The following is a 57,671-nucleotide window of genomic DNA, read 5'->3' as shown; positions in this document are numbered from 1 at the left end:
CCAGTGCATTTCCAAAACTCCAGGTTGAGCTGGTACAGCTGCGCTATGAAAACCAACAGGAGTTTTTAAGGAATTATAAGATCGATCTTTCTGTTACAAGGGACGTTAATACCGCCCAGGGAATTAAATCAGAAAAAATTTACAGCGATTATTTGGCAATCGTAGTTCCTGAGGATCACATTTTCCATACTATCGAAGACCTGTCTAAAGAAACCCTTTCCCAACAAAAATTTATACTGCCGATAAGGGATGAGGGAAGCAGTTACAGCGATATCATTCAGCAGATGTTCAGGTCGTTCGATATTGTTCCGGACGACTACGTATATTCCGAATTTGGATCGACCATTATTGCATTAGTTAAGAAAGGGCTGGGGATAGCGATATTGCCGGATTCATACATGTATCACGAAAGCCCGGGAATAAGGTTTATCAGACTTCCCTTTAAAACCGATTTGTACATCAACTGGCGGGCAGATGATCATAACCCCGTACTTTCAAATGTGTTAAAACTGGTGCTGCAGTGAGGCGTACTGTAGATGAAGGTGGACTCATTCTTTGATATCGCTACAAAATCCCTCACTTAGGCTACAAATAGAAAATATTACCTCTCGACCTTTGGTGTATTCAACGTTTAAAATTATGAAACATCAAAATGAAAATCGGGATTATAAAACATGGTTTATCACAGGTGCATCCCGCGGTTTCGGGCGTGTTTGGGCCGATGCAGCGCTTAAACGCGGCGACAAAGTTGCAGTCACTGCACGCAGGCTGGGAAGCATTGCTGATTTAAAAGAGAAATACAGTGAAAACGTGTTAACCCTGGAGCTTGACGTAACCAACCCCGACCAGGTAAAAGCAGCAGTGGAGCAGGCCCATGCATATTTCGGCAGGCTTGATATTGTGCTCAATAATGCGGGCTATTCATTAGTTGGCACCATTGAGGAAGCTAATGCCGACGATGTGCGGGCGATGTATGATACCAATATATTCGGTACGCTCTCCGTTATTCAGGCTGCTTTGCCTTTACTGCGTGCGCAGGGAGGAGGCCATATATTAGGCATATCGAGTGGCCTTGGCCAGGTAACTTTACCGGTGATAGGTTATTATTGTTCATCAAAATGGGCCTTCGAGGCAATTCACGAAAGTTTGGCCAAAGAAGTAGAACCTTTCGGTATTAAAGTGACCATTATAGAGCCCGGTGCCTACGCTACAGAATTTGGAAGCCAGGAGTCGTTGAAGTTTGCTGCCGGTATGGACATTTACACCGATTTCAAGGCACGGTTTTTTGAGCGGTTAAAAACCTCGGAACGGGGAGATCCTGAAGCAACACCCGATGCCATCTTCAAAATTGTAGATTCCGAACATCCGCCACTAAGGCTCTTCCTTGGAAGCCATAACTTACCCTGGATACGTGCCGCTTATGCAGAGCGCTTAGCAACCTGGGAAGAATGGGAGCCTGTTTCAAATGCCGCTCAGGGCAAATCAAAGTAAATGATCACAATTATGTAAAACACCAATGATAGCTGATATTTGTATATAATACCGGCTATCATTGCATTAAGTTTTTGAGATGAAAAAGGAAGAACAGGGGCCCCTTAAATTTAATTCTTTATCAGATGTGCACCGGGCCTTTGGCTTGCCCAAGCCGTTGCATCCATTAATCAGTTTAATTAGCGGTACGGATAACCAGGTTATACCACGGAGACCGCACGGCTCGCATGTGCTTAGTTTTTATAAAATTTCGTACCGGCCAAAGCTTAGTCCGCGAATAAAGTATGGGCAGGATTATTACGATTTTGATGAAGGGGGGGTGCTGTTTGCGTCGCCCAACCAGGTTATCGGCGGCGATAATGATCATAGCGAGGGAGAATGCGCCCTTTATACGCTGCTGATCCATCCGGATTTTTTATGGAATTATCCTTTGGCAAAAAAAATCAAGCAGTATGGCTTTTTCTCATATTCGACTAATGAGGCATTGCACTTATCGGACAAAGAAAAATCAACCATCATTTCCCTTTTTAAAATTATCGAAGATGAATTAAATGGCAGGATAGATGATTTTAGCCAGGATGTCATCATTTCCCAAATTGATTTGTTGCTTAACTACGCGAATCGTTTTTACAAGCGCCAGTTTATCACACGCAAAGCCGTAAACAGCGACCTGCTGCAAAAGCTGGAAGATATTTTAGACCAATATTTTGCCGGTGAAAATTCAATAAGCGAGGGAATCCCAACAGTTCAATACCTGTCGAAGCAGTTGAATATGTCTCCGGGTTATCTGAGTGATATGCTGCGCTCCCTTACGGGGCAAAATGCACAGCAGCATATTCACCATAATCTTATCGAAAAAGCTAAAGAAAAGCTCTCCACCACGGCCTTATCTGTAAGCGAAGTGGCTTACGCATTAGGGTTTGAACACCCGCAATCGTTCAGTAAGTTGTTTAAAACAAAAACTCACCTTTCGCCGCTTGAATTCAGGCGATCTTTTAACTAAATACTTTGAAGATTGGCCTGGTTGCTGACCTGCACAGGAGTTTAATTTGGCGGTCGCGTGCACGGTGGCCGCCAGGTTTAGCAGCTAAACAACAAATAGCTTACCTTAAAATCGTCACATCTCCGCTGCGTATCTGGCTACCGTCTTTTAAATCGATGACATAAAAATAAACCCCGGCAGGCAGGGCGTTACCGTTAAATGTGCCATCCCAAGGTTTAGGATAGCCCTTGCTATAAAAAACAATGCTGCCGTTTCGGTTATAAACAGTTACGGAGCTGTTTATATAATCATTTAAATATTTGATGCTCCATAAGTCGTTGACCCCGTCGCCGTTGGGCGTGAAGGTGTTGGGGATTTTAATATTGGGGATTACCTTCACTGTTACTTCGCCTTCGGCATTACATCCATCAACTGATGTTACAGTAAGTTTATATTTTGTAGTAACCTCCGGGCTTGCCACCGGAAATGCTGATGACGAATTACTAAGGCCTACCGAAGGTGCCCACGTATAGGTTGCTATATCGCCGGTTATCTCCGGGGATAGTGTTATGCTGTTGCCCGACAGAATTTCTTCGTTTGATTTGAGCATTATTGCAGGTATCGGATTCACGTTCATATGCAGATCGATTCCGAGATTGGGGATGCCGCAGCCGTTGCCGGTAGTAACAGCGCAGTTTACTATGTCGCCATCTTTTAAGTTGCTTGTGGTAAATTTAAAAGAGTTGGGGCCGGTAGCAACGCCGTTCACCAGCCATTGAAACGATGTACCGGGATCGCCATTTATTACGTTGGCTGTAAAGGTGACCGGATTGCCCGCGCAAATTTTTAATGAAGGCGTAAATACTGATACCGACCTGCCTGGCGGAGCGGCCGAATATTTAGCGGTTGCCATGAACGATGCGGCTGCTATGCCCCCTGTTTTGTCAATTGCGGTTAAGGTTACCTGTACGGGAACATTATTGTAGATGGGGGAGTTGGGAGCAGGTGTTTGTGTAACTTTGATTTGGCTGTCGGGACAGTTATCTGTTACCAAAGCTTTTACAGCATAATTAGCCAGGTTGGCACAATCTTGCAAAGTAACATCGTTATATGCAGATGTAAATGCAGGTGTACTTTGAACGTTGACAGGTATAACAGCAGCAGTTTGCCGACAGGTGCTTGACCCTATATTTCCGGTAAGCTGATTGGCACCACCGCCGCCTATAGTTGAAACAACTGCGCCAAGGGTAACTTTCCTGATGGTATTGTTTATTTGGTCGACAACATAAAGGTTTCCGCACAGGTCCATATCTATCGCACCCACCTGGCCAAACAGGGCCTGGGATCCGGCCCCATCTATATCGCCTATATCGGCATGACCGGCAAATGTTTTGGCTTTTCCATATTTGTCGAATATTTTTATCATACCGCCATCGCCTATAAATAAGTTGCCCGAGCGATCAAACTTCAGCGCGGTTGGACCTACAAAAAAAGCATTGGCCGGATCGGAAATATCGTTTTCACCCACTTTACCCGGATTAAAATAAGTGGATACTGTACCGTCAGGTGCTATTCTTTTGATCTTAACTTTATCGCCCAGTTTCAACTCCACAATGCCAACATAAACGTACCCCGCATCGTCGGCTGCTATACTATAAATAAAGTGGAAACGGGCTAAGTTGCCCGGGCCATCAAGGTCGCCATCTGTTGTTCCTGCTATCTGTTGTACTGTGCCGGCGGTTGTGATTTTGTAAACCGCGTTACCTGTATTACTTACAACGTATAAGTTTTGCTGTTTATCAATTGTTATTGCTCCGGGGTTGGGTATTAATCCAATATCTGTTACTATGCCATCGGGGCTTAGCTTTTTTACCTTATTGGCGTCAATATCCGAAAAATAGATGTTACCGGTATTGTCGCAAACCATGCCGCCAGGTGGTATGCGCCCCACAGTGCCTGCAGTCCCTCTAAAGATGTCACCGCCTGTACCAGGGGGGCCTCCAGCAAAAATGCTCACCGTACCATCCGGCGCTATTTTTCGAATCATGAGCGTAGTTGCCCCTCCGAAATATAAATTGCCTGCCGGATCAAAGCAAAGAGCTGTCAGATCGGTTATTCGGATAGCATCGGGATGTGACTGCGTAGAAACACCGTTGGTTGCCGAAGCTATAGTAACTATTTGCGGGCCGACGGTACCGCAATCAAACGTTTGTGGCGTGAACCTGAATTTCGTAATGGAATCAGTGGTGTTAATAACGGTTGCAATATCTGTAACATATGCTGGGTGATCTCCAGACGAATTGATCACATAATTGCCACCGGCGTCGAGCTTTAATGTAATGGGTTGGCTTTTGGGAACAATTACAGGGGATTGGGCAAAAAGAGATACACACATGCCAAAGCATAGCATAGTAAATATGCATCCGATTTCTTTGCAACAGGTCAATTTGCTGTTTAGGTTAACTGGTTTTGGTTTAGGTAAATATAAGTAAAAGTGAAAACCGGTCAATAGGATTTACCTATAAAAAAACGCCAATATGTATTTTAAACAGCTGCCATCTTTTTTACAATTTGATTACTATCCGTGGAATTTTTTACCTATCATTACAAAATGCATATTGTAATTGGTTCCAAACTCCTTCTTGTAGCTTGTTTATCACTTATGAAGCCGGCGAAGCCTGCCGTACTTCACGCAGCAAAAAAACATAAGGCAAACAGAACGGTAAAATCGCACAGCCATACAAGGTTAAGGCATCATTATGCCGAGGTAGAGGCCAATTATGAAACAGGGGAGACTACGCCCGACGAGCTGGTTGAATTTGCCCAAACCCTTAAAGGTATCAGGTACAGGTATGGATCAAGCAACCCGGAAAGGGGTTTTGATTGCTCGGGCTTTGTCAATTATGTATTTACCCATTTCAATATTTCTATCCCCCGCAGTTCATCTGATTTTGCGCCGGTTAAGGGTATTGATATTAAAGATGCCAAATTTGGCGATCTGATATTGTTTACCGGAACCCGCAGCCACAATTATCGCAGCGCAGGCCATATCGGTATTGTAATATCACAACCCGGAGAGCCGCTGGTGTTTATCCACTCTACATCCGGCGATGAAAATGGCGTTACAGAAACTGCTATGAACGAACGTTATCAGCGCAGGTATATTAAAACAATCCGGGTGTTTAAGGAAGATCCTCAGCCACAGGAAGAGGATGATACAGTTCCGGATGCCGTGGAAGATGCCCGTTAATGTCTTGTTGTAAAGACATATAATTGCGTCTATAGTTTTGCAAGGTTATAAAACAGGCAAGTCTACTCTGTATATTTTGAGACGCATGTGATGCGTCTCTACATTTCGCCTTCTCCTTAATAACTCCTCTTTACCAATCTCTGGTCGATAAACAGGTATCCTACAAATCCTGCAATTAATGTTAACAAGATCCATTTAAAGCTGACTACAGCATTTAAAAACATATCGCCACTTTCGGGACTCATCACCGTAAGCAGGCCATAGGCCAGTGCTAAGCCCACAGCAAAAATCCCCAGCGCCAGCAGGTTAAATTGCAGATTGCTTTTGCGGTTGGCCTGTTCCTGTAACTTGCGACGAACGTTTGCCGCGAAGCTCATGGGTAAGCCTTCTGCTGGTTCAGTGCTAAGTGCGGAGAACAGGTTTTGATAAACAAGCAAATCGTCCTTATCTTCTTCCGAAAGTGTTTTGCTATCCGGAACCAAGCCATTGTTCAACAGCTCCTGTAATTCGTCATCATCCAGCTCTTTCATATATTTTCTTTCTTAAGGTCTTTTTCAATTTTTTCTTTCAATAATTTACGCGCCCTGAAAAGATAACTTTTTACCGTTCCCTCAGGTATGCCGGTGATCTCCTCAATCTCAGCACATGAAAACTCATTAAGGTGGTACAGCGTCAATACTGTTTTGTATTGATGCGGCATTTGGTCAATAAGGAGGTTAACATAGGCAGCAGTATTCTTCTTTATCAGTTCCTGTTCCGGTGTTTCGTCTGTAAAATGATAATTATCAATATTTTCAGGATATTCGGAAGGGGAATTGTTCTTGTGCTTTTTTAAATAGTTTACAGCGGTTAAATAGGCAATACGGGCTATCCAGGTTGATAGTTTTGACTGAAACTCAAACCGGTGCAGGCTTTGGTGTACCTTAATGAAAACGTCCTGGCAAATATCTTCTTTGCTTTGCTGGTCTTTCACCAGGCGGTTTATCACAAAGAAAACCAGCTTTTCATACTGCTTTACCAGCAGTTCAAAAGCCCGGAGATCTTTATTTAATATCCTGGATACAACCTCGTGTTCATTAAACATATTACAGTAGTCAATATATAAGGTTTGGCGGTTGCAAAAAAGAAATAAAAAATATTTTAAAATAATTGCAACCGGACTGTCGCGAGCATTGACTACTGTAGCAAATACTTAAACAAATAATATCATGAAACAGTTAATGCCATTCATCGTCATCATAGTATTCTTTATACTGATCGCCATATTCATACTTGCTCTTTACAACTACATGCTGAAAAAACGCATCATTAAAGCGGGCCCGCTGGATGAGAACAGTGTTAAATTTCTGGCCGAGTTAAATTCAGGCAACGAAGCTTTAAAATGGGGACTTATCCTGCTTTGCGCCGGCATTGGTTTTATAGTAATACAATTTATCCCTTACAGCGCCGAAGATTCGCCTGTTCCTTACGGGGTTGAAATGATCTTTATTGCCGCGGGCTTTCTGCTCTATTATCTGCTGCTTCGCCGCCGTAAGGACTAAATAATCAGTTTAATCTATTTTACTAAGCGGGTGGTTTAGCTGCCCGCACACCCAGTTTTTAAGAGAGAAATTGCTCTCATGGAATCCCTTTGCCTAAAAAATCTAACACCCTTACACATATGAAAACTAAACAAACAATAATACGCTTCATCATGATGATAGCCGTATTTATCGCACATAACCTAAACACATATGCTCAAAACGCAATACAAGTAAAAGGCATTGTTGCTGATTCGGTAAGTAAAGCACCGCTGCCATTGATAACTATACGTTTAAAAAATACAGCCAATGAAACTGTAATGGTTGCCGCTACCAAAGAGGATGGCTCTTACAGTTTTGTTGCTGTACAACCGGCCAATTATACCTTGCAGGTGAATGCTATCGGCTACAGCGCAAAAAACATAACTCTTGATCTTACCCATCAGCAAAAAACAATGGAGCTTAAACCGGTTTTTTTAAGCGATGTAATGACCAATTTGAAAGAAGTTACCATCACCGCCGAAAAGCCGATCATCAGGCAAAAAGCAGACAGGATCATTTACGACCTGAAGGCTGACCCCGAAAGTAAAGGAAACAACGTATTAAGTATGATGAGGAAGATTCCTTACCTGTCATTAGATGGGAATGATAACTTGTTGCTCAAAGGCAATTCGAGCTTTAGGGTGTTTATTAACGGAAAGCCATCAAATAGTTTAGAAAATAACCTGAAGGCTGTTTTGAAAAGTATTCCGGCTTCAACTATCGAGCGGATAGAAGTGATCACCAATCCGCCGTCAAAGTATGATGCTGAGGGTTTGGCTGGCATCATCAATATCATCACCAATAAAAAGATCAATGATGGTATCAACGGTTCCGTAAACATCAACGAAAGTTTGCCTACTGGCGGTCCTGGTGTTGGCGGGTCATTTACCGCTAAAAAAGGAAAGTTTGGGGTTTCGGCTTTTGGCGGTGGCAGCATCAATAATTCGCCACAAACTTATAATAATAACAAACGTGTTGATACTGCCGGTACAGTACTGGCGCAAAACGGTTCCCAGCGCTCAAATAATAAAACTGCTTATTTCGGAAGTGAATTGAGCCTGCAGATAGATACCCTGAATTTATTAACAGCCCAGTTTAACTATAATGGCAGCCGCGGAAGTGATTATGCCGCACAGAATTCCCTGTTAAACGGTGACAACCGCCTTGAGCAATATAGTTTTCAAAACAATAGCAAGGCTACCGGCCACGGTATTGATGCAGGTATCAATTACGAATTAGGTTTTAAAGGGGTTAAAAACAGGTTGCTTACATTTTCATACATGTACAGCAACAACACAAATAATAAAAATGGCAATGTGGAATTTTTTGACCGCGTAAATTTTATCACGCCCAATTTTCAGCAAATAGACAGGCAAAAATTTAAAGAGCATACTGCCCAGGTTGATTTTGTTACACCGGTGAACAAAGTAACTGTTGAAGCCGGTTTGAAAGCGATATTCAGGAATAACAGCAGCGATTTTAGTTACACCACATTTAATGTTAGCACCGGTTTATATGAGTATGACGCGGCACAGTCAAACGTTTTTACCAATACGCAAAATGTGTTTAGTGCCTACAATTCATATCAAATTGCTTTAAACAGCTGGAATATCAATGCCGGTGTCCGGGTTGAAGAAACCGTGATCCGTGCCAATTTTAAGAACACTGCATCTTTAGCTGATCAGAATTATCTTAATGTGGTTCCTTCTATCGCGGTGAGTAAAAGGTTTAAAGACGAAAGCAGCATCAACTTCGGGTTTTCACAAAGGATCAGAAGACCGGGTATCAACAGGCTTAACCCTTTTGTCGACACTTCAAACCCCAATATTGAAGTTACAGGTAACCCAAACCTAAGGCCTGTTTTGTTGAATGATATCCAGTTTGGTTATAGCAGCAATAAAAAACTATCGGTAAATATCGGGCTCGATTACTCATTTATGAATAACCTTGATGTACAGGTAGTAAATTTTAACCAGGGTAGCCAAATTACACAAGTAACTTATGCCAACACCGGTAAAGCGCAAAGTGCGGGTGTAAATTTTAACCTGAGCTACCCGGTAACCTCTATATACAATGCCAGCCTGAATGGTAACGCGATGTACCTATGGCTACAAGGCCACGCCGACGGAAAAGCGGTAAACAACGACCTGCTGATGTATGGCGTTACCCTGTCAAATGTGGTACGTCTTGCTCATGGTTGGGCCCTGAATGCCGATTTGGGTGTTAACAGTCGTAATCCCACAGGCTTACAAGGTTATACCAACGGCTTTTTTTACAGCGCCTTTAACTTCAATAAGGATATTGTAAAAAATAAGTTTAGTATCTCAGGTGGTATCAAGAATCCATTTACCAAATACCGCAATAGCATAAGCAAAACTTTTGGCCCGCAGTTTAATCAAACTTACCAAAGCATGAATTATTACAGATCATTCAGCATTAGCCTTAACTATAACTTTGGTGGATTGAGGGACAGGATCAATAAAAACAGGACAGGAATTGAGAATAATGATGTGGCTAATTGAGAGCGTGTCAAGACTAACATCTAAGAGTCATCATCGTGAGTAGCCGTCAGGGCAATCCTGAAAAAAAACCATGATGACGTATGAAATATACTTTGGCAGTGGTGCGAGGGGCAGCGTTAGATTGCAGTGAAAAGCCCACAGCGCGTGCCGGGCTTGCGGGCGGGAAAAGCGAGGACTTGTAACGGAAGCCCGGGCCGCAGGCAACGCCCATATTTACAATATTGATTTTTTAAATATTACATAGTAGTCAAGTTATTGATTATTAAGTGTGTTTAGGAGGCAATTTTATGATAAGGGCGTTGCCTGCGGCCTGGCTGTATGCTCATACTGCACCGGCCTTATCCGTTGGCTAACGGACGGTATCCGCTCCCATCCCTAACGCGGCCCGCACACCATCCCTGAAATGTATTTTACACGTCATCGCGTTTTTTTTCTGGATCCACTTGATGGTACCTCGCAATGATGTGGTGTGTAAAACCCGATAATTTTATCTATGGCAGCAGCTTAACATCCTCCAGCTCATGTTCCAGTTTCCATTTTTCAACAATGGGTTGCTCCAGCTGTATCTGGCGATACTCGTCGGGAGCCATGATAGGTACGCCATAAACTATGGGGTAGTTGCGCTGGCAAGCAGAGCAGCTGAGGATTCCTTCTATAATGTTTTGTGCTGTGTCTTTTACTAATACCTGCAGGTTGAGGTCGCTTTTATCAAAGGGGCAGCATAGTTTTTCAATTGTTTTGAGTTGCATGTTGAGTAGTGTTTGTGCTTAACGCGTTTTTAAATTCTTTAACTTTTTCTTCAGGATCGTCGGCGCTCAAAATGCCGGATATCACAGCTATACCATCAAAAGGGGTTAGTTTTTTGAGCTCGCTGATGTTTTGAGGAGTGATACCTCCGGCCACAAAAATGGGCATACGGGTAAGTTCGCAGGCCCGTCTCACGGTGGCCGGCATAACAATATCACAGCTGCCCGCCGACGATGATGGGAACATGGAACAGAAAGAAACATAATCTAACTGATGATCCCTGGCCCAAACTACCGTGTCAAGATTGCCTGTACAGGTTATTCCGGTTAGGAACGGTCGGTTTACTGCGTTCCGGATAACAGATAATGAAGTTGGCACCTCATCGAAATGGACCCCATCCAAAGCCGGGATATCACGCAACAATGTCCAGTCGGCATTGATAAGCAAGGGTACGGAATATGGTTTGCAAATAGCCGCAATCTTTTCAATCAACGCTGTTTTATCCGCACCGGGCTGCCAGTTGTTCCAAATTTGTACTACCTGGATCCCTCCCAATAGGGCTGATTGTAGTTTAGCCAGCAATATTTTTTCATCAATAGCGGGATTTAGCACAAGGTAAATGCCGCCGGTAATTTTATAGGTGTTTTCCATTATTTCCATCCGTTTTTATAAGCGCTAAAAAAAGCCTCCCAATAAGGGTCCTTACTAAAGTAGGGCATGTCTTTTTCTTCGCCGTTTTCAATTAGTTTATACCCGCGTGCCTTGTTGGTAAACTCACCAACAATGGTAGCCGGTATCTCATTTGCTTTTAAATGATGAAGCGTATTTTGTGCCCATTGCTTTTTTACTGCTATGATCATGGCCCCGGCGCCTATGCAATAACGTGGATCGATGTTGAACAAAGAACAAATACCGCCTGCTACATTATCAACGGGAAGCAGGTCGTTATCTATCAGTACTCCATTGCCCGATGCAACAGCCATTTCATAAATAGCACCCAATACGCCACCCTCGGTTACATCATGCATGGCTGTTACACTAAGGGAGCGGTTACCTATCTCGGCAGCAGTAAGTCCGTCTTTTAAAGATGATGTTTGGTAAAACATTTCGCAGCCGCGTTGATAAACCTCAGTACCCAGTTTGTTTTTTACCGTTTCGGAAAAACTCATGGCCAGTATTGCCGCCGATGACATGGCGCATTGTTTGGTAACGATGATCGCGTTTCCTTCCTCGGCATTTTTACTCAGGAGGATCTCATTCAATGGTGCGGTAAGCAGCATGGTGCCGCCACCGGCAATGGTTGAGTTTTGACCTTCAATGCTACCGGTATGCCCGCCGGTTATGGCTACACCGATATCGTTGCAATAGCGATGAATATGGTCCCAGTAGGTAGTAAAATCGGCCTGGCTTAAACCCGGCGGCAGGTTAAGCACCATCTGGGCATACTGAGGCGCAAATCCCGTTGTGGCCATGTCATTGGCCATTAAGTGTACCGATAGCCATGCCGACTCTTGCAAGCCTAAAGAAGGGATAAGCGATAAAGGATCGCTGGTGAGTGCCAGGCCCAAACCACCGGGCATACTGATCACCGATACATCGACACCAAATGCCGGGCCGCCAATAACCTCGCTGCGCGGGTGACCGCAACGTGGCAGGATGATCTGTTCAAAACCATCGCCTGTTATTTTTCCGGATAAAGACATGGCTCCTTAATCAAGAAGTTTAACATAGAGACCGAAAAAGTCGCCCGCGGGCACGCTCCATTGCTGTACCGGGAACCATTCAGGCAAACCTGTGCACGTCCACTCAATGGTGTATTGGCGGCCTTGCAATGCCTCATCTATTTTTTTGATCAGCATAGCAGGGGTATAAAAAGTAGCCGTTACATAAAAAGGATTTTTACCGAACATTTGCTGTACCCGGCGGCGCAGCACCTTGGGTGAATTACGGTTCATCATACCAAAGGCGATGCCATGTTTACCCACCCGCGCTGCTTCACGGATCACCTGTACCGGATCGCGGTAATACTCAAACGTGGTGATGAAGGCAACAGCATCAAAAGTATGGTCCTTAAAAGGCATAAAGTGGGAGTCGGCGTTTACCAGGTCGCCTTTAAACAGGTGTACTGCCTGGCCCAGCATAAAGGGGGAAAGGTCGCCACCGGTAGCGTCAATACCTATTTCATGCCACCAGCGGGTAAAGCGGGTTGTGCCGCAGCCAAACTCAAGCAGTTCTTTTACGCGGGTATCTGTACCCACCAATTGTGCCATTACCTTTTTTTGCCATACTTCGGCGCGTTTATAGCGGCCTTCATACCATTGCTCGTAAGTATCGGTGTGTTCGCGGTTAAAAAACCATTCTTTGCGGCCCTGCCAGTTGGCAAGGCTTTTGGTCATGAGGCCAAAGTTGTTTCCGGATTCCATGTGTTTTTTCATTAAATAAAAAAGCCTTGTTTCAAGCCCGGCAATACCGGTACAGAAACAAGGCCTGTGTATGAAAAAACAGCAAACGCCGAAAATCAAACTGAAAAGCCAGTGCATCCCTACGCCGGTATTATCCGTGTCAGGTTTTGCGGGTATTATCTCAGCCTTAACCATAGTGGTTAAAGCACCCCGTGCTATATGAAACGAAGGTAGTTTATTTAAGCTGAAAACAAAAAACCTAATTTGATAAACGTTTACTGTTTTACGTCAGCGATACCATTTGGCAACATTGCCTTGGCCACCAAAGCCATATCCAAAGCCTCGCGAATCAGTTTGATCCTGCCGTTTTCGGCAACCACGCGGCCCATGTAAGTTTGTGGATAATCCCGGCCTGTTGAGTTTACGACGGCATTCACATCGTACTCGCCAAATGCCTGATCCGGGGTGTCGATATGGATCCGGATGTTTTGAAAATTGAAGTTGCCGAACGTTTTTGGCAGGTTTTTAAGGAAATTGTAAATCACCTCTCTGCCTTTCCATTGCCAGGGTAAACCCAGGCTTGCCAGGTAAGGGAGTTCAAAAACGGCGTCATCTGCAAATAGTTCGATGGCTATATCTGGGTTGTTAACATTTTCAAGATATGCGAGCAATAATTGTTTAGCGGTTTTCATTTTTTGAGATTTTATGATCCTGTCCGTTCATCGGGCGGGGCATTACAAAAGTGCAAAACCGGGCAAAGTTGTGCATTGACATATCGTAATAAAGAAATTGATATTTATCAATGAAATTAAAGGGTTAGCTGAGAGTATGTTAAGTAATTGTTAATGACCTAAACGATTTTGTGACATACAGATGTGATAACTTATTGTACATTTGTACTATCAAAACAGTGCGGGATGGAGCAGTTGGTAGCTCGTCGGGCTCATAACCCGAAGGTCATAGGTTCGAGTCCTGTTCCCGCTACCGAATCGGACAAGCTTGAAAAATCAAGTTTTGTCCATTTTTTTTGCCATTAACTTGCTGTTTGTCAAGTAGAATTGCTCTTCAGGTTCGAAATAAGAAATTTTTACCTACTATTCTTGTTATGTCATTTAAAATGCCGATTAAACAAAGAAGGACGGCTAATTTTAGCCATTCACGTTTATCCTTTAATTTTTAATGAATGTATTAATCCATCAGCTATCTCTAAATGATAACTCAATACAATAGGGCTACCATCAAATTTTCCTGAAGCTTCTGCTTTTAGAATGCTTTCCGTTCCTTTTTCTTCAAAGCTGACGGGCTGCATGGTAGCTTCGTATCGCGCGTTAGCATCCGCGATCCAAAGTTCTATCTCTTTTCGTCCTTTGTGCGTTTTGCCTTCATCATAAACCAATGCTGTTTCAGAAAAACAATTTGCATAAGCAACGCTGTCAAAGTTGTTTTGTGTTTTTACTAAATCTGATAATACTTTCGGTAAGTTCATTATAAGTTATTTTGAGGTTTGTTAAATAGTCGGTATCGTTCCGCCGTCGATGACGAAATTTGTTCCTGTTAAGTAATTCGCTCTTGGTGAAACCAAAAAGCCAACCAATTCGGCTACCTCTTCTGGTTCGGCTGGCCGGCCGTAAGGTATTCCGCCCAATGCGTCCATAACACCTTGCTGAGCTTCTTCTACCGTGCTATTTGCATTTCTTGCGATCTCACCCAACCAGGCTACCGATGCTGTTGTATTGATCCATCCCGGCGAAACAGTTAGCACTCGGACACCTTTTGGTGTAACTTCATTCGATAAACTTTTACTGTAATTGATTAAGCCTGCTTTTGCAGCTGCGTACGGTAAGGTAGAATCGTACAACGGTAATTTGCCCTGTATCGAAGCGATGTGGATGATAACACCGCTTTTCCGATCGATCATTTGCGGTAAAAATCCCCTGTCGAGCCTGACAGGAGCCAGTAAATTAGCTTGCAGGGTTGATATCCAGTCCTCATCATTTAATACCGAAAAACCACCGGCGGGTGTTGATGAACCACCAAGGTTGTTTATCAGGATATCCAGCCTGCCATAGGCCTCAAGCACCTCGCTGATTACTTTTTGCGCATCTTCCGTGTTGCTTAAATCGGCAGGAATAAAATGCAAGCTGCTGTTTTCTTTTTCGGGTTTATTCCTTGCAGTTATAATTACCCGTGCACCAGCTTGTAACAGCCTTTCTGCGATAGCCTTTCCGGCTCCTTTTGTACCCCCTGTTACCAGTGCAATTTTACCCGATAACTCATTTTGATAATCCATTTTTTGATCGTATTTAAATTTCTTTGTACAAATCTCTGAAGTACGTTAATTCCTCACAAGTACGGAGTTACGATTCAGATAGGGATAAATTTTTCCCCTATTGCGCAGATTTGGATATAGGTTTAATTTTGCGCTATGTATGAAAGGAAAGTAATACCAAACCTGAACTGTGGGCTTGACCTGATAGGTGAAGTGCTGTACGGCAAATGGAAGATACGCCTGCTTTGGTTTATCCATCAGGGACATCAGCGTCCAAGCGAACTGCAACGCAAAATTCCCGATGCGTCACGCAGGGTTTTAAACATGCAGTTGAATGAATTGGAAAAACACGAACTGATTACCAGAAAAATTTATCCTGTTGTACCACCAAAAGTAGAATACAGCCTGACCGAATTTGGTAAGACGGTAATCCCTTTAATTGCCTCATTAGGGCAATGGGCAGATGAACATGAAGACCGTTTACGGGATGTGATCTTAAAATAAATTTCAATTTCGGATTTAGACGACAACCTAATTAGTTAACTCCTGATCAGAATGTATATACTGCAATGGCTGCTTACTTGCTGCGGTGAATAAAGGCTGGAAGTTACAGCTCATTTCTTTGCAGTCTCAGCTGAATTAGAAACTTAAACCAAGATAGGAATAATCAAGTCAAGCAAGTAAGTTTAAACCTTTTATTAGACGGTTTGGTTGTAGTGCTATTAGGGCTGCCTTTAAAACCTTCAGATGAAAATCTAAGGGTCGGCGAAGCAATAGTTGTTAAAGCAGCGACTGTAATGCCATATTGAAAATACCATCGGGGTCAGAAACGAGGTTAAAACTTTAAATTTTAGCTAACATAAACTTTTGTGAATAGATGCAATATTCTAATATTTGTGTAATCTGTTAAAATGTAGCGCTTTATCCTTTAATAAACCTGTTATGAAATTACGATTGATCTTATCATTTTTCCTTTCTATCACCTGTTTCATCGCGTTTGGCCAGGAAAAAAAGAGTGAAGTTATTGTTGAAAAAGGCTTAGTTAAAGTATCCATCATGTATCCTTATGCCGAGGGTAAAACCTTTAATATGGAATATTATGAAACGAAGCACATGCCAATGGTGGCGGGGTTTTTAGGATCAAATTTGGTTAAATACACCATCGAAAAAGGGATTGCCAGTGGTATCCCTAACCAGCCGCTGCCTTTTATGGCTATCGGTACCTTTTATGTGAAAAGCCTGAGCGACTATCAAGCTGCCATAGCGCCGCATAGAGATACTATTCGTGCGGATTTTGCAAATTACACTAATGTTAGCCCTGTTATTTTGGTAAGTGAGGTGGTGAAATAAGCTTAAATCCCATTCGTGGTATTCTTAAAGTTAAGCGCCTCAAATCAGAAAGATTTGAGGCGCTTTTGTTGTGATGCAATTATAGCACGGCTTTGAGGCAGAATTTAATATACTTAAGCCTCATATCGCCTTCCCTGCACATTATTGCCGGGCCCCGTTATTTTTAAAGTCGCTAATGGTACTTCCATTATAACGATATACCCCGTCAACAGATCCAAACCAAATGCTTCCTTTGTCATCTTCTAAAATTCCGAAAATCATGGGTTTGTTTATTATTTCGGTTGCCGTTGGCTTTTTATTATTCAGGGACTTTTCATCGTAGCGGGAAAGTGCCCAGGCTTTGCTGTTAGCACTAAAACCAGCAGACACGTTATATGTGCCATTTGCGCTTTCTGAGCAGGTCCAGATATTACCCTTTTTATCTTCATAGATATAGCCAACAAACTTTGGCGTGAAATTGATAAAAGCGCTGCCGTTGTAACGCCAAAGGCCATCAGTGCCGCCCAACCAGATATTGCCTTTTTTATCCTCAATTATGGTGCGAACATTTACAAAAGGTTTTCCGTCATGGGTTAAAGTGGTAAGTATTTTTCCGTCATACGTATAGGCATGGCCTCTTGTGCCAAACCAAAATTTTCCAGTTTTGTCTTTAATGATCGAGTTAATATCATTATGCATCCAATCGATCTCCGGAAGCCAATGCCGGTAAGCTGATATATGGACGGAATCGGCATCGCTATGGGGCGGCGCTTTTGTCATTTTGAAATTTTGAAAGGATATTCCATCGTAGTGGCTTGCTCCTTCTTCGGTGCCGAACCAAATAATACCTGCTTTATCTTCATATATACAAGTAACACTATTACTGGCAAGTCCCTCTTTTGTTGTAAAATTTCGGAATGACTTACCATCGTAATAATAAACGCCTGAACCAATAGAGCCAAACCACAAGTTGCCTTTGCTGTCTTGTAAAACAGAAAAGAAACGGGCCGAACTTACTTTACTGGTAATGTTGGTAAAAGATTTTCCGTCGTATTTAAAAATACCATCAAATGCAGCAATCCAGATATTGCCTTTTCTATCTTGAATGATATTCCGGGTGATGCGGTTGGGGCCGTAGGAAGTGGATACTTCTTTGGTTTCAGACTTGGTATTGTCTTTTGGTAAGTCTGTTTTGGCTTGCCCTTCGCAGGAAGAGGAAAGAACAAGCATCAGGAGCAGGGTGTAAAGGTTTCTTTTATTTTTCATATCAAAGTTATTCACCGAAATTACCTTGATATTTTTCGAACGGAAGAAGCTGAATTGTAAATAGAAATGCAAACTTTGTAAATAAAATTTAAATAGCATGCGGAACAGCCGAAAGATCTTCTCCGGGAAAGGCAAATACTTGTTTGGATTGATGCTATTCTTGTTTGCCGTTGCAATTTGCACGGCTTTTGGTATGACCGGCAGTGACGAATTTAATATCGCCAGAAGGGAAGTTTTGCTCCGCAGGATCGGGCATGAACTACTTTTAAAGTCGGGCGATAGTACATCAAGGGTACTTCCGGTAGAAAAGATAGCAGAAAATGAATATCGGATCAGCTTCGAGAAAAATCTCACTTTTCAAACGGATTACCTGGTGAACACTACCCGCCGGCTGTTAGCTCAGGACCCACTCGCACGTGATTATATCGTTAATGTTCTGAACTGCGGCAATACAAGCATAACTTATGGATTTGCTATATCCAAAAATAAAAGAAATGATATTGTGCCATGTAAAGGGAGGGTGCAACCCACAGCACGTTACATGATCGACATTAAATTTGAACCAACGCATATCAACGCAGCAAAGAGTGTATATCTTCTGGGCAGCCTGCCATTTTTAGCATTTGTTGGTTTTCTCTTTTTGAGATCTGCTAAGCCACAAAGAGGCTCAAATAAAGGCTTGAGTGCCCCAATATTCACTTTTGGTTCGGTTTCATTTGATCTACAGGAGCGGCAGCTGACCATAAATAAGGAGACCATAGATCTTACCGGTACAGAAACGCGTCTGCTGCTTATTTTCGCATTATCTCCAAATCAGGTTATAGAGCGAAGCCGGTTGCAAAAAGAGATATGGGAAGATGAGGGTGTTATTGTGGGGCGAAGCCTGGATATGTTCATATCAAAACTCAGAAAAAAGCTGGAATTAGATCCTAATAGCAATATTGTTGTTATACGCGGCAAAGGATATAAACTGGAAGTGAGTGCTTAGAGGCTGTTTAAAAACGGTAGTTTGAATGTAGAGACGCATAATTGCGTCTATCGCTTGCAATTTATGGCAACAGAGACGCTTTTGAAATCGGCTTGTCCTCAGGGAGACGCAATTATGCGTCTTTACAAAAATATTTCCTCTCATTTTTAAACAGCTTCTTAATAAAAAGGATAGGTTTAGCAACCGAAAAATATCTTTGTTTGGATTGCTTTGATTTGCCGAAGTACCACTTCCTGATAAAAGGTCGTTAGAATGCAATAGTCCTGTTCTTGAAAGGGGTATCAACTAATGATAATTCAAAACCGAACAACTGCTGTGCGGTTTTGTTACAAAAAACATTTGCTGGGTTCTTTGTAATGAATTGATAATTAGCTTATTGTTTAATTGGAACGATGGTTGACTTCAGGTATGTGAATGACCGGCTATCAACTCCATATCAACGCACTCCACGTGCTCTTCCTGGGCGCTATATTTATAGGGCTGGTTTTCAGTCTATATTGGTGGTTTTCCCCAAGAAACGGCAGAGAAGCCAACCGTTTTCTTAGCCTTATTCTGGCCACCATGACATTGTGGTTGGTCAAAACCATATGCATAGACACGCAATTAGGAAAGTATTTTCCGCAATGGAGCTGGGTGCCACTTCAGTTTTTACTGGCTATCGGCCCGCTGGTGTTTTTTTATGTTCGGGGCATTACTCAACCGGGAAAAAAGTTTAAGGTGAAGGAGTTGTGGCACTTCAGCCCTTTATTATTGGAGCAAGGCATACATTTGCTGACGGTGATTCAAAGCAGATTCACCGGGGTCGCTACGTATAGTACCGTGGCCTATAAACAATGGCATCCTATATTATTATTAATGGGCCTTATTTCGGTTGTGGTTTATTTGTACCGGTGCAGGACCCTGGTTCAATATCCTGTTCAACGAGATGTTAACAAACTATCCGGGAAGCAATTGTTGCGTGTAAACTCCTCATCAACAGAAAAGCTGATACAGCGAGGCTATTGGCTGCGACATCAAATGAAGGTTAAGCGCTTTTACCTGGATGAGGAGTTAAGCTTAAATTCGTTGGCCAAAGAGCTCGGGATCTCTATTCACGAATTGTCGAAGATCATCAATACAGGTCTGCGAAAAAACTTTAATGACTTTGTAAATGAATTCCGGATCCAGGATGTAACCCGGAAAATGAGAGACCCGGAGTACGACCGGATAACACTTTTAGGTATAGCATATGATTGCGGCTTTAACTCCAAAACCACTTTTAACCGCGCGTTTAAACAAGTTACCGGCAAAAGCCCGGCTGAATACAAGAGCGAGCTGAAAAAAAAGCGACCAAATCATGATTTGAACCTTCTTTCATCTCCTACTGCGATAATTTCGGGTCACAAAACCATTCCCGGATGGTCTCGTAAGAAATTAAATCGCAATCATATGTTTCGTAATTATTTAAAAATAGCATGGCGCAATATGCTGTATAACAAAGTTTATAGCACGCTGAATATTGTTGGACTGGCCGCCGGCATGGCAGTGGCGCTCCTCATTGGCTTATGGGTGACCAATCAATATTCTTATGATCGTTTCCTGCCCGGGTATGCCCGGTCGTACCAGGTAGAAATGAACCTTACCTCGCAGCATACTGGCACTTCCACCCAAACATCCATAGCCCTGCCACTGGTTGAAGTGTTGCGGAAAGAGATCCCCGGGGTGCAGTATGTTGCTGAAGCCGACAATATTGGTCGGATGAACCATGACTTGTTAGTGGGCGATAAAAAACTATACCTGGGCGGAGGAGCCGCCGGGCCGGATTTCTTTAAAATATTTCAATATCCATTTGTTAAGGGCGATGCTAATTCGGCATTGAAAGATATTTATGCTATTGTGCTGACGGAATCGACAGCCAAAGCGCTATTTGGCAGTGTTGACCCGATGGGGAAAATGGTGCGTTTTGATAATGAGCACGATATGAAAGTTACCGGTGTTATTAAGAATATACCGGCAAACGCTACGCTGCAATTTAGCTACCTGACGCCTTTTGCTTATTCTGAAACAACCCAGGGCTGGATCAGGGATGGGCGAACCAAATGGACCTATAATTCATTCTCTGCTTATGTTGCGCTGCAACCGGGTGTTAACTATGCCCAAATTGCGCCTAAGATCAGGGATATTGTTGATAAAAGGAGCCAGGAGATGCGATCGTTAAAGCCTGAGGTTTTTATGCACCCTTTAGCTGACTGGCATCTATACAACGATTTCAAGAACGGAAAAGTGGCCGGCGGATTTGTGGATTATGTACGTTTGTTTGGTATTATCGGCGTGCTGGTATTGGCTATAGCCTGTATCAATTTCATGAACCTCTCAACAGCGCGATCTGAAAAGCGGGCAAAAGAAGTTGGCGTTCGCAAAGCAATAGGCTCCGGGCGTATTGACCTGGTTTACCAGTTTTTGCTCGAGTCTGTTTTAATTACTTCTATGTCGTTTTTGCTGTGCTTGCTTTTTGTTCAGCTGGCTTTGCCCTCGTTCAATGCCTTAACAGGTTCTTACATCCGCATCCCATACAGCAACATCGTTTTTTGGGGCGTCATGATTGCGTTTGTGCTGTTAACCGGAATGGCGGCGGGCAGCAGGCCGGCATTTTACTTATCCTCATTCAACCCGGTAAAGGTACTTAAGGGGGGTATTCAAATTGGCAAAGCCGCAACATTACCACGCAAAATATTGGTGGTTATTCAATTTACCTGCTCGATAGCATTGATTATCAGTACGGTGATTGTTTACCAGCAAATACAATTTGTAAAGGACCGCCCAACAGGCTATAATGCCGACAGGCTTGTGATGACCGATATGAACGGCGACCTGCCCCAACATTATGAGGCCTTAAGAAATGAATTGTTATCGTCGGGATTGGTGGAAAGCGTTGCTTCATCCACATCCCCGGCAACACAGGTATCCAGTCACTTTTCATTGGAAAAATGGCCGGGTAAAAATGCCGGGGAGGAAGAAGTGAACATAGGTGCAATATGGGTGTCGGACGAATATTTTAAAACCATGGGCATGACCTTTGCCGAGGGGCACAATTTCGCCGGTGACTGGAAAAGCGACTCATTGAATGTAATCGTAAATGAAGCTACGGTAAGGCGAATCGGTCTTAAAAATCCCATCAACCAACTCATAAAAGTTAATTTTGGCAACACGCCGGTTAAAATCATTGGTGTGGTGAAAGATGCCCTGATGGAATCGCCCTATACGCCTGTGGCCCCTGCCGTTTTTGGTCATAATCCTTACGGGTTTGTCATTACCTATCGCCTGCCTAAAAACGCTAATACACATACTACGATAGAAAAAATCGGTGAGGTGTTTCAAAAATATAATCCTGCGTTTCCTTATCAATATAAGTTTATAGATGATGAGTATGAGAGCAAATTTAACCTGGAGGTACTTTTGGGCAAGCTTGCAGGTGTATTTGCAGCCCTGGCTATATTTATATCATGCCTGGGCCTATTGGGCCTTGCAGCTTACGTTGCCGAGCAGCGCACAAAGGAGATTGGGATCCGCAAAGTTTTGGGGGCATCAATTGTGCAGGTGTGGATGTTATTATCGCGCGATTTTGTGGTGCTGGTTTTGATCAGTTGCCTCATTGCTTCACCGCTTGCGCTCTATTTCCTGGAGCACTGGCTCGAAAAATATGCTTATCGCGTGAGTATCGGTCCGTCGGCATTTATAGCGTCGGGGATCGCAGCGATTGTGATCACCCTGTTGACTATCAGTTTCCAGGCCATTAAAGCGGCACTAGCAAACCCCGTGCGCAGCTTACGCTCAGAGTGATTTGTACACTTTGCAAACAGGCTCCGCACACTTAACCTGTAATCTGAGTTTTAGTTGAAATATAAATTGATTGCCTTCAGGGGTAAGGTACGGGACTCATTTTTACTCAAGAAAAGGCCTCAAGCTGAAAGCATGAGGCCTTTTCTTGAGTAGTTCAAATAGGGCTGTAGCACCAATTTTGATTCGGCTCCTATTCATCTGCCGTTATAAACAACGAACAGTACCACCATCTACGCGTATAACTGATCCGGTAATATAATCTGCATAGCTGCTGCACAGGTAAGCTACGGCGCCTGCTATCTCCTCTGGCTGGCCGTATCTGCCGATATCATTGGGTACCAATGCTTCTACAGATTTCTTTTCTATCTCATCCCATGTTTCTCCCCAGCCGTGAGAGGGGGCGAGCTTAGTTACCAATTCCTGCACCGATGGGATCAATATAGCACCCGGAGCAACAACATTTGAAGTAATTCCGGTTCCCTTTAACTGGCGGGCCAATGAAACCGCCAGATTATGGCGTGCAGCCAGGGTGGCACTGTAGTCTGGTAAACTTGCAGTAGGCTGAATAGCAAGGCCCCCGCCAATCGTAATTACACGCCCCCATTTCAAGGTTTTCATTCCCGGTACCAAATGTCTGATCATTCTAACGCCGGAAAGCACATTTGTTTCATAAGTGTTTTTCCATACATCCGCAGTAGCTTCCTTCCAGGTGGTGTGTGCATAACCGCCGGCATTGTTAATTAAAATATCAACCGGGCCATGTGCAAGAACCTGGTCTGCCACGGCTTGTGCACCTTCTTCTGTTGATAAATCTCCTAATGCAATTTCAGCAATTCCGCCGGTTACAATAATTTCGTTGGCAACAGCGCGGGTCCGTTCTTCACTTCGGCCATGCACAATCACCTTTGCGCCTTCAGCAGCTAATAATTTAACGATTGCTTTACCTAAGCCCGATGACGATCCTGTCACCAGGGCCCTTTTGTTTTCTAAATTTAATTTCATAATAATTTGTTTTTGACTGAGTACTCACTCATTTTTTCGGTAAATTTTTTACACTACTGCAAGCATTCTCCACATACCTTTAAAGGCTTCATCTATTAAGGCTTTTGTTTCGGATGGGGGATAATTCCCTTCGGATAAAAATTGAAACATGCCGATCATTTGGCTCATGGCAAGCTCGGCAATCATTTCGAAAGGCAACGGCCGGAAAACTTTATTATCCAGTGCTTCCTGGTAAATAGCACGATGCAGGCTTTTTTCTTTAACTATAGATTCAGTTGAGGCTTTTTTTAAATGTGTTGAATACTGAAACTGTTGGGTGAAGTAAAACTCTTTTCGATTGTCGAGCGACCATTGAACTGAGTAAAAGAAAATATCTCTTAATCTTTCTTTGATAGTGCCCTCGCCTCTGACATTTTTTACCAGGAAATCGCGGAATTCGTTTTTAACGTATTCATACAGCGCAGCAATGAGATCATCTTTGGTTTTGTAATACGTGAAAATTGTTCCGTGTGCAGTACCTGCCTCTGCTGCAATTTTGCTTGTTGGCGTTCCATGAAAGCCATACTCCACAAAAAGGCGGAGAGATGCCTGTAAAATAGCTTCGTTCTTTTCAGATATGTTTGAGTGAGCAATCACTCAGTAAAGGTAGTTATAATTTTAAACGGAGCAACCAGCCGCGGGCTTCTGTTTTCCTTATGACATACTAACGACAAATATTGAAAAGCAAAATGAAATCATAACCGGTCTTTTTAAAGCGGCCAACTTTCGCATATCCCTCAAATGTTATAAGCAGGCAGAAGAAGGTAAGGAAATTGTAACTTTCAGATTGCGTTTTTATTATGTCAGAACATATTTTAGTTCTGGTTACGTTTGTATTAGCGTTGATACTGCCAAACTAAACAACTATAGTTATGAGACTTATTCAGATAGGCGGCTTAGCCATGTTTATAATAGGAGTGTTCTTAATTACAATGTACACCGGAAATCGCCGCATACATGCGGTTACAACTAATAAAATATTTCCGGCTGCCGGTACTGCTATGATTATTGGTGCAATAGTTATAATGCGAAGAAAATAGTTTTTATTAGTGCAAAACCGGCGTTTACCGCCTGCAAATAATGGGAAGTAATAAAATACCGCTAATACTCAATTATCGGGGCGAAAACCACCGGGTACAAATCACTCATGGGCAATACCATAGTTTGATGTCGCTCATAGCAGATCACCTGGCAATCGCCGGGTTTGGATTATGTTGCGGAATGGGGAGCTGCGGTACTTGTGTGGTACAAATAGCCTCGCCATATTCACCGGCCAAAAGGAGTGTTATGGCATGTGCTATGCAGGTGAACGACGAATTAGCCAATACGGTAATTTTAATACCTGATAAAATTTATTAGGAAAGCACCCTGCTACTTTCCTGCTGTATAATTTTACCAAAAGTGCTATCTTTAATCTCACCCAGAAACCCGAATGAGCACAATTTTAAAAAACCGGATAACATCTATCGATTTTCTCCGCGGAGCTATCATGATCATCATGGCCCTTGACCATGTAAGGGATTATTTATACTCGGGATCATTTTTTTATGACCCGCTTGATCTTACAAAAACAAGTGCCATATTATTTTTCACCAGGTGGATCACTCATTTTTGTGCCCCGATATTTATGCTGCTTGCCGGAACATCAGCCAGCCTCATCGGTCAAAAAAAATCTAAAAAGGACTTATCCATATTCCTGGTGAAGCGTGGATTGTGGCTCATATTTTTGGAGATGTTCGTGGTTAACTTTGGTTGGAACTTTAATATCACGTTCCCCATGTTTTTCTTTATTACCATTTGGGCGCTGGGCCTAAGCATGATCATACTGGCAGTATTAATTCACCTGCCTAAAAAATTAATCTTTGGCATTAGTGTTGTCATCATATTAGGGCATAATCTTTTGGATGGCGTCCATGTGCCGGGTAGCACCTTGCCGGCTTTCGGCTGGTCACTGCTTCATGAACAACAGTTTTTTATGTGGCACAAAGAAGTATTACTGGTAGGCTACCCGATTGTACCGTTAATGGCTGTTATGTCTTTAGGTTATTGTTTGGGCGGATGGTATACAGCAGGTTACGATGTTGGTAAAAGACAAAGAAATTTATTGATAGCAGGAACATGTTGCCTGGCTTTGTTCATCGTATTACGTTATACCAACCTGTATGGCGATCCGGTGAAATGGAGCGTACAGAAAAACGCATTATTTACCCTGCTTTCGTTTATTAAGGTGAACAAATATCCGCCATCGCTTTTATACCTGTTATTGACATTGGGATCTGCATTTCTGTTTCTTTCCTTTACCGAAAAAACGAAGGGAAAGGTTGTAGATGTGGTTTCGGTATATGGCAGGGTACCTATGTTTTATTACCTGATCCACATTTATATCATACACCTGATTGCAATAACTGCATCGCTGTTGACACCGGGGCAAAACTGGAAATTATGGTTCCTGACAAAGCCAATCTGGTTCACTACCGATTTGAAAGGTTATGGTTTTTCATTGCCGGTTGCATACCTTGTTTGGATTGGCATCGTAGTTGGCCTATATCCTTTATGTAAGCGTTATGATGCGTACAAACAAGCCAATAAAGGAAAGTGGTGGTTGAGTTATCTATAAAAATCAAGATATGAAAGCTGTAAATCTGACCTCAAAGGTATCAGGACAAAATAATCCATCAGCCCGGATGAAACCCTTGGGCAGTTGTTTATTGTCAGTTTTATTAATTTTTATGTTATCAGTATCCAAACCTGAAAATGCCGCTGCGCAAGATAAAAACCAGGTGGTCCGTATAGCCAAACTGGTAATAGATTCTGCACAATTAGCAAATTACATGGCTGCCCTTAAAGAGCATGCCGAAACTGCTGTACGCGTTGAACCGGGGGTATTAACTTTATATGCAGTAGCCGAAAAGAATAATCCAACCCATATCACAGTTTTTGAGATTTATGCAGATGCTGCTGCATACCAGGCCCATTTGCAAACGCCTCACTTTAAAAAATATAAAAGCACCACAAAAGATATGGTTAAATCGCTTGAGCTTGTGGAAACTGCTCCAATTGTACTTGCCGCTAAGCCGCAATTGTAATGGTGTGCACCGCTATCTGAGTATTATGCGTTAAGGCTCATGTTCCTTTTTCCGGAACGTCAAATGATAATTATTTCATGTCCCGACGCCGGTTAAATACACATGTTTTCTCTACACCTGCTTTTGCCGATAACCGGCGAAAACCTCGGATGTGTTTAACTACCCGCTTATGGCCTCACCTAATGAGGCTATAGCATCAATCAAATGGAAGTCCCCTGGTGTTTTGTTACCTTTAAATTGAAATTTAGCCTATAATATTATGCAAAAAGGGGGGTTAACACTTTTTTGGCATAAAAAACACTCAATCGTCTGATTATTAATTATATATGTAAATATAAGCGCTGAATTCTGTTAACCCCTGTTAACCCCCCTTTTTGTCAGTAGAGTTAGCCCAAAACTATATCGCTTAAGTATTTGAATAAGTCGAAAAAATCCCGTATTACGGTTTATAATACAGCCTCCTTTAAGAAAAAAAGTGTTCATTCTCCTTTGGAGAGGACTTGGGGTGGCTTAGTTTCCGTGCGAAATCGCAATTGCTGTTTTAAAAGCGATTTCCCTATGTTTGGTTTTGACATGCCAATAAATTAAAGCATATTTATAGCCATGGTACTATGCACTGTTTGCAGCGCATGCTATCATTTTCAAACTAACCAATTTATCATACTTGTTTTTTCCTGCTAATGAGTAAAAGCACTACGTACCTTGAAACAAAAGGGCATTATCAAATTCTTGACGGCTTGCGCGGTGTGGCATCGCTGTTTGTAGTGGCATTTCATATTTTTGAGACCTATTCCGGCGATCGTTTTCATCAAATTATTAATCACGGCTACCTGGCGGTCGATTTCTTTTTTGTGCTCTCAGGCTTTGTAGTAGCTTACGCCTATGACGACCGTTGGGACAAAATGACCCAGTGGGATTTTTATAAACGACGTCTCATTCGCCTGCAGCCTATGGTTATTGCCGGGTCAATTATTGGCGCCCTGTTTTTCTATTCACAAAGTGGTACAGCGTTTCCGCTTATTCATGATACGCCGGTTTGGAAAATGCTGCTGATAATGTTGGTTGGCTGTACGCTGATCCCGATACTACCCTCAATGGATATCCGCGGCTGGCAGGAAATGCACCCGCTCAACGGCCCGGCCTGGTCGTTGTTTTTTGAATATATCGCTAATATTCTTTACGCGCTCGTGATCCGCAGATTCTCTAAAACGCTGCTGGCAATATTGGTGTTTGCATCAGCCTGTTTGCTCATCCACTACACAGTGATGGGGCCGCAGGGCGATGTAATTGGCGGATGGTCGGTTGATAAAACACAACTCTACATAGGCTTCACCCGTTTGCTTTACCCATTTTTTGCCGGTATGCTGCTTTGCCGCATGGGCAAGCTGGTACATGTTAAAGGTGCATTTACGGTTTGCAGTGTTTTGATCATTGCTGTTTTATGCGTGCCAAGGATAGGAGGGCCGGAACATTTATGGATGAATGGTTTATACGAATCGTTTTGCATCATTATCGTTTTTCCGTTAATTGTTGCTATAGGCGCCGGCGGAACTTTAAAAAGTAAAAGCTCAATCAGGGTTTGCAAGTTTATTGGCGATCTGTCGTACCCGCTTTATATTACCCACTATCCACTCATTTATTTTCACATAGCCTGGGTAACAAATAATAAAATACCTATGGCACAAGGGCTACTTGGTGGTTTGGGTATTTTTGTAGCGAGCATTGCTATTGCTTATGCTTGCCTTAAGCTATATGATGAACCTGTTAGGGAGTGGTTAAAGAATCGTTTTCTGTTGAAAAGAGGATAACTTATTGGAGGGTATCAACTCTCCACAAATGGCTATATTCACTCTGCCCTCTTTGCACAATTGCAAAGGGGGATTTTTTTGTTTTCATAACGGCTCTTTGCAGAAAAAACGGAGAGAGGGGCGGCGCAACGCATACCCAGCGAATCAGTTATGTATCTAATATTATATACTTTTAATTAATGCTTTTTGTAATATTAATAAATAAGTCTTGAAAATGTCGTTTATAAACCTCATCTTTAGATGATTGTAAGCCTTTGAAAAAGACCATTGCTTTAATATTACTTAATATTTACCTGCTTAACATTGGTGGGCAACTGGCTTTACATCAATATTTGGTTTATAAATCAGATAAATTTTTTAATGAACAGATTCAAAAAGGGCTATATAATGTAAATGACCTTACTGAGGTTACTATCCCTGTTAATTTGCCCTCTATTCATGACTGGAGTGTTTTTGAAAACATATCCGGGCATATTACATTTGGCAACTCTACCTACAATTACGTAAAAATGCGAATGACAAGGAATGCCCTTCACCTGATGTGCATCCCTAACTATGAAACCACCCGCTTTGCCGATAGCAATGTGCTTGATGCAAAAGGAATCAGAGATATCCCTGTTCCGCAAAAAGAACATGTTCCTTTTGGTAAAATGGTTTTACAGGATAACGTAAGCCTTTCATTTGCGCAATTTGAATTTTATTGCCCTGTAACACCTTTGCCTGAAAAAATTGCACAACCCGTGCCGTTTTTAATAAACGCTCACCGGGAGATTCCTGAACAACCGCCTAAAGCATCTTGCTGATTCTTTCTGTTTAACTCATTTACAGGCCGGCATTTGTTTAATGTTTCCTGTTGGGTTCTGCTGTCTTAAATTTATTTATACAAGTTAATCCGCATCTATTCTATCGCGGATGATTTGCTTTGGCATTTTATCCGCGCAGCAAATGAACATTTTTATGATAAAGAAAAAAATTACCGCGGCGCTTATGCTGCTGTGCGGTTTCACCATAATTGCATCCTGCCAAAGCTCATCTAATGAAGAGATGGTGCAGGTATTAAAACAGATCAATATAAAAAACAATACCATTTCCAATCCTTTCAATCCGGAGATGAAGCTGGCTTACTGCGATTCGTTACTTAGAATCAAACGGCTTGCCAAAAGTCCTGAGGTTTTATTTTCAAAGGCGTCGCTTTTACTAAAGGCCGGACAAGAGCAGCAATCAGTTAATATTTATAAGTACCTGATGGATAATATCGACTTTATGTCGACCGACGAAACGCTGCCCGAACAGGCCATAGCTTATATGCGTTTGGGCGAGCGCAGCAATTGCATGCTTAACCATACGGGTTCATCATGTATTTTCCCTATTAAGGATGATGGCGTGCACAAGATCCAAACCGGATCAAGAAAAGCAATTGAAGTTTATAAAACATTGCTGAAACTTCATCCCGATGATTATGAATCGCGTTGGCTGATCAATATCGCCTATATGACACTTGGAGAGTATCCGCAAAAAGTGCCCCAAAATGTTTTGATCCCTAACCTTAATGTTGATTCGGATACTGCATACCAGGTTAAGCCCTTTGTTGACGTGGCTGCCAACCTGGGCCTCAACATTAACGGCCGGGCAGGCGGCGTCATTGTTGATGATTTTAACAACGATGGCTACCTTGATATCATGACATCGGGCTGGGACCTGAGCGACCCCATGCATTATTTTCAAAATAACCAGGACGGCACATTTAGCGACCGTACCGAGGCTGCCGGTTTAAAAGGCATTAACGGTGGGCTTAACATTCAGCAAACTGATTATAACAACGATGGTAAGCTGGATATTTTTGTATTGCGCGGCGCATGGTTAGCCCGTGGTTTCGGTAATCAGCCAAGTTCGTTATTACGCAATAACGGCGACGGTACGTTTACTGATGTTACTTCCATAAGCGGGTTATTTATGCTGCATCCAACGCAAACAGCAACCTGGGCGGATTTTAACAACGACGGTTGGCTGGATGTGTTTGTTGGTAACGAAAATACAGAGTCAATGTACTATGCCGATGAATCAACATGCCAGTTGTACATCAATAACCGTAACGGTACATTCTCCAATATCACTACCGCTGCCCATTGTGGTATTAAGGCATTTGTTAAAGGTGTAACATCTGCTGATTATGATAACGATGGTTTTACCGACATCTTTATCTCAACCATGGATGGGCGTAAATACCTGCTTAAAAACAAGGGTAAAACCGCAGCCGGTGTAGATTTTGAGGATGTTACTGCACAATCGGGCCTCGATCAGATCAAACAGCGCACCTTTACTACCTGGTTTTATGATTATAACAACGATGGCTGGCCCGATTTGATGGTTGCCAACTATCACTTTGAGCGTACTTTAGGATACTATAGCGCCGCCGCTGCTTTGGGTAAACCTGTAGCAGAGGCCGGCAATATCTATTTGTATAAAAACAATCATAATGGCACATTCACCAATGTAACCAAAGAAGCCGGCCTGGATAAGGTGGTTTACAGTATGGGGGCAAATTTTGGTGATATTGATAATGATGGCTATCCCGATATGTATTTTGGTACAGGAAACCCTGATTTTAAATCGTTGGTGCCCAACAAGTTTTTCAGAAACATCGGCGGGAAAAGATTTGCCGATATCACTTCATCCTCACGTATGGGAAATTTGCAAAAAGGGCACGGCATTGCATTTGCCGATTTGAGGAATAACGGCCAACAGGACATTTTTGCCGAAATGGGCGGCGCCTATATCGGCGATTCGTATACCAGCTCATTATATATGAACCCCGGTGTAAGTAATAACAACTGGATCAGCTTGAAATTGAACGGTACAAAAGCCAATACCGCGGCCATAGGAAGCCATATCAAGCTTACTTTTATGGAAAATGGTGTTAAGCGCTCTGTTTATAAGGATGTTAACTCGGGCGGAAGTTTTGGGTCATCACCTTTGCGACAGGAGATAGGTATTGGCCATGCAAAAGTGATTGATGAAATTGAGATCAAATGGGCTGGCAGTGGGGCGGTACAATACTTTAAAAATGTTGCCCCAAACCAGTTTCTAAACATCACTGAAGGTAATCCGCAATACAAAACCACCCAGCTAACAAAATTAATTTTCAGGAGCAAAAGCATGTCTGAATGTATGCCTATGCAAATGGCCGCTAAAACAAATTGAGTTAAGCGTTTGTAATAGAAAATATTGACTCGTTTTATACCAAAATGGTTACATTTATATCAATTAAAATTTAATCTTAAACCATGAGAAAGTTCTTATTACTATGCTGTATGTTTATAGGATTGGCTGCAGCAAGCAACGCACAAACTAAACCAGGTGCCAAACCTGTTGAAAAATCAAAAGAGCTGCAAAAACAATTAAAGCTTAATGATAAACAAACCGAAAAAATAGCGGCAATATACCAGGAATCATCTGAGAAATTTGAAAAGATCAAAGCGGCAGACAAAGGCGACAACACTAAAATGCTGGTTGATATTAAACCTTTACGTGCAGCTACCATTTCAAAAATTAAAGCTGTTTTAACTAAAGAACAAACAGCAAAATATGATAAGCTTTTAAAAGGTACAAAAGCAGCGGGCGGCAGCGGCTGGGGCGACGGCTGGAGTGCTACCAATGGGCAATAAGCTGTTTTTTCAATAACAAAAAAGCGGGGCGCTTTTTCTTGATCAGAAAAGCGCCCCGCTTTTTTTAACAACCTTTTGAGCCAAATTTATTGCAGAGTAATTTCCAGGGAGGATAGTTATTTCTTATGTTTTTTAAAATGCCTCATTCAAGCCCAAAAAGAACCCTTTAGAGCCATATCTGCCAAAGGCATAATCAAGACATAGATTGGTGCGGGTAGCTTTGTTAAACAATACACGCAAACCGCCGCCGTAACCCGGCTGCCATACCTGGAATATTTTAGTGCCCGATTCGTCATTGGTTGTTTGCAGGTTGGCAAAAGCCACACCGCTTATAAATTTGTTCCTGAGTATGGGGAAACGGTATTCAACTTCCGAGTAATTGTATTGCGTGCCTTTAAAGTATTGAACAACATAGCCACGGCCGCTTCTAAAACCTGGATCTTTGCCGGTTCCGGGCAGCTCAAGATAGGGGATATTACCGCTAATGAGGTATGAGCCCCAATTCCAAAAGGCTATAACATGTTCGGGGTTAGTTTCCGACAGGCTGAAATACTTTCTGAAATCGGTAGTGAACTGTACCGCGTTTTTTGAGCTGCCCATCCAGCTTTGGTTGATGCGGAAGCCGGCATCCGCATAAATTCCACGGTAAGCCCGGTTCTGATTATCACGCGTAGTGTATTGCAGGTTAAAAAGTAAACCATTGGCAGCGTAATGATCTCGGGCAAAGCCGTGTCGGTCGCTGTAAATATTGTAAGGCGTAAGATCGGTTGTTGATTTGGTGTCCTCAATTTTTCGCCTGATATCAAAAGATGCACCTGCACCTAAAAACAATCCTTTATCTATCTCTTTGTATACCTTCTCCCGGATATTATAATATTGCGAATGCAAGGCCCTTCCTTTACGCTCGGGATTGGCCAGCACCTGGTCGGCTTGGCTGCCGCTTGATGCCTGGCCGATTCCCAAACCATAATCGGGCGAAACCGTTTTGGCTGCAACCAAATTGCCCTGAAAATTCCATTTATTGCCCGGTGTATATACGTTATGATTGATATAAAAATAAATGATACCCTTGGTAGTAATTGATGCCGATGTAGCCGCTACCGAAAGCAATGTATTTGGATCGTTCCCTAACTTTTTGCCTGCTACAGCTTTGATCCCAATTTGTGAGCCGATGGTTGGGTTAGATGCTATATTGGGTATAACCGTTATACCCGATGACTTTTTATTGGGAGGGGAAGCGGGCCTGCCGGGATGTAGTATATTACGTACCAGGTCGCCGAAGTCATATTGTTTATATAAAGTATCGGTGGGTTTGGCGGGTTGTACTACTTTTTCTTTAATGCGGAGCGAGTCGGCCCTTACCGAATCGGCAGGAACCTGTACCTGGCCGGAGGCATGTGCCGATATGCTTGTAAATAGTATGAATAAAACCGTTTTTAAAAGCAGGGAAATTTTATGTGGTGGTTTGTGATGCACGCTAACGGGTATAAATATTTAAAATTCAATTTATTGACTATGTAATTGTGATGGGTGTTAGCTCAATTTAAACCCAGAAATGTGCATAATGTTTGAAACCTAAATTTCGGAAGGTGTTGAGCCGGTGCCTTTGGTTAGGTTATTTGATGTTTCCCTTAAATATTGCTACCTTAATATGGTCTTGTTATAAACCACAGAAAGCCAGTTCTGTCCCGCTAAATTTTTAACCGATTATGATCATGAACGTACCTTACATTCGTTTTATGGCTCTTGCTATTTTTATGCTTGATGCTATTGCAGGATTTGCTCAGAATAATCCCGGCGCAACGGATACCATCAACCGCAGATGGTGGAAAGAAGCTATAGTTTACCAGGTTTATCCCCGCAGTTTTAAAGATAATGACGGAGACGGTATTGGCGATTTAAAAGGGATCATCTCAAAGCTTGATTATATTAAAAGTTTGGGTGTAGATGTTGTTTGGCTAAACCCTATTTACAGTTCGCCCAATGATGATAACGGGTACGATGTAAGTGATTACCGAAATATCATGAAGGATTTTGGAACCATGGATGATTTTGACGCGTTGCTGAAGGGGATGCATTCCCGTGGTATAAAACTGGTGATGGACCTGGTAGTAAACCACAGCAGCGATGAGCACGAATGGTTTAAAAAAAGCCGGGGCTCGCGCACAAATCCTTATCGTGAATATTATCACTGGTGGAATGCCGAAAAAGGGAAACCTCCTTATCGCTATAGTTTATTTGATGTAAACCATGATGCCTGGCGGTACGATTCGCTTACCAACGCCTATTACCTGCACTATTTTTCGCGTAAGCAGCCCGATCTTAACTGGGAAAACCCAAAACTCAGGAATGAAGTATATGGCATTATGAAGTTTTGGGCCGATAAAGGGATTGATGGTTTCAGGCTCGATGCTTTTCAATTTGCTGCAAAGGATACTACGTTCCCCGCTTTTCCGAAAGGGTTTGAAAAAAACTTTACCCAATATTACGGTGTGCAAGGCAATTTGCACGGTTACCTGCAGGAAATGAACAGGGAAGTGCTGAGCAAATACAATGTAATGAGTGTGGCCGAAGGCGCAGGAAATACTTTTGAAGACGGCCATAATTTGGTTGATGCCGAAAGGAATGAATTGAACATGGCTTACGCTTTTGAAGGCGTAGATATTGCCAAACCCGAAGGCTACAGCATAATGCATTTAAAACAGGTATTTACCAAATGGGACAGTGCTTTTGCGGCAAAAGGCTGGTTGTCGATATTCCTGGCCAATCATGACCAGGCCCGGTTGGTGAGCAGGTTCGGAAATGATAACCCCGAGTTTAGAGCCCTATCATCGAAAATGCTGACCACCTTTTTAATGACTATGCGCGGCACGCCTTACTACTATAACGGCGACGAGTTGGGCATGACAAACGCAGGTTTCACCACAATAGATGATTACCGCGATGTACAAACACTGAATGAATACCAGCGACAAAAAAATATCGGGGCCAATTTACCGGCATATTTAAAACGCATAGCCTTTGAGAGTCGGGATAATAGTCGTACCCCGTTTCAGTGGAACAGTAATGCTAATGGAGGCTTCACTACCGGTACTCCCTGGATAAAGGTAAACCCCAACTACAAAAATATTAATGCTGCGGCCCAGGAAAAGGATGCCAATAGTACATTAAATTATTTTAGGCGGATAGTAAAACTGCGCAAAGATAACCTGGTGTTGGTATACGGAAAGTATACCTTGCTCGATGCCCAAAACCCCGATACTTATGCCTATGCAAGGGAACTAAATGGTAAAAAGCTGCTTGTACTTTTGAATTTTACCGCCAAACAAGCTTCGGCACAAACCGGTATAGATTTAAGCAACGCTACCGTTTTAATAGGCAATTATCAAAAGCCATCAAAAAATGGCACACTGATGCCTTATGAGGCGGTTGTTTATCAGCTGAATCAGTAGCCCTTTACTTATTCAGCTCAAGCTTGGCAAAAAAATCATTAAACATGAGGTTAATATCCAACCTGCGATAAATCCGGATATTGCGCCCATGCGCATTATAATCATATCCACCCTGTGTATTAATGAGCGGACAAGGTTTTAACACATACTCGCTTGATGAAGGATCAGCCTCAAAGGATGATTGCAAGGCTGTAAGCAGCACCAGTGGACTATCGCCTAAAATATAAGTTTCACCAATATTAAGATGATATTGCTGCAGGCGGCCCATCAGGGTTTCGAGTATACCGGCCAGGTATTTGCCGGCTTCGCCCTGTGGTTTTATTTTAAGCTGTAATTCCGAGTATGGCAATATAGCCTGGCGGTACCCATCCCTCGGGATTTGCCAAAGCTTTAATTGCGAACGGTTAAACACTGCCCTTGCGGCATTGATATCGATATTAAGATTATACTCAGGGCTGCTGTAGTTTGGCGGGGGCAGGGCAAGATCGCTGTATTCCGGACCGCCAATCCAAACCACCGTTAATTTATCCGCAATTTTGGGTTCGGTTAATACCACCGAAGCTATTTCGGTAAGCCCGGCACCGCAAAGGATATAAAGGGGCAGGGAGGTGTCTGTACGTGAGGCCTCTTTAATGATGAGGTCGACAGCTTTACTTTTTACCGGAGTGCTGTCGTTTACCATGGCGGTATTAGAACCTGCTATTACCGGGAATTGGTCTTTGATCTTTAAAACAGCCAATAGATCAGCAGCTTTTTTTGCCGCGTTCTCGGCCTGGGTTTTAGATCTGTCGAAACCGTCATTAGCATTCAGGTGCGAGCCAATGACGCCCCTAACCTCAACTGATGGAGATAGCACCAAATGGGTAAGTGCAAACAATCCATCCGGGTCGCCGCTAAAATCATTATCCATGATCACCCTGATGCGGGGCGAAATGAGTTTATTGTTGGTAGATTGTCCTTTTGAAACAATGGGGAAAACGAATAACAGGAGCAGGAATGGCAAAAACTTGCTGTTGGTCATGGCTTACAGGTCAATTGGTTATAGCGTACAATATAAGTGTTTTGCCTTGAAACAAGTTGGTATTTACCCTGCAATACTTTCAAAAGCAGTGAGATATTTATCAATATAAAGTTGCTTACTTGCCGTTTTGTATTGCATGATAAAACGGGGATGTTCCAGCGCTATGATCTCGCCGAAGAAATGATACTCGTCATTCAGCTTGCGCAGGAATGTTTCATTCTTGCCGGTGCCAAAACAGAAACATTTATCGGTATTAATGCCCAGCGCAATCTGCTTGCGGATGTTTTCGATCATGAACTGATAAACGGCTTTGATTAACTCCTTGCTGTCGTAGTAATTGTAATTCTTTTCCTTACCGTTGGCGTCAATACTGGTAAAGCCCAGCGGACAAGGCGAGTTGATATAGATCTGCTTATAAAAAGCCTCCGGTCCGCCAAAGGCATTGATCACTTCGTAAACAAATACAGATGATGGCTCATGCGACATTTTACCCTCGTAACTGATATGACATTCGGAGATCAGCCGTTTAGGATCAGTAAAAGGTATTCCGGTTAAACCTCCGCCAAACCTGCCCGGATTAATGCCCAAAATGATATGCCGTCGTTGGTTATCGTTGTAATATTTATGATAAAACTCATCAACAATACGCATGGTTTGCGGATGCTCTTTAAATGGGTTCATGATACGGATGCCTTCGGGTAAAGGTTCGCCGGTATAGGTTAGCTGCTCATTGAATTGGATAATCCGGTCTGCAAGTGTCATAAGTCAAATTTAGCATTTATAAATTCTGGAGACCAATCGCTTTTTACCAAATGGTAAGTGGAACGATTTTTTTGCGCGGGAACTTTGTGGTGTCTAAAAAAAGAATAAACATCATGAACAATCAAATTGAAAGTAAATCGTCATTAAAGGGCAAGCGGGTAATTATATTGGGTGGCAGCACAGGTATAGGCTTTGCGACAGCAAAAGCTGCCGCTGCCGAAGGTGCTAAGGTTGTCATAGTTTCAGGTAATCAAAGTAAGATCAATAATGCATTAAATCAATTGCCTGAAGGTGCTGAAGGTTACGCAGTGGATCTATCGCACGAAGAAAATATAAAATCGTTTTTTGAGCAGGCTGGTAAGTTCGATCACCTGGTTTATACCGCGGCCGAAAATCTTAATCTTTATAATATCGACCAAACAGATATTGAGGCTGCGCGTAAGTTCTTTAACCTGCGTTACTGGGGGGCTTATGCTGCTGTTAAATATGGCACACCGTTCATTAATGATGGCGGCTCGGTAAACCTAACCGGCGGCACAGCGGGAACAAGACCAGCCGCGGGCTGGTCTATAGCCAGCAGTATTTGCGGTGCTATGGAAGGTTTGGTAAGGGCCCTGGCTGTTGAATTGGCTCCGATACGTGTGAACGCCGTAATACCCGGCGTAATTGACACCAACTTGTGGGATAGCATGCCTGCCGAAGACAAAGAAGGACTTTACAATTGGGCAAAAAATACCTTACTGCTCGGCCGTGTTGGCCATACCGATGATGTTGCCCTTGCATTTGTGTACCTGATGAAGCAAACCTTTGGCACCGGCCTCAACTTAGTTGTTGATGGTGGTACGTTGCTGGCATAATGGTTTATCGGAAGCATTGGAAGCCTCGAGAGCAGAGGAAAGTGCGACGCCGCTCTTGAGACTGTCGTGTGTGTACACATCTTTAAAAAATTGTCATTTCGATAGAGCGGCGCCGGGTTAAGTGATGGAGGTGAGGAGAAATCTTCTACATCAGGCTCTACAACTATACCTGTAAAAGCAGGGCGTAGAAGATTTCTCCTCACCTCTGGCGCACAAACCCCACCCTTGGCTCGTCGAAATGACATTTTTTCTATTAATCATAAGATTAAAAAGATGTGTACACACACGACAGTCTCAAGAGGGGAATCAATATTGTGCCCGTTTAAGGTGATTGACTATTTGCTGCGCTCCCCATCTTTTGTATCTTGGCGCGTTCATCAACTATAAAAACAATTGACAAGCTCCCCGATACATTTTAATAAAACCCGCATAGCACCAACACCAAGCGGGTTTTTGCATGTGGGCAATATCTTGTCGTTTTCAATTACCGCGGCATTGGCCCGCAAACATGGCGCTAAAATTTTATTAAGGATTGATGACCTCGACCGAGCAAGGGTTAACCGCGAATATCTGACCGATATTTTCGATACACTTCGTTTTTTAGAAATCCCATGGGATGAAGGCCCGCAGAATGCGCATGATTTTCAAACTGGATTTTCACAAATTCACCGGATGCACCTTTACAATGAAACCCTTGAGCAATTAGCCGCCGACGGTTTTGTTTTCGCCTGCACCTGTTCGCGGAAGCAACTCAGTGAAATTGGAACCTGCACCTGTTTAGCTAAGCAAATTCCGTTAAGCACTCCGGAAGCAAGCTGGAGATTACGTACCGATAATGCGGTTTCCTTACAGATAAAAACTTATAATGGTACAACCATCCAAACACAACTGCCTGCCGAAATGGAAAATTTTGTTTTGCGTAAGAAAGACGGTTTCCCGGCCTATCAGCTCACCTCGGTTATCGATGATTTGCTTTATGGGGTTGATCTGATAGTAAGAGGGGAGGACTTATGGGCATCAACACTGGCGCAAATTCAATTGGCAAATGTGTTGGGTAAGCAAGCTTTTAATGATATCGTATTTTATCATCATCCTTTGTTGCTTGAAGCAGACGGCAAAAAGCTATCCAAATCGGCAGGCTCAACATCCATCAGATATTTAAGACATGAGGGCAAAAATGCAGAAGATGTATTTATGCTTATCTCAAATCTGTTTTCACTTCCCGAAAAGGCTATTAATTGGCAGCAGCTTGCCGCATTGATCCTTGGCGAATCTCTATAGCTTATTAACACTTCTTTATAAAATACCTATTTAATGTGAATCCGCTTTAATCGGAAGGTGTCAATTTGTATGCTTTAATGTGATGAAAATGTTAAGTCATTTACAATAAATTAAAACACTTGTTGCTTTTACTTTACCATGACATAACTGCCTGTACATATCGGAGCGGTAAATTTGTAGCAACAAATACAAATTACGATGCAAGCAGCATTTTGCCACAAGCACCTGAAATTTCTGTTTTTTGTTATCCTTACCTTCAGAGCTATTACCTGCCAGGCTCAAAATAACCCCCTCTCCAAAGGTTTCGCCCATAATGATTACTGGCATAACCGGCCTCTGTATGATGCTTTGGATAACGGCTTCCAAAACGTAGAGGCTGATATTTACCTGCGCGATGATGAATTGCTGGTTGCACATATGCTGCCCGCTTTTCAAAAAAGACGAACCCTGGAGCAGCTTTATTTAAAGCCATTGTTTAACTGTTACGAAGGCAAAAACAGGGAGGTAGTATATCCGCTTTCTCCTGTTACGCTAATGATCGATATTAAATCAGACGCTGAAAAGACTTATGCAAAGTTGTCGGAAGTGTTAAAGCGCTACGCACCAATGCTTTCGAGTTATAATAACGGCGAAATAACAGAAGGAAGTGTAACCATTGTTATAACCGGCAATAAGCCGTATAAAATGCTTCAGGCACAAAAACAGCGATATGCTTTTATTGATGAAGACCTGATGCAGGTACGCACCGATACGCTTTCAAACACTGTTTATAAAACTGCCAGCTGCAAATATTCGCGCCTGATTAGCTGGACAGGTAAAGGCCCTATGCCTGAAGATCAGAAACAACTGCTGCGTGATTATGTAGCCGCTGCACATCACCATAAAAAACGCGTGCGCCTGTGGGCTTCTCCCGAAAACAAAGAAGTATGGAAAGCCCTGCTTGAATGCGAGGTTGACCTGATCAATACCGATAAATTAGCCGAATTAAGGGAGTTCCTGATGACGGGGCCGGAGCCTGTAAGATATGCGAAGGTGAATACAAAATAAATAACAGCTAATCAGTCAATAAGATGAAAAAGATCAGAGTAGCATTTTTTGCAGAGATACTTATTGAAGATTTTGACGGTGCTGTACGCACCATGTATCAGCTCATTAAACGGATTGACCGTAATATTTTTGAATTTCTGTTTGTTTACGGAGCCGGACCGGATAGCATAGCGGGTTTTGAATCGTTAAAAGTACCGGCTTTAACATTACCTATAAATACAGGTTATACTATGGCTATTCCTGCTTTGGTAACCAGCGAATTAACGGAAGAAGTAAATAATTTTTCGCCCGATATTGTACACATCGCTACACCATCGCTTTTAGGCAATTTTGCGTTAAAATATGCTACTCAGCATGGTTTGCCTGTTATGAGCATTTATCACACGCATTTTATCTCCTACATCGATTATTACCTGAAACATACCCCCTTCCTGATCAATAAGGTTAAGCAAATTATGGCTGAGAACCATAGGGCTTTCTATAACCAATGTGACCAGGTATACGTACCTTCAATTACGATGAGGGATGAGCTGATTGACATGGGAGTTGATACTTATCGTATGAGGCTTTGGCAAAGAGGAATGGATGCCGGTGTGTTTTCACCAGCACATAAAAAAAGTCTGCGATCGGTAACGGGAAATGATAATCCAACTATTTTATTTGCGAGCCGCCTGGTTTGGGAAAAAAATCTGGAGACCCTGTTTGAGATTTATGCAATAATGCAGGATCGGCACCCCAAAGTTAAACTCATAATTGCCGGCGACGGCGTTGCGCGCAAGGCCTGTGAAGCAAAGATGCCCAACGCGGTTTTTACAGGTAAGGTAGATCATAAAATGCTTTCGGTTTTATACGCATCATCAACCATCTTCCTGTTCCCATCGGTATCTGAGGCTTACGGTAATGTAGTACTTGAGGCCATGGCATCGGGGTTACCGTGTGTTATTGCAGATGGCGGCGGTTCAAAAGATTTTATAGAGCAGGGCATCAACGGGTTTAAATGCGAACCTTATGATGCGGACTGCTATGTTGAAAAGATAGAGTTACTGCTTAAGAGCAATAGCCTGCGGGAACAGTTTATTGAAGAGGGGCTTCAATACAGCGGCCGCTTAAGCTGGGAGCACCTGGCATCGGTATATTTTGATGACCTGGCCGAAATGGCGGGTGCGGATGTATTAAGCATCAGATAAATTCCAGAAAATTACTAAAGTGATTTCCCTGTCACAAAACAGATAACTTCTTGTACTCAAAATCCTATTTCTTACATTTGCCGTTTATTTTAATAATAAGGGCTGATTATCAAATCATAATAGGGAAATTTCATGTACGATATTTGTTGTGTAGGGCATATTACGTTAGATAAAGTGGTGACACCGCAGGCGGTGAAACACATGGCTGGCGGTACTTCTTTTTATTTTTCAAACGCCATTCGTAATATGGACGTGAGTTACACACTGGTTACCTCGCTTGCTTTGAGCGAAATGCCGGTGGTTGAAAAGCTCCGCGGCAAAGGCATCGAGGTGCATGCAACAACAGGCGGCGAAACGGTTTACTTTGAAAATATTTACTCTGTTAACCAGGATCACCGCACTCAGCGCGTGCTCCAAAAAGCCGATCCTTTCACAATTGAACAACTTGATGAGATCCGGTCCCGGGTATACCATTTAGGTCCCTTACTGGCCGATGATATTTCGGTAGAATTTATAAAGGACCTCGCTCAACGCGGCAAACTCTCTCTTGACGCGCAGGGCTACCTGCGTAAAGTGGAAGATAAAAACGTGGTGGCTATCGACTGGCCCGAAAAGCGCGAAGCCTTGCAACACATCCACATCCTGAAAGTGAACGAGCACGAAATGGAAGTACTCACCGGGATCACAGATATCCATGAAGGTGCCAAAGTTTTGAACGAATGGGGTGTTAACGAAGTGGTGGTCACTTTGGGCAGTATGGGCTCTGTTATTTATACCGATGGTGTTTACTATCAGATTCCGGCGTATAAACCGATTGAAGTAGTTGATGCTACCGGTTGTGGCGATACCTATATGGCAGGGTATTTATACCAACGCGCCAAAGGCAAAGGTTTCCAGGAAGCAGGTGAATTTGCAGCTGCCATGGCCAGTTTTAAAATAGAATCGTCAGGCCCTTTTACCGGGACGGAAGAGGATGTGCTGGAGCTGCTGGCAAAACACAGCTTAAGGCCAAAAGCTTAAAGCCAAAAGCGAATACACAAATACTGGTTCAAGTTTAGCGATAGCGTAATTTGGACCTACAATAGGTTAAGCTTTCAGCTTAACTGGACTATGGTACTATAGATAATCTACGGAAGCAGGATGCTTCCATTATTTTAGGACGAAGTTACGCTATCGCTAAGCTTCGACCAGTGAAGTGGCCAGTAAAGGAAGTGAATAACTAAAATGAAAATTGTCATTTCGAAAGAGCATAGATGGCCTGTGAAATGCTGCGAAAGAGAAATCTTATACGCCCTGTTTTAACGCTTTCATTGCCGCTAAGCAAGATGTATAAGATTTCTCCTCACGGCCATTACACAAGGCTCTCCCGCTGTTCGTCGAAATGACATGCGGTGAATAATGGAGAGAGAAAAAAGCTTTAAGCTCAAAAAAACTTTCGCCTTTTACCTTTATCCTTTCACCTCGCCTCAAAAACTATATTTCCTTAGCATCCGAAGCATTGATCCAGCCTTCGTTGCCGCTGGCCAGTCTGATCTTCATCCAGTCGTTGTTATTTTCCAGTATCTCAACCTTGGTGCCGTCATGGATCAGGAACAGGTTTTTGGCATTGGGCGTTGGTGCGCTTTTTACATTGACAGATGTGCTGAAGATGATGGCGCCGTGATGGGCATCAAAATATTGATCCTGACGGCTTGCGACAAACATGCTCGCAAAACCGAAAAGCAAGATCACTAAAGCCGAATAAAACGCCCATTTTTTTATGCTTACCGAATTAGTGAACCTGTACACGATCAGCAATGCACATCCCGCTATAAAGAACAGGATTGTCATCACCGCCAAAGTTGTTAATGAAAAGCGAAGGATAAACGAGTGCCACCATTTGGTGATGAAAAATTCGGTACCGGCCTCTACCTTATCTGTTGTTTTTTGATTGGCAAACTGGATATTGAAATTGATATCCTCATCGCCCGGCGAAAGCTTGTGCGCCTTTTCATAATATAACAGCGCAGATGGTACATCCTCATTTTTAAAGTAGGCATTGCCTAAATTATAATAAACCAATGCCGACTGGTGCCCGTCGTCCACAATTTTTTGGTATGTGGTTATGGCTTCCTTGTACTGGCCTTTGGCGTACTGGTCATTTCCTTTTTTTAACAGGATGTTAGCTTCATCGTTAGCTAATGCATATATCGGCATAACGATGATGAGCAGTAAGTATATAATGCGCTTCATCATGTTATATTTTATTTTCAATGTTATTGATCATGTTCTGGGCCTTATCAAACACCTGCTGCTCGGTAATACCCGATACAGGGGCATAGCGTGCCATTTCGCAAAGGTCAAGCGTGTCAAGCATCTCATTAATGAGACTTTCATCAAGCGAGCGGGCTTTTAGCTCCGAAGCTATCTTTTCGCGGTTAAGATCTGAATAAGGGATATTAAGCTTATCACTTAAATAACCATATAAACCACGGAACAGGTTTTCGTAAAAGGCTTTCTTATCGTTTAATTGTTGTTTGGCACTGGCCAGGTGTTTGGCTGCTATTTTACCAGCCTTACGGCTTTTTAAACCTACTACGTCGGCATTGTTTTTATCGCGCCATTTACCATAAACCAAAGCGCCTAAGAAACCTGCCGGACCGAAGATCAGCAGGAAATAATATAATCCCGAGCCATAGAAATCGCTGCCTACTTCATTTAGCTCGCTACCGGTTTTTATGTAGCGGATATCATTGCTCAGCACTTTGACATCCTGTTTGCCCGCGTTTGAAAAGGCGGTAACATTACTGCCATCGCCGGTGCCCTTGGCAACCTTAACATGGAAGGCCGGGGTACTTAATGAGACGTACCTGCCCGTAGCCGGGTTAAAGTATGCGAACTTAACCGGGTCGATAGTAAAATCGCCCTGATGCCTTGGGATGAGCAGATAGGTGTATTTCCTGCTGCCTGATGCCCCGCTGGCATTTATGGTAATGGTATCGGTGATCTTGGGCTCATACTTCTCAAAGTCGGCCGGGAAAGTTGGCGTTATCGGTTTCAACAACTTCAGGTTCCCTGCACCGCTTACCTTTATGGTGTAATTAATGGCATCATTAGCTTTAACATCATTTTTATCAAGTGAAGCCTCGATATTAAACTTGCCCACAGCACCGGTAAACTCGGCAGGTTTGCCTGCCAATGGCAATGGTTTTACATGGATCACAACCGGCGCACTTTTTATTTTGTACTTCACATCCTCATATCCGCCGAAAAATGCATCGAAAGGGTCGCCGGATGATGAAGCGGCCTGTTGCCTCACTATAAAGTTCATGATGGATGGCTCAATAGTGATATTGCCTTCATGCTCTGGGAACAATACGGTCTGTTTAATATCGGTTACGTTGTACCGTACACCATTTAAAATTTCGGTGCGCCATTGGGCGTTAGGATTAGTGCTTTTGATCTCCTGGCTGTAAAATCCATTAAGATCAGGGATTTTTTCAGGTTCGCCGTTGGCGATGTTAACCCGGGTATAAAGGCGCAGGTTCATCATGATCTGCTGGCCCATGTAGGCGGTTGTTTTATCAACCTCGGCACGTAAAAACAATGATTTGGAAATATCGCTTACACGTCCTTTTTGAATGTTACGGCTATCGGGCCCATTGCTGCTTTGCTGCTGCGCCTGCTGACTGGCCTGCCCGCCCTGGCCTTTTACTACTTTAATTTTTATTGGGGCAGTGCTGTAAGGCCGCCCTCCGGCTACAATAGTAGCGGGGCCAATGGTTATTTCACCTTCTTTGGTTGGTACAAGATCATACCCGTATGCTATGCTTGCCGAAGTAACCCCATTGATCATGGATATACTGTTGGATACATTGGGGCCGCCAACTACCTGGAAACCGCCAAAAGCAGGCGGTGCAAAACGTTCGCCGTTGGCGTTGATGGAGAAGGTAACCTCAAGAACCTCGCCTGTGCCTATCGTAGTTTTATTTACCGATGCCGTAAACTTTACCTGAGCAAAAACCAGGCTTGAGCAACACAGCAACAGCGTTAATATGGAAAGTTTAATTTTCATTAGTATCTACAAAACAACAAAGATTTACCAATCTTTTGAAATAGGCACCTTAGCACCTTTTAATTTTTTATTCTTCAGTTTATCCTGGGTTTGCTTTTCATCATTGTTAAGGGCATCAAGCATACGCTGGGCATCATCTTTTGACAGCTGGTTAGGCTGCTGTCCCTGCTGATCTTTCTTGTCCTGGTTTTGTTTATCCTGATCTTTCTTGTCCTGGTCCTGCTTATTTTTATCCTGGTCCTTCTTATCCTTATCGTTTTTGTCTTTATCCTTATTGTCCTTATTCTTATCCTTGTTTTTGTCCTTGTCCTTATTATTGTTGTTGCCGCCCCCGCCTTTATTCTTATTCTGCTGGTTTTTCAGCATTTTTTGGGCATAGGCAAGGTTATACCGGGTTTCCTCATCTTTAGGGTTATTAACCAGCGCTTTTTTATAAGCATCAATACTTTCCTGGTACTTTTTTTGGGTTAAAAAGGAGTTGCCGATGTTGTGATAAGCCCCTGCTTTTACATTTTTATCGATCGACGCAGTTGCCAGTTTGTTGAATTGCGCGGCTGCATCATCATATTTTTTCTGCTTAAACATGGCGTCGCCAAGGTTAAAATTACCCTCAAGGGTTTTGGCTTTTTTGCTCATGGCCTGACGGTATGCCGCTTCGGCTTCTTTATACTTTTTTTGCTGATAGAGTTCGTCACCCTGTCTCAGGTATTTTCTTTCCTGCTGGGCAAAAAGAAATGAAGCCTGCAGCACTAATAAAATGGCTATGATATATTGCTTCATGTGTTTTTTACTTCAAATAATTTGATCTTGCTCAGGCGCATGTTTTTACGGATGGAGATAAAGAACTCGGCCAGTAACAGCACAAATGCAATGCCCAGGAAAAACTGGAACCTGTCTTCAAAATCCTTAAACTGTTTGGTGTCGGTCATTTTGCGTTGCACTTTGGCTATCTGGTCCATCACAATGTTAAGCCCGCTGTTAGCGTTGTTTGCACGCACGTAAACACCGCTTCCTGCAGCAGCAATCTCCTTGCCCATGGTTTCATCCAGCTTACTAACTACGGGGTGCCCGGTACTGTCATTATGAAAACCAACTTGTTTGCCACCCTGGTAAATTGGAACCGGAGCCCCTTCTTCCGAACCCACACCAACCACATTCACGGTAACATTTCTGGCTAAAGCGGCCTTGGCTGCCGCTACGGCATCATCCTCATGGTTTTCACCATCGGTAATAATAATCATGGATTTACCCGTACCGTTCTTAAAATCAAACGACTGCATCCCCAGGTTAATTGCCGCGCCAATGGCGGTTCCCTGTGTTGGCACCATTTCGGTGTTAATGGTATTGAGGAACAGTTTCGCTGCTGCATAATCGGTAGTTACAGGGAGCTGTACATAGGCCTGCCCCGCAAATACCACGATGCCGATACGGTCATCATGCAGTTTATCAATTAATTGTGATAATGCACGTTTGGCATTTTCCAGCCGGTTGGGGGCTAAATCCTGAGCCAGCATACTGTTTGAAACGTCGAGCAGGATCATCAGGTCGGCACCTTTGCGTTTTACCTCTTCGGTTTTGGAGCCCAACTGCGGATCGGCAATGCCAATAATAACAAGGGCATAGGCTAACATGAAAAAGATAAACTTGATCCAGGGACGTGAAAAGGATACCTGTGGCATCAGCTGCATCACCACCTCCTTGTTACCCAACGAGGCAATTGCCTTACGTTTCCACCAGTTTACCCTCAAAAAAATAAAGAGCAGCAGCGGAATGGCAAGCAATCCCCATAAAAATTCTGTATTTGCAAAACGTAGCATGCTGTTATGTTATAGCCCCCTTAAGCAGGGTGTGTCTTGTTAAAAATTCTAATGATAAAAGTGCCAGCGCAATAATGGCGAACGGCAAAAAGCGCTCGGTTTTTTTGCGGTACTGGGTAACATCTATCTTGGCTTTCTCCAGTTTGTCAATCTGTTCGTAAATATCCTTCAGCGCGCTGTTATTGGTAGCCCTGAAGTACTTGCCGCCGGTAATGGTGGCAATTTTGTTCAGTGTACCTTCGTCAATATCAACTTTCATACGCTGGTACTGAACGCCCATTGGCGTTTGAACAGGGTAGGGGGCATAGCCGTTGGTACCTATACCTACCGTATAAACCCTAACACCAAATTGTTTGGCAATTTCGGCGGCGGTAACCGGGGGGATAGAGCCCGAGTTGTTTGAACCGTCAGTAAGCAGGATCACTACTTTACTTTTGGCTTCGCTGTCTTTTAGGCGGTTTACTGCTGTTGCCAAACCCATACCAATAGCGGTTCCGTCTTCAATCATCCCGTTTTTTATATCGGCATAAAGGTTTACCAATACTGAGTGGTCGATAGTGAGCGGGCATTGTGTAAAGCTTTCGCCGCTGAAAACTACCAGGCCGATCCTGTCGTTCGGGCGGTTCTGAATAAAATCGATGGCGATATTTTTGCCCGCCTCAAGCCTGTTGGGCTTAAAATCTTCGGCAAGCATGCTGCCTGAAATATCCGAAGCAATAACGATATCAATACCTTCGGTGGTAGTATCCTGCCAGCTTAGTGACGATTGCGGCCTTGCCAGTGCTATGATCAATGCCGCCATTGCCAATGAGCGCAATATGATGCTCAAATGCCTGAAACGGGGCAGCATGCTTTTGGTGATCATGGCAAAGCCCCTTACGGTAGGCATGGCCAGGTTACCCTGCAGTTGCTTTTGCTTCCAGATGTACCAGCCCACCATAAGCGGAATGCTGATCAGCAGCCAGAAAAAGCCCGGATGTGCAAATTCTATTCCTTTAAACCAGATCATCTTGCCTCATCTCCCTTCACATTTACACCGGCTGGTTTGGCATGGGGCTGCGTATCTTTAATAAAAGTAACGGCGTTTTCCATGCTCTTTTCATTTTCATTGGCCGCAGGTTTTTCCTTGGCAAATTTCACCATGTCCGATAGCACAAGCAATTGCCTTAACAGGTTCCTGTCTTCGCTGGCTATGTCCATATGCCTTAAGCTGGCAAAAATTTCTTCGGATGTTTGTTCGAGGGCTTGTATAGTGTACCTTTTTTCGAGGTACTCGCGCACCACATCGCTCAGCTCAATATAATATTGCTTAACCTGGTCGTGCTGCCAAAGCTGTTTGTTTTTGATCTCATCAAGCTTTTGAAGAGCCTGGATGTGCAGCGGAATATCGGGCTTAACCTCTTCAACCACAACTTCTTTTTTCGGCCGTCTGAGCAGATAAAATACTGCGCCGCCGCCAACAATCAGGCCAGCCAGTATGCCTAAAGTTAGCTTCCAGTTGTCGCGCAGCCAATCCCAAAACGTATAGTTAATGGCAAGCGGCTGCTTAATATCATAAAAGGCCTTAGTTGTGTCAACCGCGACCGTTCTTACATCAAGGTTCAATGTATCGGTTGGTAAGTCACCTACCGGCGATTTAAATACATATGATGGGATTACATAAGTACCGCTGTCGAAAGCAGTAATGGTATAATGCCGGGTTATGGTTTTGATGGATTTATCGCCCGGGTCAAAAGCAGTATCGGCCTTAAATTTAACGAGCTGAATTTTGCCTATACTGTCGGCCAGTTTAGGAAACCCGATGCTATCCTTAGCGTGAAAACGGATGCTTAAATTGAGCTGTGTTTGCTCGCCTATGAGGATAGATTTTTTATCCAGCGTGGCCTTAGCTCCAAAGTTTTGCGCCCTGCCTGTTTGGTAAAAGCCTGCAAGCAATACCAACATAGCCAGGGTATATTTGATGTACCTGTTCATATATTTTACCGCCGGCCTTCCCGCTTTTTAAATAATGTCATTAATGGTTTAACGTATGATTCATGTGTGCCAATGGTAGTATAATCAACCCCCGAGCGTTTAAAAGTATCCTGCAGGGCGGCGTTGCGTTTCACGGCATCCCATTTAAAAGCGTCGCGAACGGCCTTATCACCAGTATTTACCCACATAATTTGCCCGCTTTCTTCGTCCTTAACAGGGATGAGGCCCAGGTTCGGGAACTCTTCTTCGTGTTTGTCGTAGAGTTTTAAGGCAATGATATCATGCTTTTTATTGGCGATCTTAAGCTCGTTTTCAAACTCGGGCGTAATAAAATCAGAGATCACAAAGGCTGTACATTTCTTTTTGATAACGCTTGTGAAATATTTCAGCGCTTCGGCCACGTTGGTGCCCTTGTTTTCGGGCTGGAAAGCGATCAATTCACGGATGATCATCAGGATATGGCTGCGGCCTTTTTTAGGCGGGATAAATTTCTCGATCTTATCGCTGAAAAATATAATACCTACCTTATCATTGTTCTGTATGGCCGAAAATGCCAGTACAGCGCAAAGCTCTGTTGCCAGGTCCTGCTTTTGCTGGTTCTGCGTGCCGAAGTTTTCCGATCCGCTCACGTCCATGAGCACCATTACAGTAAGCTCACGCTCTTCTTCAAATACTTTTACGTAAGGTGCGTTGAAGCGGGCCGTTACGTTCCAATCGATAGTACGGATCTCGTCGCCAACCTGGTATTCGCGAACCTCGCTAAAGGCCATACCCCGGCCTTTGAAAGCAGAATGATACTCGCCCGAAAATAAGTGGTTACTTAAGCCACGGGTTTTGATCTCTATCTTCCTTACCTTTTTTAGCAGATCCTTGGTGTCTTTAGCCATGTACCCCTCCTAAATCCTCCCCGAGGGGGGAGGACTTTAAAAGCCTTTTAATTAACAATTTTACATTTTTATCTCCCTCTCCTTTGGAGAGGGCAGGGGGTGAGGTTTACGGTACCTCAACCGCGTTCAGGATGGCTGTAATGATATCCTCGCTGGTGATGTTTTCTGCTTCGGCTTCGTAGCTTAAGCCAACGCGATGCCTTAGTACGTCATGACAAACAGCACGCACATCCTCAGGGATCACATAGCCGCGGCGCTTAATAAAGGCATATGCTTTTGCTGCCAGTGCCAAACTGATACTTGCCCTTGGCGATGCACCAAAGGTGATCAGCGTTTTGTATTTGGCAAGCTTAAATTGATCAGGGAAACGGGTAGCGAAAACAATATCGATGATGTATTGCTCGATCTTTTCGTCCATATAAACCTCGCGTACTATTTTGCGGGCTTTGATGATTTCTTCGGGCTTGATAATGGCGTTTGGCTTATTCATGCCTGATGGCGAAATATTGGCGCGCATGATCTTTTTCTCATCCTCCTTATTAGGATACTTGATCACCACTTTCAGCATAAAACGATCGACCTGTGCTTCGGGCAGGGGATAAGTGCCTTCCTGCTCAATTGGATTTTGGGTTGCCAATACCAGGAATGGATCGGGCAGTTTGTAGGTGGTATCGCCAATAGTTACCTGGCGCTCCTGCATGGCCTCAAGCAATGCACTTTGCACTTTTGCAGGCGCACGGTTAATCTCATCGGCCAAAACGAAGTTTGAGAAGATTGGACCTTTGCGCACAATAAACTCTTCTTTCTTTTGGTTGTAGATCATGGTACCAAGCACGTCGGCAGGGAGCAAATCCGGTGTAAACTGGATCCGGCTAAAATCGGCCTGGATAGCTCTTGACAGCGTATTGATGGCCAGCGTTTTTGCCAGGCCCGGTACGCCCTCCAGTAAAATGTGACCATTGGCCAATAAGCCGATCAGCAAGCGCTCAACCATGTAACGCTGACCTACGATCACTTTATCCATCTCCATGATCAGCAGATCGATAAATGCGCTTTCTCTTTGTATCATTTCATTCAGCGCCCTGATATCGGTTGAATACGATGTCGGAGCCGTCGAAGTGACATTTCCTGTATAGCTATTTTGTTCTTCCATTAAATTTTTTCGTTTCGGTAGGCAAACTTAAACACCCGCCCAATTTTTCGCCAACTAAAATCTATGCTTAAATGTTAAAAAGTGTTAAATCGTAATATATCGTGGCCGATATATCTGTTTAGCACTCACAATGTTTGGTGGTAATTGTTAAATCCGGCCCTGTTAAATCCCCAATATACACTATTTAGTTGCTTTTGTACATATAACGTGTTAAAAGGCATTTTATTGAATGGTGGGTTGTATGGGCTTTCGAACTCGCGCTCGTTTGCAACGAGTGCGTAAACTGGGTTTGCGTTTATAACGCAACAGGCGATACAATCGCCAAACCATATTAAGCACTCGTTGCAAACGAGCGCAAGAATAAGATTTCCTGTAAAAACAAATAAAAACCATGTCATTGCGAGCGATAGCGTGGCAATCGCATGCTATACGGAGCCGCCATGCAAAGTTCGCGATTGCTTCGTCGCCCCTAATGCGCGCGAGGCCTTACTTCGCTTCTCGCAATGACATTTATTTGATTACGAACGCTTAACAAACAAAAAAAGCCGCTCATCGCGGCTTTTCATATATAAATCTATAATAATTCTATTCTTCAACCATTTCGCTGTTGGGGCTGGCTACTTCGGGTTTTTCATGTTTGAAATAGCGTTTCTGGTACAGGAGTATCATAATTACGCCTACGCAGATAGAGGCATCGGCCAGGTTAAACACCGGCCTGAAAAACTCGAACGACTCACCTGCCCAAAACGGGAACCATGATGGATAGGTGCCGCGTAGCAACGGAAAGTAAAACATATCAACCACACGGCCATGAAATATCGGGGCATATTTATACATCAAACCATAAAAGGTTGAATCAATGATATTGCCCATAGCACCGGCTAAAATGAGCGCTACGTTCATGATGAGCCCGCGGTGGTATTTATGTTTAATTAAATAAATAAGGGTGTAAATTATACCGCAAACCGCAACTATGCGGAACAGCGTTAATGCCAGTTTACCCGCATCGCCGCCCCATTCCATGCCAAATGCCATGCCGTTGTTTTCGGTATAATGCAACATACCCCGGCTCCCCAGGAAACGAATTTCTTCGCCCATTTGCATATGCGCACGAACCCAGGTTTTAATGATCTGGTCGGCAAGGATGATAAAGGCAGCAGTTAAAAAAGGTTTGGTATAAGCAGCCTTCATTTATTGCTTTAATTTAGCTTCCATTGAGAGGGTAGTGTGCGGAACAGCACGTAAACGCTCTTTCGGGATCAGCTTGCCTGTTTCGCGGCAAACACCGTAAGTTTTATTTTCAATACGTACAAGGGCAGCCTCAAGCTGCTCAATAAACTTTTTTTGACGGGCCGCCAATTGGTTTATCTGCTCTTTTTCAAGCGTGGCCGAACCGTCTTCTAATGTTTTGTAAGTACCGGCGGTATCATCGGTGCCGTTGGCATTAGGCGAACTTAATGACGTAGCCAATGAACTTAATTCTTCGCGGGCTATGCGCATTTTATCCAGGATAATCCCTTTAAATTCCTGCAGGTCAGCTTCAGAATATCTGGTTTTTTCTTGTTCTTGTTTCATTATACTTTACTAATAGCAATCAATATTTCTTGTTCATCAATTGTAACAGGTTCTCCCCCGGTCAGGTTCTCCACAAACACGATGCTGTCGGCCAGGATTTCGGCGCAAATATAGGATAGATTGTTTTCCACGGCCTCTTTGATCACCGGGGTGCTGCTTGTCTGCACGTTTATCCTGTCAGTTACTTCAAATCCTTTGGTCTTACGTATATTCTGCACACGGTTGATAAACTCGCGCGAGATACCTTCCTGTTTCAATTCGTTGGTTATGGTAACATCTAAAGCCACCGTTAGTTTTCCCAAATTTGCCACCTGCCATCCGGGAACATCTTCGGCTATGATCTCTACGTCGGTAGCTAATACTTCGTATTTGCCATCAAGAACCTGGATCTTGCCATTAGTTTCTAACGTAGCAATATCATCCTGGGTGAAGTTTGTGATGGCTTCGGCTACAACTTTCATATCCTTACCTACCTTTTGGCCTAAAGCCTTAAAGTTTGGCTTTATTTTCTTTTTGATGAAACCTGCGGTATCGGTAATGTACTCGATATCTTTAATGTTGGTTTCAGACAAAATGAGGTCTTTAACCTGCTCAACGTGTAATTTAAAGCTTTTATCCAGTATTGGCAATAAAATTTTGCTCAATGGCTGGCGCACGTTGATATTCACCTTTTTACGAAGCGACAACGTTAACGACGAAACATCCTGTGCCAACTGCATACGCTCTTCCAGCTCGGCATCAACCAATGCACTGTTGTACTCTGGGAAGTAAGCTAAATGTACCGATTCAAACTCTTCTTTGCCGGTAACAGCATTCAGATCGCAATATAACCTATCGGCAAAGAATGGCGCAATAGGCGACATCAATTTGCTAATAGCGATTAAGCAGGTGTACAAGGTTTGGTAAGCCGAAAGCTTATCTTCCGAGTCATCTGATTTCCAGAAACGGCGACGACTTAAACGGATAAACCAGTTGCTGAAATGTACATCAACAAATTCCTGGATTGCACGGGCAGCCTTGGTCGGCTCGAAATCAGCATAATAACCGTCAACCTCTTTGCTTAAGGTGTTTAGCAGGGATATGATCCAACGGTCAATTTCAGGGCGTTTGCTGTTCTCTATCTCCGGTTCGCTGTAAGTGAACTTATCAATATTAGCGTACAGGGTAAAGAACGAGTAGGTGTTGTACAATGTACCGAAAAACTTACGCCTTACTTCGTCTATACCTTCTTCGTTAAATTTAAGGTTGTCCCATGGTGATGCATTGCTGATCATGTACCAGCGGGCGGCATCGGCACCATATTTTTCGATGGTTTCGAACGGATCAACGGCATTGCCTAAGCGTTTAGACATTTTGTTGCCGTTTTTATCCAGCACCAGACCGTTTGATACTACATTTTTAAAGGCGATACCTTTGTTGCCCACCTGTTCATTGACGGCTTTAACCTCATCACTTGCCTCGCTCAGCATTACGGCTATGGCGTGCAGGGTAAAGAACCAACCGCGGGTTTGGTCAACACCTTCGGCAATAAAATCTGCCGGGTATGCATTTTTAAATTCTTCCTGGCCTTCAAACGGGAAATGCCATTGCGCATAAGGCATAGCGCCCGAATCAAACCAAACGTCGATCAGATCTGGCTCGCGGAACATTTTGTTGCCGGTTGATGACACTAAAACAACATCGTCAACATAAGGGCGGTGCATATCTTCCAGTGTAAAACCTTCAGGCATGAAACCTGCTTTGATCGATTTTACAATCTCTGTATTTAATTCAGCAATCGAACCAATACAGATCTCTTCGGTACCATTTTCCTCGCGCCAGATAGGTAGCGGGGTACCCCAGTAGCGAGAACGCGAAAGGTTCCAGTCAACCAAATTTTCAAGCCAGTTACCAAAACGGCCTGTACCTGTTGATTCTGGTTTCCAGTTGATGGTTTTGTTTAGCTCCACCATTTTATCCTTTACCGCAGTGGTGCGGATAAACCAGCTATCGAGCGGATAGTATAATATAGGCTCGTCGCTGCGCCATGAGTGCGGGTAGCTGTGCTCGTATTTCTTAACGTCGAACGCGCGGTTCTCGGTTTTTAATTTGATAGAGATGAGTACGTCGGTTGGTTTAAAACCTTCTTCGGCACGCTCGGCATCAGTATAATATTCTTCCTTAACGTAACGACCGGCGTAATCGGTAACTTCATCAACAAAGCGGCCCTGTTTGTTCACTAACGGAACATCTTTGCCTGTTTCGTCTTTCACCATTACGGATGGTACGTTGTTTTCCTTGCAGGCCCTGAAGTCATCCGCGCCAAAAACAGATGCGGTGTGTACTATACCGGTACCGTCTTCGGTAGTAACAAAGTCGGCCGGGATCACGCGGAAAGCGTTTTGCTCCAAATCCTCATTGGTTACATAAGGCATCAGTTGTTCGTAATGGATGCCCACCAGCTCACTGCCTTTTACTTCGGCCTCAATTTTCCATGGGATGATCTTGTCGCCGCCTTTGTAGTCGGTAAAAGAGGCGTTCTCACCCTCGGCTTTAAAGTATTTTTTAACCAGGTCTTTAGCCAGCACTACACAAACCGGCAGGTAGGTGTATGGGTTAAAGGTGCTGATCTTAACGTAGGTAATATCTTCGCCAACGGCAAGGGCACAGTTTGATGGTAAAGTCCAAGGAGTAGTTGTCCAGGCCAGGATAAACACCTCGGTATCTACGCCATTAAACAAAAACTCCGAATCGGCATCGTGTTTAACTTTAAACTGGGCTACTATGGTAGTATCCTTCACCATTTTGTAGGTGCCCGGCTGGTTAAGCTCGTGTGAGCTTAAACCGGTACCTGATTTTGGCGAGTATGGCTGTACGGTATAACCTTTGTACAGCATGTCTTTTTTATGCAGCTGCTTCAGGATCCACCAGAGGCTTTCAATGTATTCGTTTTTATAAGTGATGTACGGATCATTCAGGTCAACCCAGTAACCCATTTTTTCGGTTAGGTCGTTCCAAACGTCGGTGTAGCGCATTACCTCCTTACGGCAGGCATCGTTATAATCTTTAACGCTTATTTTTTTGCCGATGTCATCTTTAGTGATGCCCAAAGCTTTTTCAACAGCAAGCTCAATTGGCAAGCCATGGGTGTCCCAGCCGCCTTTGCGTTTTACCTGGTAGCCTTTAAGGGTTTTGTAGCGACAAAAAATATCTTTAATAGAGCGCGCCATTACGTGGTGAATACCGGGCATACCGTTAGCGCTCGGCGGCCCTTCATAAAAAGTATAGGGGTTACCCGCCGGACGGCTGGTAATGCTTTTCTCGAAAATATTTTTCTGTTTCCAGAAGTCCAGTATCTCTTTGCCTGTTTGCGATAAGTTTAACTGCTTATATTCCTTGTACATCTATTATTTCACCTCGTTTTTAAGAGGTTGCAAAAATACAGAAATTAAAAATGATTTTTTTAATTTACGCCGATGAAAAATAAAGCAAAACGCTCTGTTTATCTTTTGTTGATAGGTATTATCCTGTTTTCGGCAGGGATGGCCATTCCCAGTGGCCCGGCCGATAATTGGGACGATTACGCACGTGGTGCAGGAGCAGGGTTGTTTATTGCCGGCTTCATTGGTCTGGTCACCTGGCTTATTGATGTGGTGAAGGAAAATAAGTAAGTCGTAAGTTCGGAGTTCTAAGTCTCAAGTTTTGTGTCCTCTTTGCCATTGTTGGTGACAATACGGACAACGAGTAAAAATTTCCTTTAGTTATAAAAACCATTATCTTTAGTTATGCTAAGGGGCCTTGTCATTTTAATTATTCCCATTATTTTGTGTGGTGGTTGCTCCATCGATACTAGCAACAATAAAAGCGTTCCCCGTGCTTCAATATCTCCCCGAACAGCTAAACAACCTGAAATAGAAGATGGTTTAATTGATAGCGTTAAACTGGCTAAACGTTTGCGAGATTTAGCGCTTCCAAAATTTCCGTTCGATACCGAAAATCCTTCGGCCGAGCCCAGTCCAATTAATCTTTCGACTTTTAAGGATAAAAAGATGATGGGGCTTAAATTAAAATTAAGGTATAGGGAAATCGGTGCAAGTTCAATTGATGGCGAAAACATGTCCTCGACTTTTGATTTGGCAGACTCTACCTATAAATCTAAATGGCTTTTAATTGTTATGAAGCCACGCTTTTTTCTTGTGGTAATCGATGAAACACTGGTAGCGTTGACTTACAAATTACAGGTAATAGATGCAATGCATATCAAAGCTAACGACCCATCGGGAAATAACCATTTTTATGGCATATTGAATACAAAGATATATAAAGACCTCACCCTAAAGCTTAGTTATCAGTACGGAGTACAAACTGATGAAGAGAACCACTTTGATACTCAGATTG

At 43.2% G+C, this 57,671-nt stretch carries 52 protein-coding genes, 1 tRNA gene and 1 riboswitch (2 of these 54 running past the window's edge); of the genes, 26 read left to right on the top strand and 27 right to left on the bottom strand.

Translation table 11 applies throughout. The features are described from left to right. The 3 genes from AC59JO_RS21035 to AC59JO_RS21025 form a co-directional block, all read left to right on the top strand. Nucleotides 1-524: the 3' portion of a LysR substrate-binding domain-containing protein gene (locus tag AC59JO_RS21035; protein ID WP_413670724.1), read on the top strand. The gene continues 340 nt to the left of window position 1, outside the view; 524 of the gene's 864 nt are visible here — the last part of the coding sequence; its start codon lies off the left edge, out of view; it ends in the stop codon at nt 522-524. 115 nt (nt 525-639) lie between these two features. Beyond that, a complete protein-coding gene (locus AC59JO_RS21030) occupies nt 640-1,491 on the top strand; it encodes an SDR family NAD(P)-dependent oxidoreductase (RefSeq protein ID WP_497307754.1) in 852 nt (283 codons plus the stop codon). Between the two features lie 79 nt (nt 1,492-1,570). Further along, the gene (locus AC59JO_RS21025) at nt 1,571-2,494 is read left to right on the top strand and encodes a helix-turn-helix domain-containing protein (protein ID WP_497307752.1); all 924 of its coding nucleotides are present in this window, start codon (nt 1,571-1,573) and stop codon (nt 2,492-2,494) included. A gap of 100 nt (nt 2,495-2,594) precedes the next feature. Here the strand turns inward: AC59JO_RS21025 and AC59JO_RS21020 are convergent, their stop codons facing one another. Continuing rightward, nucleotides 2,595-4,868, bottom strand: coding sequence for a T9SS type B sorting domain-containing protein (locus AC59JO_RS21020; protein WP_497307750.1), 2,274 nt, complete (start codon nt 4,866-4,868; stop codon nt 2,595-2,597). A 267-nt stretch (nt 4,869-5,135) separates the two neighbouring features. Between AC59JO_RS21020 and AC59JO_RS21015 the strand changes: the two genes are divergently transcribed. Further along, nucleotides 5,136-5,723, top strand: coding sequence for a C40 family peptidase (locus AC59JO_RS21015; RefSeq protein WP_497307748.1), 588 nt, complete (start codon nt 5,136-5,138; stop codon nt 5,721-5,723). A gap of 116 nt (nt 5,724-5,839) precedes the next feature. On the opposite strand, the gene AC59JO_RS21010 is transcribed toward AC59JO_RS21015, so the two are convergent. Together AC59JO_RS21010 and AC59JO_RS21005 are read right to left on the bottom strand one after the other, a co-directional pair. Continuing rightward, nucleotides 5,840-6,253: a hypothetical protein gene (locus tag AC59JO_RS21010; protein ID WP_413670729.1), complete on the bottom strand. Its 414-nt coding sequence runs from the start codon at nt 6,251-6,253 to the stop codon at nt 5,840-5,842. After that, nucleotides 6,250-6,807 (bottom strand): RNA polymerase sigma factor, encoded by a 558-nt coding sequence (locus AC59JO_RS21005; RefSeq protein WP_091216737.1) that lies wholly within the window; start codon nt 6,805-6,807, stop codon nt 6,250-6,252. The genes AC59JO_RS21010 and AC59JO_RS21005 overlap by 4 nt, the downstream gene beginning before the upstream one ends. Nucleotides 6,808-6,931: 124 nt before the next feature. On the opposite strand from AC59JO_RS21005, the gene AC59JO_RS21000 reads away from it, so the two are divergent. Next, nucleotides 6,932-7,264, top strand: a complete 333-nt coding sequence (locus tag AC59JO_RS21000; protein WP_413670730.1) for a hypothetical protein — start codon at nt 6,932-6,934, stop codon at nt 7,262-7,264. Between the two features lie 119 nt (nt 7,265-7,383). After that, nucleotides 7,384-9,807, top strand: coding sequence for an outer membrane beta-barrel family protein (locus AC59JO_RS20995; RefSeq protein WP_497307745.1), 2,424 nt, complete (start codon nt 7,384-7,386; stop codon nt 9,805-9,807). Nucleotides 9,808-10,298: 491 nt separating this feature from the next. Here AC59JO_RS20995 and AC59JO_RS20990 read toward each other — a convergent pair whose 3' ends face one another. The 5 genes from AC59JO_RS20990 to AC59JO_RS20970 all read right to left on the bottom strand — a co-directional run bounded on the left by AC59JO_RS20990 (nt 10,299) and on the right by AC59JO_RS20970 (nt 13,648). Next, nucleotides 10,299-10,556: a Trm112 family protein gene (locus tag AC59JO_RS20990; protein ID WP_413670732.1), complete on the bottom strand. Its 258-nt coding sequence runs from the start codon at nt 10,554-10,556 to the stop codon at nt 10,299-10,301. Then, nucleotides 10,537-11,205, bottom strand: a complete 669-nt coding sequence (locus AC59JO_RS20985) for a thiamine phosphate synthase (protein WP_497307743.1) — start codon at nt 11,203-11,205, stop codon at nt 10,537-10,539. Before AC59JO_RS20985 ends, AC59JO_RS20990 begins: the two co-directional genes overlap by 20 nt. Next, a complete protein-coding gene (locus tag AC59JO_RS20980) occupies nt 11,205-12,257 on the bottom strand; it encodes an AIR synthase family protein (protein ID WP_497307741.1) in 1,053 nt (350 codons plus the stop codon). Before AC59JO_RS20980 ends, AC59JO_RS20985 begins: the two co-directional genes overlap by 1 nt. A gap of 6 nt (nt 12,258-12,263) precedes the next feature. Continuing rightward, complete coding sequence (locus AC59JO_RS20975; RefSeq protein WP_413670735.1) at nt 12,264-12,977, bottom strand: class I SAM-dependent methyltransferase; 714 nt, start codon at nt 12,975-12,977, stop codon at nt 12,264-12,266. 99 nt (nt 12,978-13,076) lie between these two features. Continuing rightward, a riboswitch (TPP riboswitch) is annotated at nt 13,077-13,179 on the bottom strand. A gap of 52 nt (nt 13,180-13,231) precedes the next feature. Then, complete coding sequence (locus tag AC59JO_RS20970) at nt 13,232-13,648, bottom strand: nuclear transport factor 2 family protein (RefSeq protein ID WP_413670736.1); 417 nt, start codon at nt 13,646-13,648, stop codon at nt 13,232-13,234. Between the two features lie 219 nt (nt 13,649-13,867). Between AC59JO_RS20970 and AC59JO_RS20965 the strand changes: the two genes are divergently transcribed. Beyond that, nucleotides 13,868-13,940 (top strand) — tRNA-Met (locus AC59JO_RS20965). Nucleotides 13,941-14,118: 178 nt separating this feature from the next. Here the strand turns inward: AC59JO_RS20965 and AC59JO_RS20960 are convergent. Both AC59JO_RS20960 and AC59JO_RS20955 read right to left on the bottom strand, forming a co-directional pair. Next, the gene (locus AC59JO_RS20960) at nt 14,119-14,442 is read right to left on the bottom strand and encodes a nuclear transport factor 2 family protein (protein ID WP_497307739.1); all 324 of its coding nucleotides are present in this window, start codon (nt 14,440-14,442) and stop codon (nt 14,119-14,121) included. 21 nt (nt 14,443-14,463) lie between these two features. After that, a complete protein-coding gene (locus tag AC59JO_RS20955; RefSeq protein WP_497307737.1) occupies nt 14,464-15,246 on the bottom strand; it encodes an SDR family oxidoreductase in 783 nt (260 codons plus the stop codon). 135 nt (nt 15,247-15,381) lie between these two features. Here AC59JO_RS20955 and AC59JO_RS20950 point away from each other — a divergent pair, with 135 nt between their 5' ends. Both AC59JO_RS20950 and AC59JO_RS20945 read left to right on the top strand, forming a co-directional pair. Continuing rightward, on the top strand, nt 15,382-15,729 hold the full coding sequence (locus AC59JO_RS20950; RefSeq protein ID WP_497307735.1) for a winged helix-turn-helix transcriptional regulator: 348 nt from the start codon (nt 15,382-15,384) through the stop codon (nt 15,727-15,729). A 438-nt stretch (nt 15,730-16,167) separates the two neighbouring features. Further along, nucleotides 16,168-16,575 carry an EthD family reductase gene (locus tag AC59JO_RS20945; RefSeq protein WP_497307733.1) on the top strand — a complete coding sequence of 136 codons (408 nt, stop codon included), beginning with the start codon at nt 16,168-16,170 and terminating at the stop codon, nt 16,573-16,575. Nucleotides 16,576-16,716: 141 nt separating this feature from the next. Here the strand turns inward: AC59JO_RS20945 and AC59JO_RS20940 are convergent, their stop codons facing one another. Then, on the bottom strand, nt 16,717-17,820 hold the full coding sequence (locus tag AC59JO_RS20940; RefSeq protein WP_497307731.1) for a ligand-binding sensor domain-containing protein: 1,104 nt from the start codon (nt 17,818-17,820) through the stop codon (nt 16,717-16,719). A 97-nt stretch (nt 17,821-17,917) separates the two neighbouring features. Between AC59JO_RS20940 and AC59JO_RS20935 the strand changes: the two genes are divergently transcribed. Both AC59JO_RS20935 and AC59JO_RS20930 read left to right on the top strand, forming a co-directional pair. Next, nucleotides 17,918-18,808 carry a winged helix-turn-helix domain-containing protein gene (locus AC59JO_RS20935; protein ID WP_497307729.1) on the top strand — a complete coding sequence of 297 codons (891 nt, stop codon included), beginning with the start codon at nt 17,918-17,920 and terminating at the stop codon, nt 18,806-18,808. Nucleotides 18,809-19,222: 414 nt separating this feature from the next. Then, the gene (locus tag AC59JO_RS20930; RefSeq protein WP_497307727.1) at nt 19,223-22,627 is read left to right on the top strand and encodes an ABC transporter permease; all 3,405 of its coding nucleotides are present in this window, start codon (nt 19,223-19,225) and stop codon (nt 22,625-22,627) included. Between the two features lie 204 nt (nt 22,628-22,831). Here the strand turns inward: AC59JO_RS20930 and AC59JO_RS20925 are convergent, their stop codons facing one another. Both AC59JO_RS20925 and AC59JO_RS20920 read right to left on the bottom strand, forming a co-directional pair. After that, nucleotides 22,832-23,629 (bottom strand): SDR family NAD(P)-dependent oxidoreductase, encoded by a 798-nt coding sequence (locus AC59JO_RS20925; protein WP_413670742.1) that lies wholly within the window; start codon nt 23,627-23,629, stop codon nt 22,832-22,834. Between the two features lie 48 nt (nt 23,630-23,677). Next, complete coding sequence (locus AC59JO_RS20920; protein WP_413670743.1) at nt 23,678-24,265, bottom strand: TetR/AcrR family transcriptional regulator; 588 nt, start codon at nt 24,263-24,265, stop codon at nt 23,678-23,680. Between the two features lie 483 nt (nt 24,266-24,748). Between AC59JO_RS20920 and AC59JO_RS20915 the strand changes: the two genes are divergently transcribed. The 7 genes from AC59JO_RS20915 to AC59JO_RS20885 all read left to right on the top strand — a co-directional run bounded on the left by AC59JO_RS20915 (nt 24,749) and on the right by AC59JO_RS20885 (nt 32,227). After that, nucleotides 24,749-25,027 (top strand): 2Fe-2S iron-sulfur cluster-binding family protein, encoded by a 279-nt coding sequence (locus AC59JO_RS20915; RefSeq protein WP_497307725.1) that lies wholly within the window; start codon nt 24,749-24,751, stop codon nt 25,025-25,027. Between the two features lie 73 nt (nt 25,028-25,100). Further along, the gene (locus tag AC59JO_RS20910; protein WP_413670745.1) at nt 25,101-26,285 is read left to right on the top strand and encodes an acetyltransferase domain-containing protein; all 1,185 of its coding nucleotides are present in this window, start codon (nt 25,101-25,103) and stop codon (nt 26,283-26,285) included. Nucleotides 26,286-26,295: 10 nt separating this feature from the next. Beyond that, nucleotides 26,296-26,754, top strand: coding sequence for a putative quinol monooxygenase (locus tag AC59JO_RS20905; protein ID WP_413670746.1), 459 nt, complete (start codon nt 26,296-26,298; stop codon nt 26,752-26,754). Between the two features lie 680 nt (nt 26,755-27,434). Continuing rightward, nucleotides 27,435-28,562, top strand: coding sequence for an acyltransferase family protein (locus tag AC59JO_RS20900; RefSeq protein ID WP_413670747.1), 1,128 nt, complete (start codon nt 27,435-27,437; stop codon nt 28,560-28,562). Between the two features lie 254 nt (nt 28,563-28,816). Then, the gene (locus AC59JO_RS20895; RefSeq protein WP_413670748.1) at nt 28,817-29,365 is read left to right on the top strand and encodes a hypothetical protein; all 549 of its coding nucleotides are present in this window, start codon (nt 28,817-28,819) and stop codon (nt 29,363-29,365) included. A 154-nt stretch (nt 29,366-29,519) separates the two neighbouring features. Next, nucleotides 29,520-31,763 (top strand): FG-GAP-like repeat-containing protein, encoded by a 2,244-nt coding sequence (locus AC59JO_RS20890; RefSeq protein WP_497307722.1) that lies wholly within the window; start codon nt 29,520-29,522, stop codon nt 31,761-31,763. A gap of 83 nt (nt 31,764-31,846) precedes the next feature. Then, nucleotides 31,847-32,227, top strand: a complete 381-nt coding sequence (locus AC59JO_RS20885) for a hypothetical protein (protein ID WP_413670750.1) — start codon at nt 31,847-31,849, stop codon at nt 32,225-32,227. A gap of 132 nt (nt 32,228-32,359) precedes the next feature. Here AC59JO_RS20885 and AC59JO_RS20880 read toward each other — a convergent pair whose 3' ends face one another. Beyond that, nucleotides 32,360-33,703: a BamA/TamA family outer membrane protein gene (locus AC59JO_RS20880; RefSeq protein ID WP_413670751.1), complete on the bottom strand. Its 1,344-nt coding sequence runs from the start codon at nt 33,701-33,703 to the stop codon at nt 32,360-32,362. 239 nt (nt 33,704-33,942) lie between these two features. Between AC59JO_RS20880 and AC59JO_RS20875 the strand changes: the two genes are divergently transcribed. Beyond that, nucleotides 33,943-35,679, top strand: coding sequence for a glycoside hydrolase family 13 protein (locus tag AC59JO_RS20875; RefSeq protein WP_497307720.1), 1,737 nt, complete (start codon nt 33,943-33,945; stop codon nt 35,677-35,679). A gap of 4 nt (nt 35,680-35,683) precedes the next feature. Here the strand turns inward: AC59JO_RS20875 and AC59JO_RS20870 are convergent, their stop codons facing one another. Further along, nucleotides 35,684-36,700: a nucleoside hydrolase gene (locus AC59JO_RS20870; protein ID WP_497307718.1), complete on the bottom strand. Its 1,017-nt coding sequence runs from the start codon at nt 36,698-36,700 to the stop codon at nt 35,684-35,686. Between the two features lie 63 nt (nt 36,701-36,763). Continuing rightward, nucleotides 36,764-37,462, bottom strand: coding sequence for an SMUG2 DNA glycosylase family protein (locus tag AC59JO_RS20865; RefSeq protein WP_497307716.1), 699 nt, complete (start codon nt 37,460-37,462; stop codon nt 36,764-36,766). A 113-nt stretch (nt 37,463-37,575) separates the two neighbouring features. Between AC59JO_RS20865 and AC59JO_RS20860 the strand changes: the two genes are divergently transcribed. From AC59JO_RS20860 to AC59JO_RS20840, 5 genes are all read left to right on the top strand, one after another. Further along, entirely contained in the window at nt 37,576-38,319 is a 744-nt protein-coding gene (locus AC59JO_RS20860) for an SDR family oxidoreductase (RefSeq protein ID WP_497307714.1), read from the top strand. A gap of 393 nt (nt 38,320-38,712) precedes the next feature. Continuing rightward, a complete protein-coding gene (locus tag AC59JO_RS20855; RefSeq protein ID WP_497307712.1) occupies nt 38,713-39,600 on the top strand; it encodes a glutamate--tRNA ligase family protein in 888 nt (295 codons plus the stop codon). Nucleotides 39,601-39,798: 198 nt separating this feature from the next. Then, entirely contained in the window at nt 39,799-40,647 is an 849-nt protein-coding gene (locus tag AC59JO_RS20850; protein WP_497307710.1) for a phosphatidylinositol-specific phospholipase C/glycerophosphodiester phosphodiesterase family protein, read from the top strand. A gap of 23 nt (nt 40,648-40,670) precedes the next feature. After that, a complete protein-coding gene (locus AC59JO_RS20845; protein ID WP_497307708.1) occupies nt 40,671-41,834 on the top strand; it encodes a glycosyltransferase family 4 protein in 1,164 nt (387 codons plus the stop codon). Between the two features lie 132 nt (nt 41,835-41,966). Beyond that, nucleotides 41,967-42,854, top strand: coding sequence for a PfkB family carbohydrate kinase (locus AC59JO_RS20840; RefSeq protein ID WP_413670759.1), 888 nt, complete (start codon nt 41,967-41,969; stop codon nt 42,852-42,854). 453 nt (nt 42,855-43,307) lie between these two features. Here the strand turns inward: AC59JO_RS20840 and AC59JO_RS20835 are convergent, their stop codons facing one another. The 11 genes from AC59JO_RS20835 to ileS form a co-directional block, all read right to left on the bottom strand. Next, entirely contained in the window at nt 43,308-44,066 is a 759-nt protein-coding gene (locus tag AC59JO_RS20835) for a tetratricopeptide repeat protein (RefSeq protein ID WP_497307706.1), read from the bottom strand. Between the two features lie 4 nt (nt 44,067-44,070). Next, the gene (locus AC59JO_RS20830; protein WP_497307704.1) at nt 44,071-45,888 is read right to left on the bottom strand and encodes a BatD family protein; all 1,818 of its coding nucleotides are present in this window, start codon (nt 45,886-45,888) and stop codon (nt 44,071-44,073) included. 24 nt (nt 45,889-45,912) lie between these two features. Next, complete coding sequence (locus AC59JO_RS20825) at nt 45,913-46,668, bottom strand: tetratricopeptide repeat protein (RefSeq protein WP_413670762.1); 756 nt, start codon at nt 46,666-46,668, stop codon at nt 45,913-45,915. Continuing rightward, nucleotides 46,665-47,705, bottom strand: a complete 1,041-nt coding sequence (locus AC59JO_RS20820; protein WP_497307702.1) for a vWA domain-containing protein — start codon at nt 47,703-47,705, stop codon at nt 46,665-46,667. Before AC59JO_RS20820 ends, AC59JO_RS20825 begins: the two co-directional genes overlap by 4 nt. 4 nt (nt 47,706-47,709) lie before the next feature. After that, complete coding sequence (locus AC59JO_RS20815) at nt 47,710-48,714, bottom strand: vWA domain-containing protein (RefSeq protein WP_497307700.1); 1,005 nt, start codon at nt 48,712-48,714, stop codon at nt 47,710-47,712. Next, nucleotides 48,711-49,679, bottom strand: coding sequence for a hypothetical protein (locus AC59JO_RS20810; RefSeq protein WP_497307698.1), 969 nt, complete (start codon nt 49,677-49,679; stop codon nt 48,711-48,713). Before AC59JO_RS20810 ends, AC59JO_RS20815 begins: the two co-directional genes overlap by 4 nt. A gap of 5 nt (nt 49,680-49,684) precedes the next feature. Then, nucleotides 49,685-50,566, bottom strand: coding sequence for a DUF58 domain-containing protein (locus AC59JO_RS20805; protein WP_091216540.1), 882 nt, complete (start codon nt 50,564-50,566; stop codon nt 49,685-49,687). 106 nt (nt 50,567-50,672) lie between these two features. Next, complete coding sequence (locus AC59JO_RS20800; RefSeq protein WP_497307695.1) at nt 50,673-51,719, bottom strand: AAA family ATPase; 1,047 nt, start codon at nt 51,717-51,719, stop codon at nt 50,673-50,675. Nucleotides 51,720-52,304: 585 nt separating this feature from the next. Beyond that, nucleotides 52,305-52,910, bottom strand: a complete 606-nt coding sequence (locus AC59JO_RS20795) for a lipoprotein signal peptidase (RefSeq protein WP_413670766.1) — start codon at nt 52,908-52,910, stop codon at nt 52,305-52,307. Beyond that, nucleotides 52,911-53,294 carry a TraR/DksA family transcriptional regulator gene (locus tag AC59JO_RS20790; RefSeq protein WP_413670767.1) on the bottom strand — a complete coding sequence of 128 codons (384 nt, stop codon included), beginning with the start codon at nt 53,292-53,294 and terminating at the stop codon, nt 52,911-52,913. Beyond that, nucleotides 53,294-56,677 carry an isoleucine--tRNA ligase gene (gene ileS, locus AC59JO_RS20785; RefSeq protein ID WP_497307692.1) on the bottom strand — a complete coding sequence of 1,128 codons (3,384 nt, stop codon included), beginning with the start codon at nt 56,675-56,677 and terminating at the stop codon, nt 53,294-53,296. The genes AC59JO_RS20790 and ileS overlap by 1 nt, the downstream gene beginning before the upstream one ends. A gap of 72 nt (nt 56,678-56,749) precedes the next feature. Here ileS and AC59JO_RS20780 point away from each other — a divergent pair, with 72 nt between their 5' ends. Both AC59JO_RS20780 and AC59JO_RS20775 read left to right on the top strand, forming a co-directional pair. Then, a complete protein-coding gene (locus AC59JO_RS20780) occupies nt 56,750-56,944 on the top strand; it encodes a hypothetical protein (protein WP_413670769.1) in 195 nt (64 codons plus the stop codon). A 114-nt stretch (nt 56,945-57,058) separates the two neighbouring features. Then, a protein-coding gene (locus AC59JO_RS20775; protein WP_497307690.1) for a hypothetical protein crosses the window boundary here: on the top strand, nt 57,059-57,671 show its 5' portion. It continues 62 nt past the right edge of the window; the window shows 613 of its 675 coding nt (coding positions 1-613); it begins with the start codon at nt 57,059-57,061; the stop codon falls past the right edge of the window.

The sequence above is a fragment of the Mucilaginibacter sp. A5337 genome (genome assembly GCF_059690695.1).
The sequence above is the reverse complement of the archived record's forward strand: the minus strand, read 5'-3'. Positions and strand labels throughout refer to the sequence as shown.

Excerpts from the sequence above, each read along its gene's own strand:
- AC59JO_RS21030 (WP_497307754.1), top strand. The coding sequence starts at position 640 with ATGAAACATCAAAATGAAAATCGGGATTATAAAACATGGTTTATCACA.
- AC59JO_RS21025 (WP_497307752.1), top strand. The coding sequence starts at position 1,571 with ATGAAAAAGGAAGAACAGGGGCCCCTTAAATTTAATTCTTTATCAGAT.
- AC59JO_RS21020 (WP_497307750.1), bottom strand. The coding sequence starts at position 4,868 with ATGTGTGTATCTCTTTTTGCCCAATCCCCTGTAATTGTTCCCAAAAGC.
- AC59JO_RS21015 (WP_497307748.1), top strand. The coding sequence starts at position 5,136 with ATGAAGCCGGCGAAGCCTGCCGTACTTCACGCAGCAAAAAAACATAAG.
- AC59JO_RS21010 (WP_413670729.1), bottom strand. The coding sequence starts at position 6,253 with ATGAAAGAGCTGGATGATGACGAATTACAGGAGCTGTTGAACAATGGC.
- AC59JO_RS21005 (WP_091216737.1), bottom strand. The coding sequence starts at position 6,807 with ATGTTTAATGAACACGAGGTTGTATCCAGGATATTAAATAAAGATCTC.
- AC59JO_RS21000 (WP_413670730.1), top strand. The coding sequence starts at position 6,932 with ATGAAACAGTTAATGCCATTCATCGTCATCATAGTATTCTTTATACTG.
- AC59JO_RS20995 (WP_497307745.1), top strand. The coding sequence starts at position 7,384 with ATGAAAACTAAACAAACAATAATACGCTTCATCATGATGATAGCCGTA.
- AC59JO_RS20990 (WP_413670732.1), bottom strand. The coding sequence starts at position 10,556 with ATGCAACTCAAAACAATTGAAAAACTATGCTGCCCCTTTGATAAAAGC.
- AC59JO_RS20985 (WP_497307743.1), bottom strand. The coding sequence starts at position 11,205 with ATGGAAAACACCTATAAAATTACCGGCGGCATTTACCTTGTGCTAAAT.
- AC59JO_RS20980 (WP_497307741.1), bottom strand. The coding sequence starts at position 12,257 with ATGTCTTTATCCGGAAAAATAACAGGCGATGGTTTTGAACAGATCATC.
- AC59JO_RS20975 (WP_413670735.1), bottom strand. The coding sequence starts at position 12,977 with ATGGAATCCGGAAACAACTTTGGCCTCATGACCAAAAGCCTTGCCAAC.
- AC59JO_RS20970 (WP_413670736.1), bottom strand. The coding sequence starts at position 13,648 with ATGAAAACCGCTAAACAATTATTGCTCGCATATCTTGAAAATGTTAAC.
- AC59JO_RS20960 (WP_497307739.1), bottom strand. The coding sequence starts at position 14,442 with ATGAACTTACCGAAAGTATTATCAGATTTAGTAAAAACACAAAACAAC.
- AC59JO_RS20955 (WP_497307737.1), bottom strand. The coding sequence starts at position 15,246 with ATGGATTATCAAAATGAGTTATCGGGTAAAATTGCACTGGTAACAGGG.
- AC59JO_RS20950 (WP_497307735.1), top strand. The coding sequence starts at position 15,382 with ATGTATGAAAGGAAAGTAATACCAAACCTGAACTGTGGGCTTGACCTG.
- AC59JO_RS20945 (WP_497307733.1), top strand. The coding sequence starts at position 16,168 with ATGAAATTACGATTGATCTTATCATTTTTCCTTTCTATCACCTGTTTC.
- AC59JO_RS20940 (WP_497307731.1), bottom strand. The coding sequence starts at position 17,820 with ATGAAAAATAAAAGAAACCTTTACACCCTGCTCCTGATGCTTGTTCTT.
- AC59JO_RS20935 (WP_497307729.1), top strand. The coding sequence starts at position 17,918 with ATGCGGAACAGCCGAAAGATCTTCTCCGGGAAAGGCAAATACTTGTTT.
- AC59JO_RS20930 (WP_497307727.1), top strand. The coding sequence starts at position 19,223 with ATGACCGGCTATCAACTCCATATCAACGCACTCCACGTGCTCTTCCTG.
- AC59JO_RS20925 (WP_413670742.1), bottom strand. The coding sequence starts at position 23,629 with ATGAAATTAAATTTAGAAAACAAAAGGGCCCTGGTGACAGGATCGTCA.
- AC59JO_RS20915 (WP_497307725.1), top strand. The coding sequence starts at position 24,749 with ATGGGAAGTAATAAAATACCGCTAATACTCAATTATCGGGGCGAAAAC.
- AC59JO_RS20910 (WP_413670745.1), top strand. The coding sequence starts at position 25,101 with ATGAGCACAATTTTAAAAAACCGGATAACATCTATCGATTTTCTCCGC.
- AC59JO_RS20905 (WP_413670746.1), top strand. The coding sequence starts at position 26,296 with ATGAAAGCTGTAAATCTGACCTCAAAGGTATCAGGACAAAATAATCCA.
- AC59JO_RS20900 (WP_413670747.1), top strand. The coding sequence starts at position 27,435 with ATGAGTAAAAGCACTACGTACCTTGAAACAAAAGGGCATTATCAAATT.
- AC59JO_RS20890 (WP_497307722.1), top strand. The coding sequence starts at position 29,520 with ATGATAAAGAAAAAAATTACCGCGGCGCTTATGCTGCTGTGCGGTTTC.
- AC59JO_RS20885 (WP_413670750.1), top strand. The coding sequence starts at position 31,847 with ATGAGAAAGTTCTTATTACTATGCTGTATGTTTATAGGATTGGCTGCA.
- AC59JO_RS20875 (WP_497307720.1), top strand. The coding sequence starts at position 33,943 with ATGAACGTACCTTACATTCGTTTTATGGCTCTTGCTATTTTTATGCTT.
- AC59JO_RS20870 (WP_497307718.1), bottom strand. The coding sequence starts at position 36,700 with ATGACCAACAGCAAGTTTTTGCCATTCCTGCTCCTGTTATTCGTTTTC.
- AC59JO_RS20865 (WP_497307716.1), bottom strand. The coding sequence starts at position 37,462 with ATGACACTTGCAGACCGGATTATCCAATTCAATGAGCAGCTAACCTAT.
- AC59JO_RS20860 (WP_497307714.1), top strand. The coding sequence starts at position 37,576 with ATGAACAATCAAATTGAAAGTAAATCGTCATTAAAGGGCAAGCGGGTA.
- AC59JO_RS20850 (WP_497307710.1), top strand. The coding sequence starts at position 39,799 with ATGCAAGCAGCATTTTGCCACAAGCACCTGAAATTTCTGTTTTTTGTT.
- AC59JO_RS20845 (WP_497307708.1), top strand. The coding sequence starts at position 40,671 with ATGAAAAAGATCAGAGTAGCATTTTTTGCAGAGATACTTATTGAAGAT.
- AC59JO_RS20840 (WP_413670759.1), top strand. The coding sequence starts at position 41,967 with ATGTACGATATTTGTTGTGTAGGGCATATTACGTTAGATAAAGTGGTG.
- AC59JO_RS20835 (WP_497307706.1), bottom strand. The coding sequence starts at position 44,066 with ATGAAGCGCATTATATACTTACTGCTCATCATCGTTATGCCGATATAT.
- AC59JO_RS20830 (WP_497307704.1), bottom strand. The coding sequence starts at position 45,888 with ATGAAAATTAAACTTTCCATATTAACGCTGTTGCTGTGTTGCTCAAGC.
- AC59JO_RS20825 (WP_413670762.1), bottom strand. The coding sequence starts at position 46,668 with ATGAAGCAATATATCATAGCCATTTTATTAGTGCTGCAGGCTTCATTT.
- AC59JO_RS20820 (WP_497307702.1), bottom strand. The coding sequence starts at position 47,705 with ATGCTACGTTTTGCAAATACAGAATTTTTATGGGGATTGCTTGCCATT.
- AC59JO_RS20815 (WP_497307700.1), bottom strand. The coding sequence starts at position 48,714 with ATGATCTGGTTTAAAGGAATAGAATTTGCACATCCGGGCTTTTTCTGG.
- AC59JO_RS20810 (WP_497307698.1), bottom strand. The coding sequence starts at position 49,679 with ATGAACAGGTACATCAAATATACCCTGGCTATGTTGGTATTGCTTGCA.
- AC59JO_RS20805 (WP_091216540.1), bottom strand. The coding sequence starts at position 50,566 with ATGGCTAAAGACACCAAGGATCTGCTAAAAAAGGTAAGGAAGATAGAG.
- AC59JO_RS20800 (WP_497307695.1), bottom strand. The coding sequence starts at position 51,719 with ATGGAAGAACAAAATAGCTATACAGGAAATGTCACTTCGACGGCTCCG.
- AC59JO_RS20795 (WP_413670766.1), bottom strand. The coding sequence starts at position 52,910 with ATGAAGGCTGCTTATACCAAACCTTTTTTAACTGCTGCCTTTATCATC.
- AC59JO_RS20790 (WP_413670767.1), bottom strand. The coding sequence starts at position 53,294 with ATGAAACAAGAACAAGAAAAAACCAGATATTCTGAAGCTGACCTGCAG.
- ileS (WP_497307692.1), bottom strand. The coding sequence starts at position 56,677 with ATGTACAAGGAATATAAGCAGTTAAACTTATCGCAAACAGGCAAAGAG.
- AC59JO_RS20780 (WP_413670769.1), top strand. The coding sequence starts at position 56,750 with ATGAAAAATAAAGCAAAACGCTCTGTTTATCTTTTGTTGATAGGTATT.